The organism is Lactobacillus corticis (assembly GCF_018327645.1).
GTDB classification, from domain to species: Bacteria; Bacillota; Bacilli; order Lactobacillales; family Lactobacillaceae; genus Lactobacillus; species Lactobacillus corticis.
Window position 1 is genome coordinate 1 of record NZ_BMAY01000002.1, and the last position, 57,059, is coordinate 57,059.

The 57,059-nt window shown below is 43.1% G+C and carries 60 protein-coding genes and 1 tRNA gene (1 of these 61 running past the window's edge); 9 read left to right on the forward strand and 52 right to left on the reverse strand.

The features are described 5' to 3' along the window. Positions 1 to 556: 556 nt before the first annotated feature. The gene (locus KI210_RS01280; protein ID WP_212780086.1) at positions 557 to 1,099 is read left to right on the forward strand and encodes a hypothetical protein; all 543 of its coding nucleotides are present in this window, start codon (positions 557 to 559) and stop codon (positions 1,097 to 1,099) included. A 62-nt stretch (positions 1,100 to 1,161) separates the two neighbouring features. On the opposite strand, the gene KI210_RS01285 is transcribed toward KI210_RS01280, so the two are convergent. The 29 genes from KI210_RS01285 to rsmG form a co-directional block, all read right to left on the reverse strand. Then, positions 1,162 to 1,956: a metal ABC transporter permease gene (locus tag KI210_RS01285; RefSeq protein ID WP_212780087.1), complete on the reverse strand. Its 795-nt coding sequence runs from the start codon at positions 1,954 to 1,956 to the stop codon at positions 1,162 to 1,164. Next, on the reverse strand, positions 1,956 to 2,603 hold the full coding sequence (locus tag KI210_RS01290) for a metal ABC transporter ATP-binding protein (RefSeq protein WP_246487298.1): 648 nt from the start codon (positions 2,601 to 2,603) through the stop codon (positions 1,956 to 1,958). The genes KI210_RS01285 and KI210_RS01290 overlap by 1 nt, the downstream gene beginning before the upstream one ends. Positions 2,604 to 2,850: 247 nt before the next feature. Next, positions 2,851 to 4,809: a PTS fructose transporter subunit IIABC gene (locus KI210_RS01295; RefSeq protein WP_212780088.1), complete on the reverse strand. Its 1,959-nt coding sequence runs from the start codon at positions 4,807 to 4,809 to the stop codon at positions 2,851 to 2,853. Positions 4,810 to 4,829: 20 nt separating this feature from the next. Further along, positions 4,830 to 5,744: a 1-phosphofructokinase gene (gene pfkB, locus KI210_RS01300; protein ID WP_212780089.1), complete on the reverse strand. Its 915-nt coding sequence runs from the start codon at positions 5,742 to 5,744 to the stop codon at positions 4,830 to 4,832. Next, positions 5,744 to 6,496, reverse strand: a complete 753-nt coding sequence (locus tag KI210_RS01305) for a DeoR/GlpR family DNA-binding transcription regulator (RefSeq protein WP_212780090.1) — start codon at positions 6,494 to 6,496, stop codon at positions 5,744 to 5,746. Before KI210_RS01305 ends, pfkB begins: the two co-directional genes overlap by 1 nt. Before the next feature lie 299 nt (positions 6,497 to 6,795). Then, positions 6,796 to 6,993, reverse strand: a complete 198-nt coding sequence (locus tag KI210_RS01310) for a hypothetical protein (protein WP_212780091.1) — start codon at positions 6,991 to 6,993, stop codon at positions 6,796 to 6,798. 167 nt (positions 6,994 to 7,160) lie between these two features. Continuing rightward, positions 7,161 to 7,658, reverse strand: coding sequence for a hypothetical protein (locus KI210_RS01315; RefSeq protein ID WP_212780092.1), 498 nt, complete (start codon positions 7,656 to 7,658; stop codon positions 7,161 to 7,163). A gap of 367 nt (positions 7,659 to 8,025) precedes the next feature. Then, complete coding sequence (locus KI210_RS01320) at positions 8,026 to 8,421, reverse strand: hypothetical protein (protein ID WP_212780093.1); 396 nt, start codon at positions 8,419 to 8,421, stop codon at positions 8,026 to 8,028. After that, on the reverse strand, positions 8,418 to 9,149 hold the full coding sequence (locus KI210_RS01325) for a hypothetical protein (RefSeq protein WP_212780094.1): 732 nt from the start codon (positions 9,147 to 9,149) through the stop codon (positions 8,418 to 8,420). Before KI210_RS01325 ends, KI210_RS01320 begins: the two co-directional genes overlap by 4 nt. Then, positions 9,130 to 9,789, reverse strand: a complete 660-nt coding sequence (locus KI210_RS01330) for an ATP-binding cassette domain-containing protein (protein WP_212780095.1) — start codon at positions 9,787 to 9,789, stop codon at positions 9,130 to 9,132. Before KI210_RS01330 ends, KI210_RS01325 begins: the two co-directional genes overlap by 20 nt. Then, positions 9,789 to 10,529, reverse strand: coding sequence for a hypothetical protein (locus tag KI210_RS01335; protein ID WP_212780096.1), 741 nt, complete (start codon positions 10,527 to 10,529; stop codon positions 9,789 to 9,791). The genes KI210_RS01330 and KI210_RS01335 overlap by 1 nt, the downstream gene beginning before the upstream one ends. 518 nt (positions 10,530 to 11,047) lie before the next feature. Continuing rightward, positions 11,048 to 11,512, reverse strand: coding sequence for a hypothetical protein (locus KI210_RS01340; RefSeq protein ID WP_212780097.1), 465 nt, complete (start codon positions 11,510 to 11,512; stop codon positions 11,048 to 11,050). Then, positions 11,505 to 11,975, reverse strand: a complete 471-nt coding sequence (locus KI210_RS01345) for a hypothetical protein (RefSeq protein ID WP_212780098.1) — start codon at positions 11,973 to 11,975, stop codon at positions 11,505 to 11,507. Before KI210_RS01345 ends, KI210_RS01340 begins: the two co-directional genes overlap by 8 nt. Positions 11,976 to 12,076: 101 nt before the next feature. Continuing rightward, positions 12,077 to 12,856, reverse strand: coding sequence for a LytR/AlgR family response regulator transcription factor (locus tag KI210_RS01350; RefSeq protein WP_212780099.1), 780 nt, complete (start codon positions 12,854 to 12,856; stop codon positions 12,077 to 12,079). After that, entirely contained in the window at positions 12,849 to 14,138 is a 1,290-nt protein-coding gene (locus KI210_RS01355; protein WP_212780100.1) for a sensor histidine kinase, read from the reverse strand. The genes KI210_RS01350 and KI210_RS01355 overlap by 8 nt, the downstream gene beginning before the upstream one ends. A gap of 47 nt (positions 14,139 to 14,185) precedes the next feature. Then, entirely contained in the window at positions 14,186 to 14,932 is a 747-nt protein-coding gene (locus KI210_RS01360; RefSeq protein WP_212780101.1) for an amino acid racemase, read from the reverse strand. 6 nt (positions 14,933 to 14,938) lie between these two features. After that, on the reverse strand, positions 14,939 to 16,489 hold the full coding sequence (locus tag KI210_RS01365; RefSeq protein ID WP_212780102.1) for a UDP-N-acetylmuramoyl-L-alanyl-D-glutamate--2,6-diaminopimelate ligase: 1,551 nt from the start codon (positions 16,487 to 16,489) through the stop codon (positions 14,939 to 14,941). Between the two features lie 48 nt (positions 16,490 to 16,537). Then, positions 16,538 to 17,689: a sensor histidine kinase gene (locus tag KI210_RS01370; protein WP_212780103.1), complete on the reverse strand. Its 1,152-nt coding sequence runs from the start codon at positions 17,687 to 17,689 to the stop codon at positions 16,538 to 16,540. A gap of 2 nt (positions 17,690 to 17,691) precedes the next feature. Further along, positions 17,692 to 18,378 carry a response regulator transcription factor CroR gene (croR, locus tag KI210_RS01375; RefSeq protein ID WP_212780104.1) on the reverse strand — a complete coding sequence of 229 codons (687 nt, stop codon included), beginning with the start codon at positions 18,376 to 18,378 and terminating at the stop codon, positions 17,692 to 17,694. A 136-nt stretch (positions 18,379 to 18,514) separates the two neighbouring features. Next, entirely contained in the window at positions 18,515 to 19,303 is a 789-nt protein-coding gene (locus KI210_RS01380; protein WP_212780105.1) for an SGNH/GDSL hydrolase family protein, read from the reverse strand. Between the two features lie 286 nt (positions 19,304 to 19,589). Further along, on the reverse strand, positions 19,590 to 21,434 hold the full coding sequence (locus KI210_RS01385) for an ABC transporter ATP-binding protein (protein ID WP_246487299.1): 1,845 nt from the start codon (positions 21,432 to 21,434) through the stop codon (positions 19,590 to 19,592). Positions 21,435 to 21,439: 5 nt separating this feature from the next. After that, positions 21,440 to 23,161 carry an ABC transporter ATP-binding protein gene (locus KI210_RS01390; RefSeq protein WP_212780106.1) on the reverse strand — a complete coding sequence of 574 codons (1,722 nt, stop codon included), beginning with the start codon at positions 23,159 to 23,161 and terminating at the stop codon, positions 21,440 to 21,442. A gap of 148 nt (positions 23,162 to 23,309) precedes the next feature. Then, positions 23,310 to 24,086 carry a DUF1129 family protein gene (locus KI210_RS01395; RefSeq protein ID WP_212780107.1) on the reverse strand — a complete coding sequence of 259 codons (777 nt, stop codon included), beginning with the start codon at positions 24,084 to 24,086 and terminating at the stop codon, positions 23,310 to 23,312. Between the two features lie 9 nt (positions 24,087 to 24,095). Continuing rightward, complete coding sequence (ychF, locus tag KI210_RS01400) at positions 24,096 to 25,196, reverse strand: redox-regulated ATPase YchF (protein ID WP_212780108.1); 1,101 nt, start codon at positions 25,194 to 25,196, stop codon at positions 24,096 to 24,098. Between the two features lie 44 nt (positions 25,197 to 25,240). Further along, positions 25,241 to 25,501 carry a DUF951 domain-containing protein gene (locus KI210_RS01405; protein ID WP_212780109.1) on the reverse strand — a complete coding sequence of 87 codons (261 nt, stop codon included), beginning with the start codon at positions 25,499 to 25,501 and terminating at the stop codon, positions 25,241 to 25,243. Further along, a complete protein-coding gene (locus KI210_RS01410) occupies positions 25,494 to 26,375 on the reverse strand; it encodes a ParB/RepB/Spo0J family partition protein (protein WP_212780110.1) in 882 nt (293 codons plus the stop codon). The genes KI210_RS01405 and KI210_RS01410 overlap by 8 nt, the downstream gene beginning before the upstream one ends. Then, positions 26,353 to 27,132, reverse strand: coding sequence for a ParA family protein (locus KI210_RS01415; RefSeq protein WP_212780272.1), 780 nt, complete (start codon positions 27,130 to 27,132; stop codon positions 26,353 to 26,355). The genes KI210_RS01410 and KI210_RS01415 overlap by 23 nt, the downstream gene beginning before the upstream one ends. Positions 27,133 to 27,145: 13 nt before the next feature. Beyond that, positions 27,146 to 28,033, reverse strand: a complete 888-nt coding sequence (gene noc / locus KI210_RS01420) for a nucleoid occlusion protein (protein ID WP_212780111.1) — start codon at positions 28,031 to 28,033, stop codon at positions 27,146 to 27,148. 10 nt (positions 28,034 to 28,043) lie between these two features. After that, entirely contained in the window at positions 28,044 to 28,766 is a 723-nt protein-coding gene (rsmG, locus tag KI210_RS01425; RefSeq protein WP_212780112.1) for a 16S rRNA (guanine(527)-N(7))-methyltransferase RsmG, read from the reverse strand. Positions 28,767 to 28,900: 134 nt separating this feature from the next. Between rsmG and KI210_RS01430 the strand changes: the two genes are divergently transcribed. Beyond that, a complete protein-coding gene (locus KI210_RS01430; RefSeq protein ID WP_212780113.1) occupies positions 28,901 to 29,434 on the forward strand; it encodes a CvpA family protein in 534 nt (177 codons plus the stop codon). 37 nt (positions 29,435 to 29,471) lie between these two features. Here KI210_RS01430 and KI210_RS01435 read toward each other — a convergent pair whose 3' ends face one another. The 6 genes from KI210_RS01435 to KI210_RS01460 all read right to left on the reverse strand — a co-directional run bounded on the left by KI210_RS01435 (position 29,472) and on the right by KI210_RS01460 (position 33,508). Further along, complete coding sequence (locus KI210_RS01435; protein WP_212780114.1) at positions 29,472 to 30,401, reverse strand: FAD:protein FMN transferase; 930 nt, start codon at positions 30,399 to 30,401, stop codon at positions 29,472 to 29,474. A 4-nt stretch (positions 30,402 to 30,405) separates the two neighbouring features. Next, complete coding sequence (locus KI210_RS01440; protein ID WP_212780115.1) at positions 30,406 to 31,194, reverse strand: tyrosine-protein phosphatase; 789 nt, start codon at positions 31,192 to 31,194, stop codon at positions 30,406 to 30,408. A 76-nt stretch (positions 31,195 to 31,270) separates the two neighbouring features. Next, entirely contained in the window at positions 31,271 to 31,819 is a 549-nt protein-coding gene (locus KI210_RS01445; protein ID WP_212780116.1) for an NADPH-dependent FMN reductase, read from the reverse strand. An 11-nt stretch (positions 31,820 to 31,830) separates the two neighbouring features. Then, complete coding sequence (locus KI210_RS01450; RefSeq protein ID WP_212780117.1) at positions 31,831 to 32,370, reverse strand: NADPH-dependent FMN reductase; 540 nt, start codon at positions 32,368 to 32,370, stop codon at positions 31,831 to 31,833. Between the two features lie 152 nt (positions 32,371 to 32,522). Beyond that, positions 32,523 to 33,125 carry a TetR/AcrR family transcriptional regulator gene (locus KI210_RS01455; protein ID WP_212780118.1) on the reverse strand — a complete coding sequence of 201 codons (603 nt, stop codon included), beginning with the start codon at positions 33,123 to 33,125 and terminating at the stop codon, positions 32,523 to 32,525. 158 nt (positions 33,126 to 33,283) lie between these two features. Continuing rightward, positions 33,284 to 33,508 (reverse strand): hypothetical protein, encoded by a 225-nt coding sequence (locus KI210_RS01460; RefSeq protein ID WP_212780119.1) that lies wholly within the window; start codon positions 33,506 to 33,508, stop codon positions 33,284 to 33,286. A gap of 104 nt (positions 33,509 to 33,612) precedes the next feature. Here KI210_RS01460 and KI210_RS01465 point away from each other — a divergent pair, with 104 nt between their 5' ends. Beyond that, positions 33,613 to 35,016 carry a C69 family dipeptidase gene (locus KI210_RS01465; RefSeq protein ID WP_212780120.1) on the forward strand — a complete coding sequence of 468 codons (1,404 nt, stop codon included), beginning with the start codon at positions 33,613 to 33,615 and terminating at the stop codon, positions 35,014 to 35,016. 109 nt (positions 35,017 to 35,125) lie between these two features. On the opposite strand, the gene KI210_RS01470 is transcribed toward KI210_RS01465, so the two are convergent. The 4 genes from KI210_RS01470 to KI210_RS01485 form a co-directional block, all read right to left on the reverse strand. After that, positions 35,126 to 35,800 (reverse strand): ABC transporter ATP-binding protein, encoded by a 675-nt coding sequence (locus tag KI210_RS01470; RefSeq protein WP_212780121.1) that lies wholly within the window; start codon positions 35,798 to 35,800, stop codon positions 35,126 to 35,128. 2 nt (positions 35,801 to 35,802) lie between these two features. Further along, the gene (locus KI210_RS01475) at positions 35,803 to 36,861 is read right to left on the reverse strand and encodes an ABC transporter permease (RefSeq protein WP_212780122.1); all 1,059 of its coding nucleotides are present in this window, start codon (positions 36,859 to 36,861) and stop codon (positions 35,803 to 35,805) included. 3 nt (positions 36,862 to 36,864) lie between these two features. After that, positions 36,865 to 37,383, reverse strand: a complete 519-nt coding sequence (locus KI210_RS01480) for a TetR/AcrR family transcriptional regulator (RefSeq protein ID WP_212780123.1) — start codon at positions 37,381 to 37,383, stop codon at positions 36,865 to 36,867. Between the two features lie 118 nt (positions 37,384 to 37,501). After that, positions 37,502 to 38,098: a histidine phosphatase family protein gene (locus tag KI210_RS01485; RefSeq protein WP_212780124.1), complete on the reverse strand. Its 597-nt coding sequence runs from the start codon at positions 38,096 to 38,098 to the stop codon at positions 37,502 to 37,504. 105 nt (positions 38,099 to 38,203) lie between these two features. On the opposite strand from KI210_RS01485, the gene KI210_RS01490 reads away from it, so the two are divergent. Further along, positions 38,204 to 38,947 carry an alpha/beta hydrolase gene (locus KI210_RS01490; protein ID WP_212780125.1) on the forward strand — a complete coding sequence of 248 codons (744 nt, stop codon included), beginning with the start codon at positions 38,204 to 38,206 and terminating at the stop codon, positions 38,945 to 38,947. On the opposite strand, the gene yaaA is transcribed toward KI210_RS01490, so the two are convergent. Further along, positions 38,944 to 39,705, reverse strand: coding sequence for a peroxide stress protein YaaA (yaaA, locus tag KI210_RS01495; protein ID WP_212780126.1), 762 nt, complete (start codon positions 39,703 to 39,705; stop codon positions 38,944 to 38,946). The genes KI210_RS01490 and yaaA overlap by 4 nt on opposite strands. Before the next feature lie 119 nt (positions 39,706 to 39,824). Between yaaA and KI210_RS01500 the strand changes: the two genes are divergently transcribed. After that, complete coding sequence (locus tag KI210_RS01500) at positions 39,825 to 40,457, forward strand: hypothetical protein (RefSeq protein ID WP_212780127.1); 633 nt, start codon at positions 39,825 to 39,827, stop codon at positions 40,455 to 40,457. A gap of 48 nt (positions 40,458 to 40,505) precedes the next feature. Here KI210_RS01500 and murQ read toward each other — a convergent pair whose 3' ends face one another. The 5 genes from murQ to KI210_RS01525 form a co-directional block, all read right to left on the reverse strand. After that, positions 40,506 to 41,396 (reverse strand): N-acetylmuramic acid 6-phosphate etherase, encoded by an 891-nt coding sequence (murQ, locus tag KI210_RS01505; RefSeq protein WP_212780128.1) that lies wholly within the window; start codon positions 41,394 to 41,396, stop codon positions 40,506 to 40,508. Then, complete coding sequence (locus tag KI210_RS01510) at positions 41,396 to 42,820, reverse strand: PTS transporter subunit EIIC (protein WP_212780129.1); 1,425 nt, start codon at positions 42,818 to 42,820, stop codon at positions 41,396 to 41,398. Before KI210_RS01510 ends, murQ begins: the two co-directional genes overlap by 1 nt. A 111-nt stretch (positions 42,821 to 42,931) precedes the next feature. Beyond that, a complete protein-coding gene (locus tag KI210_RS01515; RefSeq protein WP_212780130.1) occupies positions 42,932 to 43,975 on the reverse strand; it encodes a DUF871 domain-containing protein in 1,044 nt (347 codons plus the stop codon). A 55-nt stretch (positions 43,976 to 44,030) separates the two neighbouring features. Continuing rightward, a tRNA-Val gene (locus tag KI210_RS01520) sits at positions 44,031 to 44,103 on the reverse strand. A 37-nt stretch (positions 44,104 to 44,140) separates the two neighbouring features. Continuing rightward, the gene (locus KI210_RS01525) at positions 44,141 to 44,941 is read right to left on the reverse strand and encodes a DUF4931 domain-containing protein (protein WP_212780273.1); all 801 of its coding nucleotides are present in this window, start codon (positions 44,939 to 44,941) and stop codon (positions 44,141 to 44,143) included. Between the two features lie 281 nt (positions 44,942 to 45,222). On the opposite strand from KI210_RS01525, the gene KI210_RS01530 reads away from it, so the two are divergent. Then, positions 45,223 to 46,437: a L,D-transpeptidase family protein gene (locus tag KI210_RS01530; protein WP_212780131.1), complete on the forward strand. Its 1,215-nt coding sequence runs from the start codon at positions 45,223 to 45,225 to the stop codon at positions 46,435 to 46,437. 141 nt (positions 46,438 to 46,578) lie between these two features. Continuing rightward, positions 46,579 to 47,295: a hypothetical protein gene (locus KI210_RS01535; protein ID WP_212780132.1), complete on the forward strand. Its 717-nt coding sequence runs from the start codon at positions 46,579 to 46,581 to the stop codon at positions 47,293 to 47,295. A 62-nt stretch (positions 47,296 to 47,357) separates the two neighbouring features. Here KI210_RS01535 and KI210_RS01540 read toward each other — a convergent pair whose 3' ends face one another. Next, positions 47,358 to 49,883, reverse strand: coding sequence for a M1 family metallopeptidase (locus tag KI210_RS01540; RefSeq protein WP_212780133.1), 2,526 nt, complete (start codon positions 49,881 to 49,883; stop codon positions 47,358 to 47,360). 192 nt (positions 49,884 to 50,075) lie between these two features. On the opposite strand from KI210_RS01540, the gene KI210_RS01545 reads away from it, so the two are divergent. Further along, the gene (locus KI210_RS01545; protein ID WP_212780274.1) at positions 50,076 to 50,435 is read left to right on the forward strand and encodes an aggregation-promoting factor C-terminal-like domain-containing protein; all 360 of its coding nucleotides are present in this window, start codon (positions 50,076 to 50,078) and stop codon (positions 50,433 to 50,435) included. Positions 50,436 to 50,535: 100 nt separating this feature from the next. Here the strand turns inward: KI210_RS01545 and KI210_RS01550 are convergent, their stop codons facing one another. After that, positions 50,536 to 51,516, reverse strand: coding sequence for a cytochrome C5 (locus KI210_RS01550; RefSeq protein WP_371870175.1), 981 nt, complete (start codon positions 51,514 to 51,516; stop codon positions 50,536 to 50,538). Positions 51,517 to 51,687: 171 nt separating this feature from the next. Between KI210_RS01550 and KI210_RS01555 the strand changes: the two genes are divergently transcribed. Further along, the gene (locus KI210_RS01555) at positions 51,688 to 52,920 is read left to right on the forward strand and encodes an MFS transporter (protein ID WP_246487300.1); all 1,233 of its coding nucleotides are present in this window, start codon (positions 51,688 to 51,690) and stop codon (positions 52,918 to 52,920) included. On the opposite strand, the gene KI210_RS01560 is transcribed toward KI210_RS01555, so the two are convergent. From KI210_RS01560 to KI210_RS01580, 5 genes are all read right to left on the reverse strand, one after another. Continuing rightward, positions 52,893 to 53,261 (reverse strand): hypothetical protein, encoded by a 369-nt coding sequence (locus KI210_RS01560; protein WP_212780135.1) that lies wholly within the window; start codon positions 53,259 to 53,261, stop codon positions 52,893 to 52,895. The two genes, KI210_RS01555 and KI210_RS01560, sit on opposite strands and share 28 nt — an antisense overlap. Positions 53,262 to 53,363: 102 nt before the next feature. Then, positions 53,364 to 54,053, reverse strand: coding sequence for a hypothetical protein (locus KI210_RS01565; protein WP_212780136.1), 690 nt, complete (start codon positions 54,051 to 54,053; stop codon positions 53,364 to 53,366). 130 nt (positions 54,054 to 54,183) lie between these two features. Next, a complete protein-coding gene (locus KI210_RS01570) occupies positions 54,184 to 55,041 on the reverse strand; it encodes a sugar ABC transporter permease (RefSeq protein ID WP_212780137.1) in 858 nt (285 codons plus the stop codon). A gap of 2 nt (positions 55,042 to 55,043) precedes the next feature. Next, positions 55,044 to 56,399: a carbohydrate ABC transporter permease gene (locus tag KI210_RS01575; RefSeq protein WP_212780138.1), complete on the reverse strand. Its 1,356-nt coding sequence runs from the start codon at positions 56,397 to 56,399 to the stop codon at positions 55,044 to 55,046. Positions 56,400 to 56,473: 74 nt separating this feature from the next. Next, positions 56,474 to 57,059, reverse strand: the 3' end of a protein-coding gene (locus KI210_RS01580) for an extracellular solute-binding protein (protein WP_212780139.1). It continues 647 nt past the right edge of the window; only the last 586 of its 1,233 coding nucleotides appear in the window; its start codon lies beyond the right edge, outside the window; it ends in the stop codon at positions 56,474 to 56,476.

The window sequence follows — 57,059 nt, forward strand, 5'->3', positions numbered from 1 at the left end:
TCCATTTGTGACCTCCAATAGATGTTTTTGTGGTCATTAACATTCTATCAAACAGGTCCAAATGGACTTTTTTATTTTTCTAAAGTGTTCAATTTGATTTTACAATCGGCGAATTTTAATTAAACAAACACAGCTAAAATACAAACACACACTTAATGACCAGGAAAACTGCTTTCCTGGTCATTTTTTAGCCAAATTAGTTTGCCTTTTCACAAAAAAATCTTGCAAGTTGGGCTAATAAATAATATAACTGGTATTGGAAATTAAAAATATCTCACATCACTAAAGAGCGGCTTCGTAAGGAAGCGGCTTTTTTGTTGCACCGATGTTACAAACTTTGTAACATTAATCAAATAGCTACCTACCTATTTAAGTCTTTATTAGCTCATCTAGTTTGTTTCTTAAGCATCAACTATTGGCCTAAACCACTGATATTACAGCATCTTTATTACAAACAACGGAATAAAAAAAGGCAAAAAAATTCCTTTTACTAGTTGTTAAACGTAAAACATTGCTGTAAAATCTATGTAACAAAGATGTAACAGAGGTAAAAATCATGAAGAAGAATTCACTTATTACTTTGACCACAATTGCAATTGCTGCTTTAGCTTTAGCTGTTCCTGCTGCTAAGGCCTCTGCCTCAACAAGTTCAACTACCAAGACTACCTACTCAGCAAACATCGGCAAATACGGTGCCAAGGCTGCTTTCACCACGCCTAAGAGCATGCGCGGTACCTGGTACTACAAGGGTACTAAGGCTTTAGGTCTTAACCCTAAGAAGACTTACAAGATTAAGATTACGGCCCACACCATCAAAGGCGTTTACCTTTACAAGGCTAACGATAAAGTTACTGAAAAGTACGCAATGAATTACAAGAAGTACCAAAAGGTCATTAACAAGACTAGCAACTGGGGAGCAGCTTCAACCTTTAAGGCCAAGGGCAAGACTTGGGTTAACGTTCAAGGCTGGGCTGCTGGTGCCGGCAATGGAACTTTCTACTCAGTCACTACTAAGAAAGTTAACGGCAAACGCGTGAAGACTCTCACCATCGGTTATGGCTACAAGCCATTCATCGGAGCTCACGCCTACAAGAAATAACCATCAGCAATAAAAAACCACCCAATAGCAAAAGATCCGGTTCAAGTCGAACCGGATCTTTTTTAATTACGCTTTAGTTGGTGCAAACCGTAAGCTAGCAAGTAGATAGCAACTTCAATAATTGAAATAAAGAAAGTTACCGGCCAGTTGGTAACATAGGCTAAGTATAAACCAGCCCACACTCCAATCAGGGCAAAAGCTACCGACCAAATAATCATTGACCAAATTGATTTTCCTAAATATCTAGCAGTTGACGCCGGCAAGGTCAGTAAAATAAAGACCAATAAAGAACCCACAATCTGCGAGCCAATTGAGACCGACATTGCCAGCGCAATTAAGAAAACTAGACTGACTAAGCCAGTTTTTAAGTGATGGCTAGCTGCACCGATATGATCAAAGGAATCATAATTTAATTGGCGGGCAACTAAAATAAGTAAAACGATGACAATCAGGGACAAGATTATCAATTGATAGACATCTTGCAAATCGACCCCGATAATACTGCCAAACAGGATACTCGTCGCATACCTGGCATTGGAATTTGATATCGAGAGGAACAAGACCCCTAAGCCGATAAAGAGCGCCGAAATGGCACTGATCGATGATTCCTTCTGATCAGTATGCAGGGTCAACTCACCAACTCCGATTGAGCCTAATAAGGTAAACAGAATCATGCCCCACAAAGAAGGAATCCCGGCAAAGGCCGCAAAAGCTGCCCCGGCAAAACCGATTTCCGACAAAGTGTGGGCTAAGAAGCTGAATTGCCGAGCAACTACATATACTCCCACTACCCCACAGGTAATGGCAATAAAGGTGCTGGCATAAAAGGCATAACGCATAAAAGCATATTGCAGCATTAACTGTACACCTCCTGGAAATCGGCAATCTTGCCGGCTTGAACCGTACCGTGATCTAAATACAAATATTCCTTCATGTACTTTTTAGCTAGCGGCACATCGTGCGTCACAAACAGCACGGTCATACCATGTTTTTTATTCAGGTGTTGGATTAGCGCCATCAACTCTTCTTTGGCAGATGGGTCAAGACTAGCAGTTGCTTCATCTAAAACAATCATATTGGGTTTATCCAACAAAGCTTGTGCCAGATATGCTCGCTGCTTTTGGCCGCCACTTGCCTCACCCATCCTAGTATGCTGGATACTGGTTAAGTTCATTTCTTCGAGTTCATGATCAACTTCTTGTTTGAACTGCTTGCTTTTAAATAATGGACCATTCAGTTCAATAAATGAACGAATAGACAAAGGATACTCTGGATCAATGTTTCTAAATTGGGGTACATAGCCCAGTTTCACGTGCTCATCAAACTGAAAGCTGCCTGCTGTCGGCGCCAGCATCCCCAACAGGATCCGGATCAAAGTAGTTTTTCCGGCTCCATTCGGTCCCAGTAAAGCCGTCATTGAACCTTCCTGCAGTTGAAAATCTAGATCTTGAAAGATGGTCCGATTATCAAACTTCATGGTTAAATTATGTACATCTAGGATCAAATTAGCTTTGCCTCTTTTCTAACTTACATATATCATGTTAATTATACCAGACCTAGAGCATGCTCTGGTCTAACTAGCTATCTTCTAATTTATAAAAAGCAACTATTTTTATAAATTAGATTAGAGTAAGCCTATTTAAAAACTTTGTCAATATTTTTCTTAACTATTCAAATAAACAAAAGATCCCAAGTCTTGATTTACTTGGGATCTTTTTAGTTAGGTTTTTAAGCAAATTATTTTTTGTTAATTAAGCATTTTCCTTAACTGGCTTCTTCCACAAACCAAGAATCAAGGCTGCGATAATTGAACCAACAATTGTTGCAAGGAAGAAGAGCAGGATGTGGTTGGAAAGTGGTGATACCCACAAACCACCGTGAGGAGCAGGAACTTGAACATTCCAAACACCGACTAAAGCACCACCGATAGCTGAACCAATGATACATGATGGTAAAACGTGACCTGGGTCAGCTGCAGCAAATGGAATTGCACCTTCAGTGATGAATGAGAAGCCCAAGACCCAGTTAGAAATCCCGGCACGTCTTTCATCTGCAGTAAACTTGTTCTTGAAGAAAGCAGTGGCAATCGCAGTTGCAAATGGTGGAACCATCCCACCTACCATAACGGCAGCCATCAAAACAGCAGCAGTAGCTGACTTAGGGTTGTTGGCAAAAGCACCTGAAGCAAAGACATATGCAGCCTTGTTGAAAGGACCACCCATATCGATTGACATCATCCCTGCCAAGATAGCAGTCAATAAGGCCAAGTTGGCACCTGACATGCTGTTTAAGAAGTTGGTAATTACCAAGTTGATGCCGCTGAAGATTGGGTTAACAATGTAGTACATGATAGCCGCAATGAGGAGCAAGCCCAAGATTGGGTAGATCAACATTGGCTTCATCCCTTCAACTGACTTAGGCAGCTTAGCAAAGGCCTTCTTTAAAGCAACCATCAAGTAACCAGCAATGAAACCAGCTGCCAAACCGCCTAAGAAGCCGGCAGGAGAAGCTGAGTGAGGTTGCACGTTAACTGTTAAGCCGTTGGTGCCATTGACAATTGCGGCCATATAACCACCAACAAACCCTGGCATTAGGGCTGGCAAGTCGCCAATTGATTCAGCAATGTAAGCTGACAAAACAGGAACCATGAAGGCGAAGGCCAGGTTACCAGCACTGTTTAAGAAGATAAATGCTGGAGCCTTAGCACCGCCGGCATAGTTTTCAACGATGAAGGAAATGGCCATCAAGATCCCACCACCGATAACGAATGGCAGCATGTGGGAAATCCCGTTCATCAAGTGCTTGTAAATTACGCTCCAAACGCCTTGCTTTTCACTTGAAGCAGCTTCAGCTTCACTAGCACCACCTTCGTTGTGGTAAACCGGTGCATTGCCGTCAAGGATGGTCTTAACTAGTTCTTCTGGCTTGTTGATCCCATCAACAACTGGGTGGTTGGTTAATGGCTTGCCATCGAACCGAGGCATATCAACCTTCTTGTCAGAAGCAATCACAACCCCGATTGAACGGTTAATTTCGTCTTGGGTCAACTTGTGCTTAACCCCTTCAGAACCGTTAGTTTCGATTCGGACATCAGCACCCAGCTTCTTACCAGCCTTGATTAAAGCTTCTTCAGCCATGTAGGTGTGGGCAATCCCGTTAATACATGCAGTAACACCAACGATTAATGGCTTGTCGCTCTTGTCAGCCTTAGCAGCTTCTTTCTTGGCAGCTTCTTTTTTATCTTCTTCATCCTTGGCATTTTCAGCGTCAGTGAAGAGCTTGATTACTTCAGCTGGAGTCTTAGCAGCCTTTAAAGCTTCAACCAGGTCAGGGTTGATTAACAGACTTGCTAATTTTGACAAAGCTTGCAAGTGCGTGTTGTCAGCGCCATCTGGTGCCGTAATCATAAAGAAGAGGTTAACTGGTTGACCGTCTAAAGCTTCGTAGTCAATCCCCTTAGCAGACTTGGCAAACAAAACCCGCGCCTTGTTGATTGACTTGTTGCGAGCGTGCGGCATGGCAATTCCGCCACCGATCCCAGTGGTACCTTCTTTTTCCCGGTCCCAGATTGACTTGATGAAAGCATCTTCGTCATTAACGATCCCGGTTTTAACTTCCAGGTCAGCCATTTCCTTGATGGCTGATTCTTTATCAGTGGCCTTAAGATCCATGATCATGGATTCTTCGGCTAAGATATCCTTAATTTTCATCTTGTTACTCCCCTCTATGATTAGGAAATTTGCTCAACTTTAATTTGTGGCAAAACAGCGTCAATTTGACTCTTGACCGCAATGTCCTTAGTAAAGGCAGTTGCTGCCCCGCAGGCCATGCCGATCCGGAAACTTTCTGCCGGATCCTTGGTTTCAAAGTAAGTACCCACGAAACCAGCAATCATTGAGTCACCAGCCCCAACTGAGTTAACGGCCGTGCCGACAGCTCCCTTAGCGTGGTAGACGTGGTCTTGCGTCAGCAAGTAGCCGCCTTCGCCAGCCATTGAAATCATCACGTTTTGAGCACCCTTGTCCAAAAGCTTTTCAGCGTATTCCAGCATTACTTCGCTTGAATCAAAAGTAGTGTTGAACAAGTCAGCCAATTCGTGGTGGTTAGGCTTAATTACCAGTGGCTTGTAGGCCAAGGTATCCAACAATGCTTCACCCGTAGTATCAACTACGAATTCAGCACCAGCTTCACGGATAGTTGGCAATAATTGTTGGTAGAAGTCAGTTGGCAAGCTTGGCGTCAATGAACCACTCATCACCACAATGTCGCCTGGCTGCAAATCAGACAGGCGGGTCTTGAAAGCAGTGATTTCTTGTTCAGTAATTTTCGGACCAGCTGCGTTAATTTCAGTTTCCTTTTGAGCGTGGATCTTTACATTAACCCGCGTATCATCAGAAATTGTGACAAAGTCACTGGCAATTTGCTTTTGGTTCAATTGCCGTACCAGTTCCTTGCCTGTAAAGCCACCAACAAAGCCCCAAGCAGTGTTGTCAACCTTCAATTGGTTAAGGATTTGGGAAACGTTAATTCCTTTACCCCCTGCCAAAAATGAATAATTATCAGTTCGATTAACTTCACCGTCGTTAACTTTAGGAAGCAGCATGACATAGTCAAGTGCTGGGTTAACCGTCACAGTGTAAATCATTAAATGACCTCCTCTAGTTTGATATCGGCTGGAATAGCCGCTTTAATGCTTTTTGAAAGTTTATTGGTAATAATGGTCGTCTCGCTAGCATGACCAAAGCTGACAAAGTCTCTTTGGCCAAACTTGGACGCATCAGCAAGCACAAAGGCTCGATCAGCGTGCTGAATTTCAGCAGTCTTCATAGCTGCTTCTTCGGCTTCCGGCGTGGTCAACTCACCGTTATCATTAATACCATTAACCCCGATAAAACTTGCCGAAAAGTTCATCGTCGCAATCTGCTGCAGGGCGAAAGCTCCAACGCTGGCATGCGTGTCGGCTTTGACCCGGCCGCCAATTAGAATTGTCTCAATATTATGACTCAGTGCACATAAGGCTGTTTCCAAGCCATTGGTGACAATCGTAACATCACGGACATCAGCAAGGAAGGGAACCATTTCATAGGTAGTCGTCCCAGCGTCAATAAAAATATAATCACCGGGATGAACTTTTTTAGCTGCATACCGCGCAATTGCAATTTTCTCGGCATGGTTCATGGTGAAACGCACGTGCTGCGATACATCGCGCGAAAAATTATGAACGGAACGAGCGCCGCCATGTACCCGTTTCAGGATACCCGACTCTTCCATCTGAATGAGGTCGCGGCGAATTGTGGACTCAGAAGTAGCTGTCAGCTTGCACAGCTCTGATACGCGGCACAGTTCATGCTCGTTCACATAGCGTTCAATTAGGCTTTGACGTTCTTCCGTCAACATTTTTTTCACCCCGCTAATTATTGTATGCGCAGTCATCTTCAAAATCAATCATTTTTATTCAGAATTCTTCACATTTTGTCAAAAGTCTGCAAACCGATTTAAACAGGCTTTCTTATGACAATGTAAAGGCTTACAAAAGCAAATGCGCTCCTGACGGTTTTTGACCGTTTCTTTCAATCAGCAATAGATTAAATAACTAATCCGGTTTCTGACTAGACCAAAAAATAAAAAAAACTTGAACTACCAAGTCAACAATTGGCAATTCAAGCTTGTTTGTTAATATTCTACTTCTTGCGGAACTACCCAGCTAAGATGACCAATCCCACCCCTAACAGGCCGAAACTGATCAAATAGCTCTGGAGCAAGGCAACGGTTGCAAAGACGCTCCCCATTTTTTTCGTCCAAACCATAATCGTATAATGCATTGAATAATAAAAGTAATAGACACTGCCTGCTACCAGCAATCCCCCAAGGAGATAAGGAAGAACTGTTTCCATATCTTACCTCGCACTTCCAATAAATAATTTTTACATTCCAAAATCACTATTAGTAACTACTATTATAGCGTTCTTAGGTAAAATTGAAAACGTTTTCTGAAAATTGCTGTTATTTTTGCTCACAGCGCTATTTGCACAAAAAATGGCGACTGTCACCAGTCACCAATTCATGCTTGGTTATGCTTGCGTTTCAGCAAGCTCCAACCTAAATAATACAATCCAGCTGCTATTGCGGCCTGACCCAAAAAGACTCCGCCAGTAATTAGCAAAATTTCTTCACCCGCGTCCAAGAAACCAATCAGCAGCAAAAAAATACCAATCAGAGCACTGATCATCATCAGCGGGAGCGAGATTTTTTTATCTGTTACCAGCCGTATATGATCGTTGCCAGCTAGTTCCTTTCCGTGGTATGCAAAAGCTTCGTCCTGATGCTTAACTTGCACTACCGCTTCTGCTAGGTAGTGGAGCCCAACCAAGAAAATCATCTCAACGATCAAAACATAACCGGCTAAGGTCATTCCTTGTGGATCGCTGCTTAAATCAGCCATCCCGGCAAACAATAACCCAGCAACTATTCCCACCAACAAAAAGCTGGTAGTGGTAAATTTTCCCGTCAAATATCTGACATAGTCAGACTCTGACAAATCAACAATCTTAGCTTTCATTAAATTTCCTCGTTTATTATTTTCTTGAGATAACCTTATCTAAGAAAGCACCTGTATGTCAAACCAAAAGGCAAGAAAAAAGAGGGCCCCATACCCTCTTTTCTCTATTTGACTGAAAGAACAGGAAAAGCCTGTTCATACCCCATTTTTATTTAGTATTTTGTTAGCAGTAATATAGAAGTTTTACCCTATCCCTTGTATTCTATGATACGTGCTTTTTCCTAAAAAAACCGTTTTTGTCAAATTTGGTTGTTTTTGCGTCATATTCTAAAGCGCGCCATTTTAAAGAAGCATACCTATTCCCAACCAGCACAAAATGCCAATAATAAACTTGCCATCTTCAGTAAATTCTGCATACGCCATCCACTCATAAAGCATAATCATTAGAAGCGTCAAAACCAGCAGCTGCAAAGCAGCCACTAAACTGAATACCTTTGCCAGCAATGCCGTAACAATCCAACAAATCAGGGTTATGAGCGCGAATTTCACGGCTTCGAGCCCCCAGCTTTTGAAAATATTTCAATTTGCTGCCAGTCCTTAACTGCAGCATGGGAGTATTCAGCACTTCCGCCTGAGTGGTCCGCCAGACCGACCACACCAGAAGCCACAAGCCAAGATTGGTAATTTGCAGAAATGGATCATGCTGATCCCAAAAAATTGAAATTTTGGCTGTATTACGCAGTTGCAAATAGGCATATGAAAAATTCCAGCAAAGATTGATTAATAAAAGCGCTAAAGTTTGTGTTAAGTATTGCCGTTTCATCGTTTATTCCACTTCTTTACAACTACGCTTAGCAGAACCAATTCTACAAGCACCCAAAAGAGACTCAGATACATGGTTGCTAGTGGAAATTTCAAATACGGATAAAAGGGAAAATATAATTCGTCTCCAGTCATTAAAGGGAAAGATTTAAGAAGAAAGAAGAGCCGGCTGCGAATTGACAAAAGTGAGGCTACCCAGAAGACCATTCCCGCAAAGAAGCTTACGGCGGTTTTTCGCCAGGTTAATTCCACTAGCCAAACAAACAAGATGATCGCCAGGAAGTTTAAAAAGGTGATGCCTAATCTGGTTATGACAGCCAGCATCCCCGTGTTAAAAAGCGGATGACTAACTGAAAACGCAATGCGATAGCCATGCAGCCAGCCAATAACCAAACTGCCAGCAAACAAAGCTAGCGCAAAAATTGCACTCAGCCTTACGCCCAGGCCTAAATAAGGTCTAAAAGTCTGACTGTTGCTGCCTCTTCTGATTGCTTCCAGCGGGTAATACGCTCCAACAAGATTGCTTAACAAATCGAAACAGCTTAAAACTGTTAGCAGTGGAATGGCTGTAGTCACAATAATTAAGGTTCCGGTAGTTTGCAAATAATAATCAAAGATTGAACTTTTAACAGTCAAATTTTCAATCGCAATCTGGCTGGGGGAGGCAAATAACAGGAGCAAACACACCAACAGCTTGCACTTTTGAAAATTAGAAAGTCGCTTCATCATAGGTCTGATTTTCTACTACACTTTCACCATCAATCACCAGAAACCTATCAGCAATATCTTTAAAACTATCATCGTGTGAAACTACAATCATAGTCGTATTCGGACGAACTTCTCTAACTTGTTTAACAATCTCAATCACCTTTTGCTTAGATTGCTTGTCTAAGCCATTCATTGGTTCGTCCAGCAAAATAATCTGATCTTCTTCCATGAAAGCCTGAGTTAAGCCCAACTTTTGATTCATACCAACGGAATAGCCTCTGACTTTAGTCTTATCAGTTGGATTTAGGCCAAACTTTTTCATCCAAGTTTCAATTTGACCCACATCGATCTTATCCTTTATGCTGGCTAATAACTTTAAATTTTCCAAACCAGTCAAAGTCGGAATGAAAGATGGGGTATTAATCATAACCGCAGTATTTTCCGCATATTTACCTGCAAGCAGTTCTTGATCATTAATATAAACCTTGCCAGATACCGGCTCCAGCAAACCGCTAACCACTCTCAGAATAGTAGATTTCCCTGATCCATTAGGCCCTATCAACTGAACCAGTTCACCAGTGTTAATTGCAAAATTAACGTTATGCAAAAGCGGACGCCGTTTGAATTTAATGTTGACGTTTTCTAATTTTATAACTGACACTAGTAAGACCTTCTTTCCAAATAGAGATTAATCAAGTAAATCAACACCAATTCAATTAAAATTACTACTAGAAAGTAACCATATACTTGGACTACTAAATTGGTTTCACTTGCTTTAGCTCCCAATAAGTTTCTAGTTAATCCAAATGGTACATATTCTTCTGGAAGAATGCCAACATTAAATAAAAGGATCGGCAAAACATAAACTACTAGAATACTTCCGACTAAAACCTGCCATTTTTTCTTTGCTAAGTAAACAAAAACAAAGGGTACCAACATAAGCAAAAAATTATATAGCCAGTTAGCTAAAACTAGTAATAAATATCCACCAAATGAGCGAACAGCAAACCAACCTGTCCAAGGAAACATTCTGTCCCCGCGAATTTTAAAAAAACCGGTTAATAGAACTGAAGAAATCAGCAATGTTACAACCGTATATAAGCAAGAGTAATATAGTACTGACTGTAACTGCTTACTTATAACCTTAAATGATTTTTGCTCCCGAACCAGTGACCATTCCTTATCGCTCGTGAACCAATAAAATGTAATTAATCGATAGCCAAGTAGAATTGGTATTACTAGCACATACATACTAGTATCATTAAATATCATGTAGACTGCTTCAAGATACCCCGCTTCTCCCATAGCTTGACTAGCCTTCCAAAATGTAAAGGCAACGGAAATCACCACCATCAACCAAAAGTAATATGGCTCTATCCGATATAAAGTTTTTCGGTTCATAATAATTCTCCCCTACTAGCAAAAACAAGCCGGATTCACATCTGGCTTGTTTTTAACAAATTATGGACGCCATTCCAAATATGCAGTCATTGACTAGCCTAAGTATCCAAACTATTTTGGGCATATTTCAATGACCTTTACTTTTAGCCATAATTATAACAGGTAAACCACGTTTTTGAACAAAATTTCCAATTTGGTCGTTTTTACTTCCTAAATGGCAAATTTGGACGACATTTTGCTGCTCAAATTTAAGTGATTTTGAAAATCTGGCCTATCCTCGCTGAAATAATCACCTGCAGCTATTTTCAGAAATCATCGTTGCCCCGATATCAAGGCATTTTTTTAAACGAGCAGCTTTCGCCACATCTTTCTTGCAAATCAATACCTGATATTTCACTGTTCTTCATTCTTTTTCTAAGTCAATGTAAATCCAAGTTTTTAATTGTCACATTTGTTCAATGTACCAAAAAAACTACAAAACCGGTCAAAACCAGCTATTACAAATTAACATGGTAGCATTAGGCTTGCACTTTATTAGAAAAATACATTGCTGCAATAACATATGTCAAAGCTGTAATTATTTCTTGTACGGCCGCAATCAGCGATAAAAAAAGTAACGGAACAGATTGAAAATTAATTATCAAATAAGCAAGCCACAAGACAATAGCGATAATAATGGGTGGCCAGAGCAAAATAGCTGTAGTCTTTTTAGCAATTGCGTACGCCGAACCCGAAATTTTCTGTTCATCATACACAAAGGTATCTTTTGCATTTTCTCGGCTAACAACAAACTCCAACAGAGCTACTAATCCCAATTCAATTGCTAAGATTAGCAGCAAGATTGTCAAATTTGTGACTCTTCCTAAAAGATAGCCGCCAATTGCAAGTAATACTAGTAGCAGACTAACCGACCAAAAGGCAACATTCACCGCCTTTGCTGTTAAGTAGATAATGTAATCATCACGCGAAATCTTCTTAGCCATTATAAATTCCTCCCTTAATCCCCTCATGAAAAGACGCACCGCAAAAAGCTGAAATACATGCTACTGCTTGTGCAATCACCCCAGCACCTAAAATTTTTGCCAGTAGTCCAGTCCAAATTTCAAAAACTACGAGTACATTTAAAACCATCGCCAGCATAATTATGCCGAAAAGCAGCCAGCTCAAACCCATAATTGAATATTGGACAGCTCGGGCACTAATTTTTTTGTTCCTATACTCCACCACGCCATGCACGCTTCGGCTGAGCAGCATCCCTACAAAAACAACTAAAAGCAGTTCCATTGACAGGATTATGATTGCAGTCCAGATCTGCTTCTGATGTAAAAATAGGTTAAGTATAAGCATCCCAATTATTTCCAGGCAACAAGTTAGTACAAAAGCTTGGCATATTGTTTTGCCTAGTAAATATTCAACATAATCATCATGCGAAATCTTCTTAGCCATTAGAAATTCCCCCCTCAATTTTTGTTCAAGAAAAGTCTAACAGCTAAGTACCTAATCCCTGCTAAATCTGCGCTATTTTGCCAACAATTTCGCCTATTTGGTCAACGCTTAAGCAATTCTTTTGCTAATTGCTGCATCTGCTGGCGCAAACTGCGTGAATACTTCACTGTTAAGCCACCGGTCAAAACCAACTCATTAGTATGCACATTCACTTCTTGAATCTGCTGACGATTGACCAGGCAAGATTGCGAAATTCGCCATAATTCTGGATAATCTGCAGCCACTTGTCCAATAGTGCCGCTGATCATTGCTTGACCTGAATCTTTAACCAAGATTAGCTTATGTGCGGTTGTTGCCGTGACTAAGGCAATTACCTGTGAAAGAGGAAGTGTTACTACCCGCCGTCCCATTTTATAGCTAAATTTTTTCGCTACCACCGGTTGTGACTCAATCTCAGTCACTACCTCACTCAACGTGTCATTAAGCCGGGCCTGCAGCTTTTCCGGAGCCAAATCTTTGACCACATAATCAACTGCTCCGATTCGACGTTCATAAGTTAGATAAGACAATTCCCGATAGTTGGTAACAAAAATAATCTTCGCTTGTGAATCGCGCTGCTTAATCTGCTCGGCCAAATCAATACCGGTTGGATCAACCGCATTCTCACTTAATTCAATATCCAGCAAGTAAATACTGTTTAATGGCATTTGTGCCAGCAATGCAACTGCTTGGTGATAAGAAGACGCTTGTTTTACTTGAAAAATCACACTTCTCTCCTCATTATTTTCAACCAGCATAGCTTGGCTTGTCTTGACTGCTGTTGTTAGCTGCTTTAGCTGCGCCGGCTCATCATCGCAAATAAATACTGCTATTTCACGCATCATGCCCTCCTTCAATTACCAAGTAAAAATCAAACCAACCATTAGCCAAATTATAATCCACTGACAATTGCGGATATTTTTCAACCAGTTGTTTCACATTAGCTAAACCGATACCGCTGTGACCATCCTTAGTCGTTGCGCCCAGTTCGCTAATACCAATAGTTGAATTAGCTAGGGTTTTATTGCGTACTTCAAATTCTAGATTGCCCTGGTCCTGATACAACATAATTTTTATTTGCGGATTTGGCGTTTCCCGGCTGGCTTCAATTGCATTATCAAGCGCAATTCCCAACACTCTTACCAGATCCAGCACCTCAATTTGGCCTAGCTGGTCAACGATCCGATCACACTCAAAACTATAATCCAAACCATTTTCATGCATCGAAGCAAATTTAGTCAGTAACAGATTCTTTAGTGGTTTAATATGCACATGGTTAAGATCTTGGTAGCGTGACAAAGTCTGTTGATCAAAATGCTTAGCTGTATACTCTGTCAGCTTCGCTACTGCCGTTTGATCTTGTAAATTCAAGCTTTCTAACAAATTGAGATAATCATGTTTGAACCGGCGCAGATCATCTTCGTTTTGTTCCAGATAATTAGCATAGTCTTCTAGATCTTTCATTTGTGCCTTTAAGTGGGCTTGTTCCTGCTGATTCAGCTTAGCCTGATTAATTCGATAGGCCGCATAAAACACACCGCAGCCAAACAGCACCTGTAAAAGCGCAGCAGCTGTTAAACTAGCCGTAATTAAGTGCCGATTAGAATCAGTCAAAATCACCGTATTTAGCGACAACAAAGTGATTATCGTATAGCCCTCAAGCAAAACCAGCAATGAACTCTGATCCTGCTGTACCAAGTTAGCTAATTGTCGGCGCCAATGATAAACTGCTGTCAGCAACAGCAATTCACAAGCAATCATGGCTAAGTTGCCGCTAGTTTGATTGGTAAAAGCCGGTAAACTGCTATCGACTGCCTCATAAATCATATCCAATGCCAATCCGCAGATAATCGAAATTGCCACTGCCCGAATATTAATAATGTATTTTTGCCTCCGGCGGAACCAGTATACAAAGGCCGTAAACTGCAATAAATAACCAAACATGGTTCCCCAGGCACCCCATAAAGCAATAGCCACCACTTCTGCTACATAGTACCAGCTCAATAGCAGATCACGCTTTTCAAACTGATTGCCGCTCAACCAGTAAAAAACCAAAAAATCGCAGGTCACACTAACTGCTATTAGCAGCACGACGTTAATCATTAGCTCTGCAAGTTCTCCCATTTTCTCCTCCACGCAAAAAAGCCGAGCAAATTCTGCTTGGCTTTTCATTAATACATATATTTACTGATAACTTCCTGAGGATCCTTACCAGCACGAATCTTCAAGGCTAGCTCAATTGACACGTCAGCAATAATCGATTGCGGATCAATCACATGATACGGATGATCAGGTGCTTTTTCTTGCGCTAGTGATAATTCCGTACATCCCAGCAAAATGACATTGCAGCCATACTTGTCATGCATGGTCTGCAAAATCTTATGGTACAAATCATGATCAACCACGCCTTTTTCCTTAATGTCGCGGTAAATCAATTCAGTTACCATTGGTTGGATTTCCGGACCGCCAAATTCAACCTCGCGTCCAACAGCATGAATCTCATCTTCGTACAAATGGTCAAAGATGGAACCCTCAGTAGCAATTAGCCCAATCTTCTTTTCGTCGGGATAATTTTCAATAAAGTTGTGCACGGCAATCCGCATCATATGCAAAAATGGGATATCGGTCAACTCTGCCAAATCGTCATAAAAATAGTGCGCCGTGTTGCAAGGCATCACAAAGAAGTCGGGATGAAGCAAGGCTTGGCCTTCAACGTCTGCTTTTAAGTCATTGAAAAAGTTGGGCTGACTGTGGTCTTTGATGTAAGCCGTACGGTCAGGGACTTGCGCATCGTTTACCAAGATGTAGTTCAAATAATCTTGGTCGCGCTTGATCTTTACTCGATGGTTAATTAAGCGGACATAGCTTTCAGTGGCAATGGTTCCCATGCCGCCAATAATACTGAAAAAGTGCTTCATAGGCAATTATTTTTCCAATTCTGTAATTACATTCCGCACAACAACAATGTCTGAAGGATATGGCGTATCAACGCCGCGAATCTTTTGGTAGGCATCGGCCCCCTTGCCGCAAACTAAGACAACGTCGCCATTCTTGGCTTCTGAAATAGCCTTCTTAATAGCAGTCTGCCGGTCCAATTCAATTTCAGTCTTACATTTAGAATGATCAATGCCAGCATCGATTTCTTCAGCAATGCTTTGCGGATCTTCAAATCCTGGGTCATCGGTCGTCAAGTAGGCTTTTTGCGCATAAGCAGTCAAGCTTTCGCTAAAGCCAGGACGACGGGAGACACCCTTATCACCCGTTGCACCAACAACTACGATAATCTTAGGATTGTTGAATTCGGTCTTCATAAAGTGCATCAGTGCCATCATTGAGGCCTTGTTGTGGGCATAATCAACTACGACTAAACCGTGTTCCCTAGTGCGTTCAGTCTCCATTCGGCCTGGGATGGTCACATTGCGAATCCCATCAGCAATCAAATCATGTTCTGCACCGGCAAGACCCGCTCCAATAATGGCTGCGGTCCCGTTGATTTGGTTAAAGTCGCCAATCATCTTTAACTTGTAGTCGCCATTGATTGGCAAAGCCTTAGCCTTGTGCGTAGCACAGAACAACTTAAATTGGTTCCCCATCATGTCCGTTTCTTCAGCTGAATAACGGAAATCAATCGGTTCCTTCAATTTCGGATTTTCAAAACCATCCCGCGCAAACAAGTAAATGCTGTCAGGATTGGTGGTAGTAGTGGCTGCGGCATAAACTTCGTCAAAGTGGTCAGTTTCCGCATTAATAATACACTTACGCGAATTTACCAACAGCTGCAGCTTGCAGTGCAGGTAGTCGGCAAAGTTAGGGTGTTCATTGGGACCAATGTGGTCAGGAGTAATGTTTAAGAAGAAGCCTAAGTCATAAGTTAAGCCAAAGACCCGATTCTTTTTGTAGGCTTGGCTGGAAACTTCCATCACCAAGTGGGTCATTCCGTTATCAACGGCCCGGCGCATGTCCCGGAATAAATCAAGTGACTCCGGGGTCGTCAAACTAGACTTGAAAGTGTCTTCCGGCTTAGGGCCAACGACATCGTTGACAGATGACAAAAGGGCCGTCTTGCCACCGTTCATTTTGTCTAAAATACCCTTCAAGAAGTAAGAAGACGTGGTCTTGCCCTTAGTACCAGTAAAGGCAACAACGTACAAATCATCTTGGGGGAAGCGGAAAAAGGCAGCTGACAAAAGAGCCATTGCCTTCGAAACATCCCGCACGATTAAGGCATGCATCCCCTTGCCTTCAGGGTAAGGCTGTTCGGCAACATAACAAATAGCCCCATCTTGTTTGGCCATTGATAAGTAAGTTGGTCTAAAACCGGCACCTTTACAGAAAAATAAGGTGCTCGTTTGAATGTCGCGCGAGTCATAGGAAACATATTCCATCTTGGTAGCAACCGTATCTTGGACTGCGCTAGATTTGAGCAAGTGGTGCTCTTTCAAAATTAAAATGCAGGTATTTAAAGAAATACTCATTAATGAACTCCTCATTGAAAAACTATCTCAGTCAAGATTATAACACAGCTAGGCCGGCTTTTCGGCATCGGGCTGTTTGAGCGGAAGCCGAATGATGAAACTAGTCCAGTTATCATCTGATTCACACTTGATGGTTCCATGATGCATCTCAACTACATTTTTCGAAATTGCCAAACCTAATCCCGTACCGCCGGTCTTTAAATTACGCGAAGTTTCCACTCGGTAAAAACGGTCAAAGATCTTTTTCAGGGAATCTTGGGGAATCTTTTCGCCGTTATTTTCAACGCGCAATTCAACTTCACGTTTGTTGACGGAATTGGCCACTAACTTGATCGTAGTCGCGCCCTTGCCGTACTTCAGAGCATTGCCAATTAAATTGTTATAAACGCGGACCAATTTTTCAGCATCGGCTTTAAAGGTCAATTCTTTGGGCCGAGCTTCAACTTCAAAATGAATCCCCTGTTTAGCCGCTTCCAATTCAAACCCCGCTGCTACTTGTTCCATCATGGAATAAATATGTAAATCTGACAGAGTTAGTTTGGTGGAAGTGGACTTCAGGGTTGAGTAATCAAACAAGTCATTAGCCAAGGACCGCATCTGTTCCGCCTTATTGTAGGCAATATTGATATATTTTTGCTGATCGTCCGGACTGGCCATCCCGCTCTTCAGCAAGCCTAAATAGCCGATAATAGAAGTTAGCGGAGTTCTAATGTCATGCGAAACGTTAGTAATCAATTCATCCTTAGATTTTTCGATTGCCCGTTCTTCATTAATCGAGTTAACAGTTGAATCAACCAGCAAATTAATTGAATCGATTACTTTTTGCAAATCAGGCTTAACGGCAAAGTTGATCCGGTGATCATAATGCCCGTTGGCGATGTAGTGCAGTTCCGAAATGACGTGACGCAATTGCATTTGGTGGTAGCGACGAATCAATCGCCAATACAAGACCAAAAGGTCAGCAATCATCATGGCGATCATTAAAATCCGTTGCCAGCTCCAAGTATGACTGCCGGTAAACATCAGGCTTTCTTTGATGAAAATCAGCCCATTTACCAAGTTTTTATCCTGCAGAATTGCCAAATGAAATAAGATGATGATTGACAAATTCAACAGCAGGAGCAAAACAATGGTCACAACCCCTTCAGCAAATAATTCACTCTTTTCAGCGGCGGTTAGTTTAACACGCTGTTTTTTCATGCTTAAGCTCCAACTTTGTATCCAACACCCCAAACAGTTTGAATAACTTCTTCACCACCCGTGGCAGCTTGGATCTTGTCCCGCAAGTGAGAAACGTGGACCATTACCGTCTTAGCAGAGACGATTGATTCTTGTTGCCATACGCGTTCAAAAATTTCATCAGCTGAAAAGACCCGGTTAGGGTGACTAGCTAGCAAGGATAAAATCCCAAACTCTAAGGCCGTTAATTGGATATCATTGCCATCAACGGTTTTTACTTCATGAGAATCACGGTTGATAATCAAGGGGCCGACTTCCAAGACATCCGGCGTGTCATCTTTAACCTGCTTTTGACTGCGCCGCAAGAGCGACCGTACGCGGGCCATTACTTCAAGCGGATTAAAAGGCTTAGCCACATAATCATCAGCACCGGTAATTAAGCCTTGAATCTTATCCATATCGCCAGTTTTGGCTGAGACAATAATAATCGGAATATCAGAATCTTTGCGGACTTCTTTGATGACGTCAATCCCAGTCATATTCGGCATCATCACATCCAAAATCATCAAGGCAATGTCGGGAGTGGTACTAAGCTTGGTGAGCGCTTCCTGACCGCTATATGCCCCAACCGGTTCATAGCCTTCACTCTTCAAATAAATGCTAAGCAATTCTACGATTTCTTTATCATCATCAACAACTAGGATCTTCATACAGATTCTCCTTTATATTTAGAATAGGCACCATAAATAGCTTAATTACATTTTACAGTTTTTAGGTAAGCAAGCACAATTTGCGACCCTTTTTTACGTAATTATTAAGGAAAAATTCCGCTTTTAGTTACATTTTTTACGCTTTTGCTTCGCTAGCGAACAACTTGCTCAATTCTTCAGTAAAAATTGGCGTCCAGGCATAGCGATAACCCATCATTGTTGGATGTGCATCATCAACCATATAAAATGGTTCACGTTTATTTTCTGCTCGCAGGTTTTGGTCAGCCCAGAGGTCAATAATCTTGAAGCCCCACTTCTTTTGCAGCTGGTATAGCTGTTTGATCAAATACTCATAATCGCTATCGGGTTTTCGCAGACAAGTGTAAACAACCAGCGGACAATGCCAGGTTTGCGCAACAAAGCTGCAAATGTATTCAATAGCCCCAATAGTCGTCTTTTGATCAAAATCTTCAGGATTTTTGCTTGCGCTAATTGCACCAACTGGCGCATGGCGTCGACCGTCATTGGTTGATAATTGCAACACGAAGGCATCTAAAGCGATATCAGCGGGAATATTGTGTTCCATGCGCGGAATATAACTCAGCTGACTCGTGGTTGCCAAGGTGGTGCCGCTTACCGCTTCTTTAAAGCTGATCACGCCCTTTTCCAAGCGCAGGTAATCGACAAAGGAATTATGGCGCGCAGCTGATCCTAAAGTAATTGATGAACCTAAAAAGGCAATTTTCTTATTATAAAGTGGGGTTGAAGAATCTAATAACGCGCCGTTGGGCGCATATTCCGGCTTATTTCCTTGATTGCCAATATAATTGCGTCCCCATTTGCTAAATCTTTTTCGACCTAAAACTAGTCCAGCAACCGCCAAAAAACCAAATGCTGCACCGTACCCAATAAACCGCTTTTTCATTGCGCACCTCTTTCGTTATTTCTGCTTAGCCATTGTTTTTATATTATACCTATTGCTGCTGAACGGGGCTTAAGAATGTGTAAAAAAAGAAGCTGTCGAAACAGCTCCTAAATGCTCCCAGAAATGATTCGAAAGAGACAGCAAGGTGAGTTAAAAAACAAAAAAGAAAGTAACCAAAACGAATCTTAAGTAAGACTGCGTTAAATCATTTGCTGTACTAATTTTACCACTTCAAAGGGATATTTGTATATCCTTTAAAAGTCAAAAATCAAGTTTTTGTTATTAATTACTGGATTTCCCGCTTGCCGGTGTAGAGCTCATAGTAGTAACCCTTTTGGGCAAGTAATTCTTCATGATTACCATGTTCAATAATTCGACCGTGATCTAATACCAAAATCAAATCGGAGTTAACAATCGTTGACAAACGGTGGGCAATTACAAAGCTGGTACGGCCACTCAGGAGGTTATCCATCCCTTGTTGGACCACCTTTTCCGTCCGCGTATCAATGCTTGAGGTCGCTTCATCCAGAATCATTACCGGTTCATCCGAAATCATCGCCCGGGCAATCGACAACAGCTGCATTTGACCTTGCGACAAATCGCCACCATTACCATCAATTACGGTTTCATAGCCATCATCCAGGTCATGAATAAACTCATCGGCATGGGATAATTTGGCAGCTTGGTAAACTTCATCATCACTAGCCCCTGGCCGACCAAAGCGGATATTTTCCATAATGGTACCAGTAAATAAGTGAGTTTCCTGCAAAACAATCGTGACGGATTGGCGTAAATCGTCCTTTTTAATTTGTTCTAGCGGAATTCCATCATAGGTAATGGTGCCGGAATCAATATCATAGAAGCGATTCAGCATATTGGAAATCGTTGTCTTGCCGGCACCGGTTTCCCCAACGAGGGCCACCTTCATGCCCGGTTTGGCATCAATATTGATGTGGTGCAGGATTTCTTGTCCAGGGAAGTAGCTGAAGTTTACATCGTCAAACACAATGTGGCCGCGCACCGGCACTTGCTTAACGCTGCCGTCAGCTTGCGGCAATTGCCAGTGCCAAGCTGATTTAACATTTTCATCGCTCTTGATCGTAACTTGTCCTTCGTCAGATTCTTCTGGCGTATCCATTACTTCAAAAATCCGAGCAGCCCCAGCCAAAGCCATGACAATTGAGTTTAACTGTTGCGAAATTTGGGCAATTGGCATTGAGAACTGTCTTGATAACTGCAAGAAAGCCGCAATTGCACCTAAGGACAGCGGCGCCCAATTATGAATGGCAGCTGCACCGCCGACAATCGAAATCAGCACGTAAAGCAAGTTCCCCATATTCCCCATAATTGGGAACAGGACCGTGGCATAAGCGTTGGCCCGACCGGAAGCTTGCCGCAATTCTTCGTTATATTTGTCAAAGCCAGCTTCGGCTTCAGCTTCATGAGAAAAGACCTTAACGACCTTTAAACCGTTAAGCATTTCTTCGTTGTAACCGTTGATCTGGCCCAACTTCTTTTGCTGAATTTTAAAGTTTTGCCCTGACTTGGTCGTCAAGTAACGCACAATGCCAAAACTAAGGGCAAAGATGATAAATGAGAAAATCGTCAACTGCCAACTAACTGAGAACATGGCACAGACAACAAAGACCAAGGACAAGACCGAGTTTAAAAACTGCGGAATTGATTGGGAAATCATCTGCATCAAGGTATCAATATCGTTGGTATAACGGCTCATGATGTCGCCGTATTCATTTTGATCAAAGTAAGCCAGAGGCAAATATTGCATATGCTTAAACATTTGCCGCCGCACTTTAAATTGAACTCGTTGCGCTAAAATCCCCATCAAAACCGAGTAAAGGTAGGCACAAATTGCCCCAACCACATAAATGCTCAGCATGATCAAAATTGCTCGCAATAAGGGCGCATAGTCGGGAGTTTTTTGCTTCAACAGGGGTTCAACAAAGTTGTTGATCAAGTCTTCAATAAAGAGCGAGCCGGCAACTTGGGCGGCTGCTGAAACAATTACCCCGATTGCTGAAACAATCACCATCCATGGACTGGTTTCCATGATTAGCTTCAACAACCGGCCCAGAGCAGCGGTTCGCTTAGGTTGTGTTTTTACATTTTCCAAACTGCTCACCTGCTTTCTTCCTGGAACTTGGCAATTGTACTGTACAAGTCGTTGCGCTTAATCAATTCGTCATGCGTGCCAATATCTTCAATCCGTCCGTGATTCATTACCACAATTCGATCCGCATCCTTAATTGAGACGATTCTTTGGGAGATGATAATCTTGGTGGTCTCTGGCATGTCCTTGCGCAAAGCTTCCCGAATTTGGCGTTCAGTTGCCGTATCAACCGCAGAAGTGGAATCGTCCAAGATCAAAATCTTCGGCTTTTTCAGTAGGGCACGCGCAATCGTTAACCGTTGCTTTTGCCCACCGGAAACATTGTTACCGCCTTGTTCCACGACCGTGTCGTAACCATCTTTCATTTCACTGACAAAACCGTCAGCATGCGCAGTTTTGGCAGCTTGAATTACTTCTTCATCCGTGGCATTTTCATTACCCCACAAGAGGTTAGATTTAATGGTGCCTGAGAAGAGCACGTTCTTTTGCAAAACCATTGCGACATTGTCACGCAAGGTGCGTAAATCGTAAGACTTTACATTATGGCCAGCTACCCGCACAGCACCACCATCAACATCATACAAACGAGGAATCATGGAAACCAAAGTTGACTTGGAAGAACCGGTTTCGCCGATAATCCCAATGGTTTCGCCACTCTTGATATGCAGATTGATGTCCTTTAAAGCATAGTGCTTGTCGCCTTCTTCATATTTAAAGCTAACATGATCAAAGACAATATCACCATTATTCAAGTCGGTCACTGGCTTTACCGGGTTCTTAATTGCTGGTTCTTCGTCGATTACCGCAGCAATCCGGCGACCGGATGACATGGACATAATAATTTGCGTAGAAATCATCGCCAAAATGTTTAGGGCGAACAAAACTGAATTGGAGTAAGAGAACATGGAAACTAATTGTCCAGTGGTTAATTCTCCGCCCACAATTAAGTGCGTCCCGAACCAGCAGATCAGCAGGTTGGAAATGTTCAAAACCAGCATTACGGCAAAAATCTGCATAGAAATAATTTCCATCGCTTTGGCAAAAAGCTTGTAAATATATTGCGCTGCCTTATTGAACTGCTTGATTTGTGCTTGTTCTTGCACGTAAGTCTTAACTTCCCGAATGCCCCGAACATTTTCCCGGACGGTCCGGTTCAAACGGTCATACCCTCGGAAAATCTTAGGGAAAATCGGGTTGGCAGCCATGATAATGCCTACCAGGATGATCGCAAAAATTGGTACTAAAACCACAAAAACCAGCGAAAGTTTCGGACTAACGATAACTGACATGGTTACAGCCAAAATCAGCATCATTGGCGCCCGCACGGCAATTCTAATCAACATTTGATAAGAGTTTTGCACGTTGGTAACGTCCGTGGTCATTCTCGTTACCAGACTGGCACTAGAGAATTTATCAATGTTTTCAAAAGCATAGTCCTGAGTGTGATAGAACATGTCATGTCGCAAGTTGGCTGCAAAGCCGGCTGCAGCGTGAGCTGAGGTAATACTTGCCCCTGCGCCTGACAGCAGCGACAAGATCGTCATTACCAACAGCACTCCCCCCAGCTGCCAAATAAACGACATATTGCCTTTATTAATCCCTTGGTCAATCATCATACCTACCAAATAAGGGATCAGCATTTCAATCAGCACTTCAAAAATTACCAACAGGGGTGAAGCCCATGACAACTTTTTATATTGCCGGATTGATCGCTTTAATGTTTTGATCAAGCTGTTACCTCCTTTTTCATTTACCCAAACATAACCTATACTAGGCCAAGAAACACAAAAATAAAAAAGACACACCAGGCGCCTTTCTTATTAAGCTATAAAAACCATAATATACTCAATCAAACTATATTTCTAGTAAAAAGATTGGTTATTTTTTGGACTGAACCGATTGTCTGCCCATCGTTGAGCCTACGATGCCATATTGTTTCCGGAACAAGTAACGTCCACCATAAGCTGCTGCCGCAATAATGATGTACCAAATTCCAGGCAAGACTGGATTGATCACTTGGATTGCCGGCAATGCCAAAATCCACATCCAGGCAAACAAGCCCACGATTAGGATGAAGCTGACGCCAATTAGCTTAGGCCAGCTAACTTTAGAACTACTGCCATTTGGCAAAACCCAATCCTCGTACTTGGTCATGAACACACCCATCAGAATCCCAACTGAGGCAATTGATAAGATCCCCATTGAGCTGCTGGTCTTATTGGTGTTGCTAAAGAGTTCCATAATGCCAAACAAGCCGGTAAAGATTGCTAAATACAGCAAGGCACTATCGACCGAACGTTGCCAGAAAGGTACTGGTTTAGGTGCGGCATTTTCTTCCGGATGCAGCATTTCGTTAGCTTTCATCTTTGGTGCTGCCATGTACAAGCCATTAGCCGGTTGGCCACGACGTTGTGCCTTCAAAATTTCTGGCAGCAATTCGTCAACCATGCCTCGCGCTTTTTCTTGCGTTAACTTGCCCTGACTAGCTAGTTCACGCTGCAAACGGAAAACATAGTCAGCATTCTTATTGGACAAATTTTCTCGTAATTCATCAACGCTCATTTGATCGATGGCTTCATCCATCTTTTCTTGCGCTGATTTATTTTTCAATTTTGCTTGCTTATCTTCGTCGATGTTTGCTTTTTTATCAGCCATCAGCTACCCCTAAACATTAAATCTAAATTCAATAATGTCGCCGTCTTGTACTTCGTATTCCTTGCCTTCAAGCCGTAAGCGACCAGCTTCTTTAACTTTAGCCATCGTTTCGTACTTGTCCAAATCGTCAAAGGAAACTACTTCTGCCCGAATAAAGCCACGTTCAAAGTCGGAGTGGATAACCCCGGCAACTTGCGGTGCCTTCATCCCTTCATGGAAGGTCCAGGCCCGTGTTTCGGGACCACCAGCCGTAAAGAAGGTCCGCAAACCCAAGATGTGGTAAGCTGCCCGAATCAAACGGTCAAGGCCGGACTCGGTAACACCTTCGGCTTCAAGAAATTCGGCCTTTTCATCATCATCCAAACCAGCAATTTCTTCTTCAGTGGCAGCTGAGATGCCTAAGCAGCCAGCCCCTTCTTGATCAGCGTGAGCTTTGACAATTTGGAAGTATTTGTCGCTTTCAGGATCAGCCATTGAGTCTTCAGCAATATTAGCAACGTAAATTACCGGCTTAGAAGTTAAGAGGAATAAGCCCTTAACGATCTTTTGTTCATCCTTATTGAAAGCGATCGACCGCGCACTGCCACCTTCTTCTAAAACGGGTTGCAGTTTTTCGAGTACGGCCATTTCTGCCTTGGCTTCTTTGTCGCCTTGTTGAGCAACCTTCTTTACCTTGCCAATTCGGCGGTTAACCGCATCAAGGTCGGCGATTGAAAGTTCCAAATTAATCGTATTAATGTCTTCTTCTGGATCAACCTTACCAGTAACTGAGGTAATGTTGTCATCATCAAAGGCCCGCACCACATGAATGATCGCATCGGTTTGACGAATGTTTTCCAAAAACTTGTTTCCCAAGCCTTCACCTTTGGAAGCACCCTTGACCAATCCAGCGATATCCGTAAATTCAAAAGTCGTGTGAACAATCTTTTTGGCGGGAATCAATTCTTGGATCCGGGCCAAACGTTTGTCAGGAACTTCAACCATCCCTACATTTGGTTCAATGGTTGCGAATGGGTAGTTGGCCATTTCAGCTCCTGCCTTGGTGATTGCGTTAAACAGCGTTGATTTCCCCACATTCGGCAAACCAACAATACCAGCAGTTAATGACATTTTCTTCCTCTTTTTCTATTTGAACTTCTTATATTGTAGCAAGTTTAATCAACTTGCGGACGGGCAATTTCAGCTTTTGGCACATAATTTGGCTTTTTCGCATTCACGGGGTCATTAGCCTTCGTCAAGAGCTTTTTCAAGCGTTTGTTAAAATCGCCACGGGACAGCATAATAATGCGGCCACAGCCTAAGCACTTCAATTTGATATCTGCACCCAGACGCAGAATTTCCCAATCATTGGTTTGACAAGCGTGAGGCTTTTTCATCATGACCGTATCTGCCAAATTGTAAGCAACATCAGTCATCTAAATTCACTCCTAGCAAATCTAAAATTCGGTTCAGATCTTCGGTCGACTTAAAATCAATTGATAAGTGACCATTGCCTTTTTTACCCGCGGTAATGCTTACGCTGGAGCCAAACTTATCAGCCAGCTGGCTTTCACTAGCAGTAATAAAGGCCGATTTCTTAGCTGGTTGCTTTTTGGCCTTCTTTTGATTCATCTGGCTGACAATTGCTTCGACTTTGCGCACGGGAATTGCTTCTTTTACTACCCGCTTAGCCAAGGCGTCGATCTTGCTTTTATCCTTCAAGCCTAATAAAGTCCGCGCTTGTCCCATTGAGAGTTCTCCTCTTTGCAGCAGGCGCTTGGTCTTGGTAGGCAAAGTTAATAGTCGCAAATAGTTGGCGATATATGGGCGCGATTTACCCATCCGTTTTGAAACTTCGGCCTGGGTCAAACCTAGGTTTTTTTGCAGCATATCATAGGCCTGGGCTTCTTCTAAAGGCGTTAAGTCTTCTCTTTGCAAGTTTTCCAGGACGGCAATTTCCATCATTTCGCTTTCATCAAACTTGCGAATGATGGCCGGAATGGTGGTCTTTTTGGCTAACTTGCTAGCGCGGCAACGCCGTTCACCAGCGATGATTTCATAACCGTTGACGCTTTTTCTAACAATAATCGGTTGAAAGACCCCATTCTCTGCAATTGAGTCGGCCAATTCTCGCAAAGCTTTATCGTCAAATTGCTTACGGGGTTGGTAAGGATTAGGCCGAATTTCTGCCAAGGGCAGTTCTTGAATCTCTTCCGCAGCACTTACTGGTTCATCTTCAAACAGTGCTTCTAGACCGCGACCCAGTCCGCCTTTGTGCTTATTGTCTTTACTTTTTGAGTCTCTTGCCATGAGCCTTCAACACCTCTCTTGCTAAACTGTCATAAACCTTGGCGCCTCGGGAATTAGGCGCATATTCACTAATTGCTTGACCATAGCTAGGAGCTTCCGCCAATTTCGTAATCCGCGGAATAATGGTCTTATAAACCTTTTTATTGAAGTAAGCTTGAACTTCTTTGACTACTTCTGCACCCAGGTTGGTCCGAGCATCCAGCATGGTCAACAAGACCCCTTCAACGCCGAGGTCTTTGTTAAAGTGCTTCTGGACTAACCGGATCGTGTTAAGCAGCTGGCTTAGACCTTCCATAGCGTAATATTCGCTTTGGACCGGAATCAAAATCGAATCACTTGCCGTAAAGGCATTAATCGACAATTGCCCTAAAGATGGCGGACAGTCAATGAAAATAAAATCATATTGATCGCTAATCGCATCAAGCGCTGACTTAAGTCTGGTTTCCCGCGCAATCATGCTAATCAGTTCGGTTTCGGCACCTGACAAATTAATCGTCGCCGGAACCATATCCAACTTCTTAACGCCAGTGTGATGGATCGTCTCCGTAATCGGGATTTCATCAATTAACACATTATAGATATCTTGATCAATCGAAGACTTTTCAATTCCTAACCCTGAGGTAGCATTGCCCTGTGGATCAATATCTACAATCAGGACCCGGTAGCCGCGTTCAGCAATCGCAGCTGCAAGATTGATGGTTGTAGTCGTCTTGCCGACGCCGCCTTTTTGGTTGGCAACTGAAATGACACTTACCATATTTTCCATAACCCTACTTTCTCTTCAGCTCAATCATGATCTTATAGTCATCCGGATCCTTATCTTCATGGACAACTACTTTAATGCCAGATTCGCGGGCCAATTTAACCGCATGCTTAATCGTATTGACTTGCACCTGCAAATCTTTTGGCAACCGTTTAACAATTCGCGGCTTTTCTTTGGCCTTGGCGGCTTTTGCGGCTTCTTTTTCCGCCGCTTCCTCCGCTGCTTTTTGGGCTGCTTTGGCCTGTTCTTTAGCTTCAAAGTATGCCGGCAGATCAGCGGCCATGTTTTCGGTTTCCTTGACCGTCAAATCTTCAGCCAAAATTTCATGCAAGGCCTTGATCTGATCCTCAGCTGGCAAATTCACCAAGGCTCGCCCATGACGCGCAGACAACTTGCCGCTTGCCAAATAGCTCTGCACATCGGGTTCCAATTTCAACAAGCGCAGCTTATTGGCAACATATGATTGCGACTTGCCAATTTCTTTAGCCAGTTCGGTTTGGGTCAGATGATTTAATTCCATTAAATTGCTATAGGCTTGAGCTTCATCAATGGGATTAAGGTTTTCCCGCTGCAAATTTTCAATTAAGGCGAGGCTAGCAGACTCATCATCAGTTAAATTATTGATAATGGCTGGAATCGTCGTCCAGCCTAAGCTTTGAGCCGCCCGATAGCGCCGCTCGCCGGCAATCAATTCATATCCCTGCTCATTTTCGCGAACCACTATTGGTTGTAAGAGGCCATCTTTTTTCAGGGTCTCGGCTAATTCGCGAATTGATTCATCAGAAAAACGTTTCCGTGGCTGGTAGCGATTAGGAACAATCTTCGCTAGCTCTAAATCATGAATTTGTTTATTTTTCGGCACTTCTTGACGCCGATTGAATGAAAAAAGTGACATTGACATCCTCCTACTTAAGCGGTTTTTTGGCAGGCGTCCCCGCTTGACGTGGATATTTCTGCGGCGTTGCCACCAACTTGTCAACTAAGATCAAGCTTCGTTCCTCAGCAGAAGCTGCCAGCTTAAATTCAACTTCCTGGCTGATCTGACCACCTAGTTTCTTGATGGCGCCTTGGGCAGTTTGCAACTCCTCGCTTGCCTTTGGCCCCTTAAGTGCCAAAAATTGTCCCCCCACTTTAACTAATGGCAGACAATATTCGCTTAACACGCTCATTCTAGCTACTGCTCTGGCCGTTACCAGATCAAATTGTTCCCGATATTGGGCTGCTTTGCCAGCATCTTCGGCGCGGCTATGGACCAGTTCAACCCCCGTCAAACCCAGCTGCTTAATGAGGCCTTGCAAAAAGGTTAGGCGTTTGCCGAGTGAATCAATGATCGTTAACTGTAAATCGGGCCGCAGCAATTTCAGCGGCAAAGACGGAAAGCCGGCTCCCGCACCAACATCACACACTTTAGCACCCGGCTTAAAAGCTTCGGGGAAAACCAATAAAGGCGTAATGCTATCATAAAAGTGCTTAAGATACACTTCATCTTCAGCCGTAATCCGAGTTAAATTCACGTGTTCGTTGGCAGCAACCAATTCTTTAAAATAAAGTTTAAATTGTTCCTTTTGGTCAGCCGTCAGCGTAATATTATGTTTTGATAATTCTTGGACAAATTGTTCAGGGTTCATGTTCTCACCTGTCAGCAAATTTTTCCGCAGTGTGAAACACGGAAATATACGTATACTATCCCCACAATTATGAAGTATTTTAGGGTAATCGTCAAAAATTATCCTAGCTTTTCTACAATAAAAGGAAGATAAAAATGATTATCACCATACTAGTCTTGCTATATCTAGCAATGCGCATCGTTAAGGGCTATCATACCGGGTTTATCAGCATGATTGTCGGTTTGATTTTTAGCGGTATCGCCTTTATTTTAGCCATTATGCTGCAAAACCCCGTCGGCAACTGGGTCTATCAGCAGCTCAAGACCAGTGCCACGCTTAGTCTGGAAAGCAGCCTGGAATTAATGATCTGCCGCTTTATTGCTTTCTTCGTGCTCTTTTTTATCTTAAAACGAGTGATGCGCTTAATTAGAAAAATGCTTCCCTTCCAGCACAATCAAAGTTCCAACCTCGGACACACCTTAAATAGCGTCTTAGGGGCAATTGCCTCCTTGGTAGCAGGCTATTTCTTTATGTATGTGGTCCTGTCGATGGCTAACTCCTTTGATAATGCTTGGATCAGCAGCCAAATTGCCAGCTCCAGCTTCCTGCACTTTATTATTTACAGCACTCCTGGTTTATCCAACGGCGTCTTCAAGAGCTTGTTTAGTATTAGTCGAACCGCCGCTTAAAAAAGCGATTTGCCTCATTTGGGGCAATCGCCTTTTTTTATCGATTAAAATTATCGTAAACGACATGGTCATCGTCATATACGAAAACTGCGCCAATGCGGTCAGGCTGATCATGCCAGCCAGGAAGCGGTTTACCCGCAAAAAATAGTCGTTTGCATTCAATTTCAGCATCAACGCTGTTTTTAGTAAAAGTCGTAATTCCGGCTACATCGGTTTTTACCGGATAACCAGTGCGCGGATCAATCAGATGGTGGTATTTCTTGCCGTCAATTTCCAGGTAGCGCTCATAAATGCCGCTGGTTACGGCAGAACATTCAGGCACGGAAACCACGGCAATGTTGTCGCCGCGAACTTCTTTAGGATCCTGAACGCCAACCATCCATTCGCCATTTTCGCGCTTAGGGCTGTCGCCGACTAATAAAACATTGCCGCCAAGATTAATAATCCCCGCGCGGACGCCGCCAGCTCGCCACAAATCCCGAATGCGGTCAGCAATCCAGCCCTTGGCAATTCCGCCTAAATCCAATTCCATACCAGCTTCTTCTAAATAAACCGTTTGGTTCAGGTCATCCAATTGGACTTTCCAAGGATCGGTTAACTTCATTTTTTCTTGAATTTCTGCATCGCTAGGAACCCGGGCACCTTTAAAACCAATATGCCACAGTTTAACTACTGGCCCAATCAAGGCATTAAAGCCAAAATTCTCACGACTTTTTTCTACTGCCAGCTTGATTAAACTATAAACGCCACTGGAAACCTGCACCGGATGCTGGCCAGCAGCATGATTGACATCCATGACTTCTGATTCTTCCCGGTTTACCGTCAATAAATCTTCATAGCGATCAATCAAACTAAAGGCTTGGTTGATTTGATAAGAATCATCAGTTCCGTATATTTGCAGGGTAATAATTGTGCCTAAAGCATGATGAGTGCCACTAACTACATTTAACGCTAAATCTTTGATCATTTTTTTATGCTTCCAGATATAATTCTCGCAAAGTGTCGCGCAGCATTGGCGTTACACCTAATTGATTTTTCAAATATTCTTCCATGCCGCCGTATTCTTCTTTAATTAACAACAGCGACGTATCCAAAAAGGCATCGCAAACCGAACCCAAAATTCGCATGTTCGCCCGCAGCTTTAGATTGTGGTCTTTGCGACTCAACTCCAAGTCGCGTTCTGCCCGATAGTCATTTAGCAGGTAATTGGAATAAAGGTAGTCTTGCCGGATAGTTTCCTCGCTGACGCCTAAAACCGACAAAATAAACACCACGGCTAAGCCAGTTCGATCTTTTCCCTCAGAACAGTGAAAAATCGTTGCCCCGTCCCTAGTGTTAGCTAGCAATTCCAATAAACGATGAAAAGTATGCTGGGCATGACGATGGACAACGTGATCATGGTAACGCTGGCACATCATTTCAAAGCCGGCATATTGATCTTCATGATAGCGTTGACACATCCGGGCCAAATCTGCCTGGCCGCCCTGCGTATTATCTTCATCTGAAACTGACAAATTGAAGTGCTTTACTCCCGGCAATTCATCATCCGGAGCCGCCTTGCATTCCTTGGGCGACCGCAAATCGACCACATTTACCAAGCCGTAATCCAGCAAAAACTGCCGATCCTGCTTAGACATGCCAGACATTTTACCAGTTCGCAATAACCTGTGGGACTTAATTTTATGACCTTCATAGCCGACATAACCTCCTAAATCGCGGGGGTTGCGCACTGTTTTCAGTGGTAAAACATGTGGCTCCATCTTAACTTCTTCCTCTCAAAAAAATACCAGTTAGGATCTATTCTAACTGGTATCACGTATTTACGCTAGGATAAGCCTACTTTTGCGTCTGCTTAATAAAGTCGATAAAGGTATCTACCAAGCCATCAACTTGCTTAGCAGTTGCTTCATCAGTCAATTCGCCGCTTTCCTTATCAAATTTTGCTGGTGCATGACCAATCAAAACTTCATTGCCAGGCAAAACATTGGCTGACATATCAGGCGACAACAGAATTTCCCGCGCATCTTCTTGCGCACGACTTGAACCTTGAATACCATATGAAGCACCAAGCACAGCGGCTGGTTTAAAGTGCATCAAATCAGGACCAGCATGGGAACCTAACCATTCTAAGGCACTCTTTAAAGCAGCGGGAATAGCGTGGTCATATTCAGGCGTCGTGATGATTACGCCGTCTGCTTCCTTGACGTCTTGCCGCCAAGCTTTAATGGTGTCATCTTCTTCAGCTTCCTTATAAAATGGCTTCAAACCGTCAATTTCTCTAACCTTAATATCTGCCTTGCTGCTGTTAGCCTTAGCAATATATTGCGCTAAAAAACGATTGTATGAAAATGGTGCGTTAGTACCTACTACAACTAATAATTTCATCAGTCTGCCCCCTACTTAGTGATTTGTGCATACCAGGCATCAACTTCATCAAAGAAGTGACCCAGGAACTTAACCGTACCTTCATCTTTCAAGTTGCCGGCTTCATCAAAAGCATTAGGTGCTACTGGCAACATGAATTCATCACCATTAAAGGTTTGGGCACTAAAGCCAGGGCTAGCCAAAACCGACTTCAACCGGGTTTGTGACCGCGCACCGCCTTGTGGCAAGACGGAAGTTGAAACAACCACAATCGGCTTGCCGTTAAATGCGTGAACTGAACTAGATAGCCATTCCAAAGCGCTCTTCAAAGCACTGGTTACGGAGTGTTGCTGTTCAGGTGAACCAATCAACACCAGGTCAGCTTCTTCAACTTTTTTGGCCAAGGCTAAAATTTCTTCTGGTGCGTCCACACCTTCTTTGAACATTGGCAAACCCTTGACACTAGCAAATTCAAAGTCATAGCGACTGCCGAAGTGCTTCATAATAAACTTAAGCAAGGTTCCGTTAAATGAGTTATCGGCGTTAGAGCCATTTAATGCGAGAATTTTCATAAAAACCACCTTTCACAATTGTTCTCTTTTATTATAAACAACTTTTCCATAATCGGCGTTTTTTTATTAGTAAAAAAATTAAATGAAAAGCCAGTATTAAGGCAATGAAAGCGCAAAACAGCCGGGACCTAAATCCCAGCTGTTGATAAGCATTATTTTTTGCCTGATGTCTTAAATAACGGATTTTCACCCATTTCTTCTAGGTGATCATTCACCATTGCGTCTTTAATTTGCGCTTCGACGACGCTCACAATTTGTTGTTGGTTAAATGTTGCAATCTTATTGACCAGCAATGAAGCCATTCCAATCGTAGAAATCCAATTGGCAATAACGATATGATTGATTCTTTTTTCATCAAAGCCAGTATTAGGGTATTGTTCTTTAAACTTCTCTTCACCCAAACTAATCAACATATCGGTAATAATCCCATTGCCAAACTTGCCAAAAACAAACAACGCCTGGAAAAACTTGGCGTGCTGCTCGGCAAATTCGATATAGGCCAAATCTAAGTCAATTAACGGTTTACCCGTGTAATGTTTCTGCAACGTCTCATGTCGCAATTTTTCGGAAATTCGGTCTAACACCTTAGCCCGTAAATCATCCATGTTGCTAAAATCCAAATAAATTGGCTGGGTCGAAAATTGCCCAGCCTTGGCAATATTGCGGGCGGTTAGGCTTTCCAAGCCGTCCTTAATTGCTAATTTATAGGCGACATCGATGATCTTGTCACGACCAATCTCTTTTCTTCTAGCCATATAGTCCACCTCAGCAAAACAAGCTTAAAAAATATCCTTAGTTATATTAAACACCCAAATGGCTAAAAAGTCACTTCTTTATAAAGATACCGTTATCAAAAATCCCCCAGCTGAAACAGCTGAGGGAAGTCGTGAATCAACATAGAAGCTATGCTGGCTTATTCACCATCTTCACTATTGTCGAGAAAATCATCGTAATTTTCTTGAATTAAGTCAACTAAATTTTCCTTAGGAATCCCTTGATCAGCACTAAAAGCTAAAAAGGCTGAAGATAGAATGTAGCCAATTTCCTGACCATCATCTAAGTTTTCGCTAAAGTCCATGTTGAGTTGTCCGCTTTCGGGATCAAAACCAATGTTAATAAATTTCTTTGCGTCGTCCATAATTAGCGCCTCTTTCTTGCCAAATATTGGCTTAATAAACTATGATCGATTATCATATATTTATCTTACTACATTCCCCAATTTATTAGAAAGTGTGATTCTTTATGGAAAAACCTGCAGGAAGATCATCCTGTACTTCAATTTTAATTGGCAAGTCTGCCTCAATCACCGGCAGCGTGGTAATTGGGCGGAACGAAGACGCTAAAACAGCTTGGCCCAAGCATTTGGCCTTTCATCAGCATAAAGTCTTCGACCAGGCTCCTGTCTTCAAATCAAAAGACAACAACTTCACGCTAACTCTTCCCAAGGAGCGGTTCAGCTACGACGCAACTCCCGAATGGACTGATAAGTACGGCGTGTTTGAAGAAGACGGAATTAATGAATATCATGTGGCAATGTCAGCAACTGAAAGTGCTTATGCTAACGACCGAGTGCAGGCCATTGACCCCTTCAACACCGACAGCGGCATCTTAGAAGAAGCGATGGTTTCAGTCGTTCTGCCATATGTCAAAACCGCCAAAGAAGGGGTCGAACGGCTGGGTGCCATTATTGCCGAAGCTGGTGCAGCTGAAGCCGATGGCATTTTATTTGCCGACCCTGATGAAGCTTGGTATATGGAAATTGGCTCAGGGCACCATTGGGTTGCTAAACGCATCCCTGACGACGAATACGCCGTAGTTGCCAACCAGCTGTCTATTCAAGAAGTAGCCTTTAACAGCGATGACTTTTTAGCTTCTGCCGGCCTGCGCGAATTTGTCTTCAACAATCAGCTGTGGCCAAAGGATCGGCCATTCATCTGGCGGGAAATTTTCGGCACCCATGACGATAGCGACTTGCACTACAACACCCCACGGGTATGGGAAGCCCAAAGACTTTTCAACCCGCACACTGAACAAGCTGTGCAAAGTTTCAACCTGCCGTTCAGTCGCCGACCAGAAAAGCCGCTCTCGATTCAAGATGCACAAATGATTTTGAGCGACCACTACGCCAACACGCCATATGATTTAACTAAAAAGCAAAACGCTCAAACTGCGCTCTACCGGCCAATCGGCATTGCGACTACCCAAGAATCCCACCTGCTGGAATTAAACGGCCAAAAGATGACCCACTGGCTAGCAATGGGCATCGCCAGTCAAAGCGTCTACATTCCGTTCTACCCGCAAGGAAGCAAAACGCCAGAAATGTGGGACAAGGGGACGGAAACTTACTCTTCCGATTCCGCCTACTGGGTCTTCAAACTGGCTTCAGTCTTAGTTGACCGCGATTGGAGCAAGTACGCACCGCTTTTATCCGACACCCAAAAGGCAGTTCGGCAAAAAGTCCTGCGCTTGCGCTATGAATACGATCAAAAGCTTGCAACCAGCAGCGAACAAACGGCCTTGGCGGATGAGGCTAATGCCAAGATGGCTAAAGCAGCAACTGATGCCTACCAGGAACTGATTGCTGACTTAATTACCAAGCAGACTGCCGATTCGCCATTAAAGTTCAAGATCGATCCAAATTTATAACATATTTTCTAAAAAAATAGAAAAATCACACTAGCTCAAATGCTAATGTGATTTTTTATTTACGCTTTTTCAAAAAGTGTTATGTTATTTAAAACATTACCTGCTTGGGCTACTTTTCTTTGGTCAATTGCCCATCAAGCATTTGGTAGATGTGATCAGCATACTGCTTCAGTCGTTCATCGTGCGTTACCAAAATAATCGCCTTATCCCGGCTGCGGGCCAGATTTTGGAACAGCTTGCCGACTTCGGCAACATTAGCCGAGTCAAGAGAAGCAGTTGGTTCATCCGCCAGCAAAAATGTTGGATCCGCATATAAAGCCCGTGCAATTGAAACCCGCTGCTGCTGACCGCCGGAAAGTTCACCCGGATATTTCTTGGTCAACTTGTCCACGCCTAATTGTTTAAGCAGCTTAGCTAGTTCAGCTTGGCTCAAGTTGCCTTGCTTTTTAACTTTATCGACCAGCTTGAACTGATCGGCGACAGTTAAATATGGAACGAGGTTATAAGCTTGCAAAACAAAGCCAATCTTGTTCAAACGCAGACTATTAGTTTCTTTGTTAGATAAGTTGCTAATATCTTGCCCATCAACGACAATCTTGCCGCTAGTGGCTTTTTGCAAAGAACCAACTATCGTCAGCATCGTACTCTTACCAGCACCACTGGGACCCATAATTAAAACCACTTCGCCTTTTTCAGCCTTGAAATTGATCCCTTTCAGGGCGTTTACAGCTGCGTCGCCTTTACCGTAAACCTTGGTTACATTCGTTAATTCAATCGCTGCCATTTTTATGCTCCAATCGCTGAAACTGGGTCAACTTTCAAGATTGACCGTACTGGAATCAAACTGCCGATTAAGCCCATCAAGAGCATCCCGACGCTGCCTGCAAGCATAATTGCCGGCGTGAATGCCATTGGCACAACTGGTGGCATGGCCGCCATCGTAATTGTCATCATGATTAAGCCTAAAGCAACGCCAAGCACCATCAGAATTAATGATTGAATCATGGTAGCGCCAACTAAAGTGCGGCTGGGAATCCCTTGTGCCCGCATAACAGCGAAGTTGTTCAGCTTTTGCATGGTTAAGATGTACAAGAAAACTGCCACAACGATCAAGGAAATCACAAACAAGAAGCCGATCATCATTTCAAAAGTCATGTTTTGAGCAGTGTAGCCTGGCAGCTTGTTAATGAAGTGCTTGATGTCGTAAGTCTTGGCATTCTTGTGCTTATATGACAACGACTTTTGTGAAACTACCCCGGAAGCCACTACGTTAGGTGCAGTTACGTGCAATTTCTTCCAAGTAGCTAAACTGCCGTAGATGATTGGTGCAATGTTGATCTTGGCATTTTTAACAAAACCAACGATCTTGTACTTGCCTTTAGTTCCGCTCAAAGTAATCTTGTCGCCCAGCTTGTAGCCACGCTGTTGAAAAGCTTGATCGACCACTACTTCATGGTTGGTCTTAGCCTTGCGCCCGCTAGTCAGCTCCAAATCTTTATAAATGAATTCAGATTTCTTAATGCCCAAAAATTGTGCAGATAAAGAAGGTCGGCCACTCTTCTTGGCAACCGTAGCAGTTTGCCCGACATAGGCATCATGCTTGGTTAAATCTAAATTTTTCAAATCATTCTTAGTCAGAACTGACTGGTTCATGCTCAAGTTAGCATTTTGATTTAAAATTACGCTTTTAGCCTGCCAGCTTTCCAGCGCTTGCGTGTTTTCGCTGGCCAAGCCGATAGCTAATGATGACAACATAAAGATCAGATAGCTGATCAGAAAAATAATCAAAACAATTAAGCCGTAACGCAGCTTTTCATGTTTGATTTCCTTTAATGCTAGGAACATTTTTTACCCCTTATGCAATATCTCCAATACTTTTTTAAAGCGATCAAAGTTGGCTTGCCGATTCTCCGGATCAAACAAACCAAGTTTAATGGTCGCATGACTCAGTTCCATCACAGCCCAAATTTTCGGGGGGATTCGCAGCAAACGAGCTGAACTCTTTTGCACGTCGCTTCCTACTTGGCTTTCGTTATAAGCCAAGTGCATTTTGATTAGATCATAATATTGACTGTGCTCAGCCTGATCCACAAACCGGGCTACCCGTTGATAAATTGCTTCAACCGAGAAGTCCCGTTCATCGATTCCCGTGTGGATATCCTTCATGGCCAATTGGTACACGTAGTTGTAAGCATCAGTCAGATCATCAAAGTACTTGTAGAAAGCCCCTCTGGCAATCCCGGCTTCCTTAACGATCCGCGCTACTTGCGCGTCGGTTAATTTATGTGAACTGAATTCGGTTAGTAAAGCGGAAGTTACACGCTGCTTTTTGTCAGCAGACAGGTTTTCGAAAGTTGCTTTTACCATAGTTTCCTCCAAGTGACACCGTGTCACTTTGCCTTACGTTCTCTATTATCCGCGAAAGTGACACCATGTCAATAAATTTGAATAAAAAAAGAGCAGAACTTGCTCTTTCCATTCTAACTTAAAGCAGGGTGCGGTTGTAGTACATCAAGCGCCAAGTCCCTGCTTTATGGGAAAATTTCACCATCCCCAAATTATCCAGCATGGCAACCTGGGTGAAGTTGCCGTTAGTCAATAAATGCGCGCTAGCAGCTCGAATCAAAGTACTGTGGCTGAAAACGACAATTTTGTCATGCGGATGCTGCGCCAGCAGGTCATCAAGAAAAGCTCCAGCCCGCTGGCGGCAATGCTCTTGGGTTTCACCATGGCCATATTGGTAGTAGCCAGCAGAAATTTTACCCCAAGCATCATAGGCGTCAGGATACAGCTGGCGTAATTTAGCAGATTCCTTGCCGTCCCAAGTACCATAGTCAAACTCTAACAGGCGCTGGTCCTGAATGATCGGCTGATGACCACGTACAAAAATTTGGGCCGTCTCTAGTGCCCGTTTAGCTGGGCTTGAATACACCAAGTCATAAAGATCGGGATTAAATTTTTCAGCAGCCCGATAGGCATCTGTCCGCCCTTGATCATTTAAGGGGTAGTCAAAACGGCTGCCCTGGATTCGATGCTGGCGGTTAAGTTCTGTTTGTCCATGTCGAATAAGTGTTATTTCCATCTGTTCTTCCTTTGTTTCTTAAGCAGCTTTACCGTTTTTTTAGTCAATTAGCTACTAAAAAGGCTACAATTAAGTTAGAAAAAATACAACTGAAAGGGAACTATCATGGGAAAAATCACAATACAACGAGATGGCTTGACCTTAGTCGGCGAACGAGAAGAACCCTTCGGCGAAATTTATGACATGGCCATTTTGATGCATGGCTTCACCAGTAATCGTAATACGCCGCTTTTGCGGACAATCGCCAATCATTTGCGCGATGAAAATGTTGCCAGTGTCAGATTTGATTTCAACGGCCATGGCGATAGCGACGGTGAATTTGAAAAGATGACGGTAGCTAACGAAATTGCGGATGCGCAGGCAATCCTAGAATACGTCCGGACTGATCCGCATGTCCGCAGCATTTATTTAGTCGGCCACTCGCAAGGCGGAGTGGTGGCTTCAATGCTGGCCGGACTTTATCCGGATGTCATTAAAAAACTCGTGCTCTTGGCACCGGCTGCGGTTTTAAAAGACGATGCTAAAAACGGCAATACCCAAGGAGCCCGCTACAATCCCGACCACATCCCCAATTATGTGCCTTTAGGCGATAAGCATCTTGGGGGCTTTTACTTGCGGGTTGCACAAGTTTTGCCAATTTACGAGATTGCGGGACGCTACTACGGCGACAGTCTGGTAATTGCGGCCGAGCATGATCAAATTGTTCCTAAAAAATACCTGGATAAATATCATGAGATCTATTCCCGCAGTCAACTGATCACCATCCCTAACGCTGACCATAGTTTTACTGCTGAATTTACACAGCCAGCTGCTGAAAAAGTTTGCGACTTTCTCAAACCGCTCTTTTAATGCCGCGTAAAATCAAACTCAGTACGGAAAACGTAATTCGTTTCCGTGCTGTTTTTTTCGTCAAAAACAAAGCCAAAATCGTTAAACTCACGCAGTTCTTCGGGCTGATCAAGGGCCTTTTCACAGATAAACTTGGTTAATTCCCCCCGGGCCATTTTGGCATGAACCCCGACTGTCTTCCATTTACCCTGCTTAAGCTCTTGAAAATCAACCGTGATCATGGTGCGACCATTGCCTAAATAAGGTGCGATAGCCTTGGAATATTCTTTAGAAGCCAGATTAATCACAGTGTCAGTATCTTGGAACAGGTTATCAGCTAATTTGCTGCCCCAGAAATGATATAAATTGCCATCGCCAAAACCCGGAAGTTTATTTTTCATCTCCAAGCGATAAGGATTAACTCCGTCAAACAATCGCAAAACCCCGTAAAGTCCAGATAAAATCCGCACATGATCCTGCATAAAAGCTAAAGCTGCCTGGTCAAAAATATCCGGGGTCAGGTACTGGTATTGGATGCCGCTAAATGAGAAAACTGCCGGCGTTAAATTCTCCGTAAAATTCAAGTCCTGCAATTGGTCGATTCCCACCTGCGTAATTGCCGGACTTGACTGCCAAATCGCTGCTAATTGTTCACGGTTTTGCGTAAGCAAAAAGTCCCGCAGTTCTTTAGCTTCAGGCAAAAATTGCGGGGGCGTTTTGGCTGAAAAATCGTTGTTCTTAACTTCCATCTTCATGGCTGGGGAAATAATTGTTTTCATGGTCATCCTCTTTTTCGTTCTTTCGTGCTTTTCGTTCTTTTTTACTATTCTAACCTAAATCGTTGCAAATACCGGAAAACTGCTTCACACTGATAAGAAGAATGTTTTAGGAGGAAATTATGAATCCAGATTTTGGCTTAATTTTGCATTTTGACAGCAAGCAAAACCCCGACGACTTAGTCAAGCTTGCCCGCAATATCGGCGCTCGAGCAGTCAGCTTTGACCAAGTTACGCCTGAAGTTGAGGCAGCTTTAGATAAATACACGATTAAATTAGCTGACCAAAGCGGCGTTGACCTGCCCGAAGATCCAGTTGACTTAATGGTCAAAAACCGCCTAGCTGGCAAGGCGACTTGTTTCAACATCCCGACAGCGAATGGGCAAATTGAGCAAACAACTAAAGCCAAGCTTGAACAGATCAACGAATGGATCCACTTATTCGGCCATGCCTTTAACGAAAGTACCAACAGCGAGCTAACGGTCGACGGCGACGGCTACATTATGGAAAACCGTCACATGGCCTACCAGAAGTATGTTTATCTGCATACGCCATTTCCAAAGTCAATCGTCGTCAAGGGCTTGGATCAGGCACCTAACCGGGTTGAATTGATCGACCAGCGAGTGGAGCTGGACTTTAAGTTTGACCAGGATTTAACTATCGAACTTCCAGAAATTGCAACGCCATTTGCTTGGATTATCGTTCGCATCCAGGCTCACCGCGAAGAAGATGACTGGGAAGAAACCAAATTTTAATTTGTTAACAGAAAAAGCAGCTTGGAAATTTCTAAACTGCTTTTTTTCTTACTTCAAAATTTCACTAATTCGACCATGATGCTGCTCTAGCAACTCTTTAGCTTCACTAGCTTTCTTGCCAGTCTTTGCCATCACAATAGCAACCGGGACATTATTGTCAGCATCCCTTAGAAGTTCAGCTGCTTTATCAGGCGAAATCCCGACCGCAGCATTAATAATCCGACATGCCCGGTCTACCAGCTTCTGATTAGTTGGCAAAACATCAACCATGACATTTTCATAAACCTTGCCCTGCTGGACCATCACTCCAGTAGAGATCATATTCAAAATCATCTTTTGCGCCGTTCCGGCCTTCATTCTAGTCGAACCGGTAACTACTTCCGGACCAGTCACAGCTTCAATCGCAATGTCGGCATGCTGACCAATTTGGCTGTCTTTAACGCATGCCACTGAAACTCCTAAAGCACCGACTTCTTTAGCATAATCCAAACCGCCAATAACATATGGCGTCCTACCCGATGCTGCTAGGCCAATTACAGTGTCGTCTGCGGTTAGGTCCAGCTTTTGCAAGTCAGCTCGAGCTAATTTCGGTGAATCTTCCGCCCCTTCAACAGCCTGGTACATTGCGCTAGCTCCACCAGCGATTAAGCCGACTGCCCGCTCAGGACTAATGCCGTAAGTGGGCACCAATTCGACTGCATCTAAGACTCCCAAGCGTCCGCTAGTACCGGCGCCAAGATAGATGATGCGGCCACCTTTAGCATAGCGCTTGCTAATCGCAGTTATGGCCTGCGCGATTGCCTGATCAGCTTGGGCAACTGCTAAAGCTACCGCCTGATCTTCGTGATTAATTGTCTTGACTAAATCCAGCGCAGACATTTGATCCAAATGCATCGTATTTGGATTGCGCTGTTCAGTAGTTAAATCTTTAATTGCCATTATTCTGGATACATTTCGTTAATTCGGTCTTCATCAACGCCGAAGAACCAAGTAATAATAAAACCGCCAAGGTAAGCTACCAGCAGAGCTAGCAGGAATTGCCATTGCTGTCCTGGTTTCATAATCAGCAAACCAAACAAACCCGATACGCCCTGAGAAATCGCACCTAAGTGGAACAAAGAAGCTGCGATTCCGCCAAAACCGGCTCCCAGGCAGGCAGTTACAAAGGCCCGGCCTAGAGGTAAAGTAACGGCGTACATCAATGGTTCGCCAACCCCTAAAACAGCAACCGGAATTGAAGACATTACGATCTTCTTGAAACGCTTGTTCTTTGATTTGAAGAATAGTGCCAGTCCTGCACCGACTTGACCGCCGCCGGCCATCATCAAAATTGGCAGCAGGTAGTTGATCCCTTTAGTCGGACCATTCGGGTTGTTCAACATGACGTGAATTGGCGTCAAGGCTTGGTGCAAACCAACTGATACCAGTGGCAAGAAGCTAGCAGACAATAAGTAGCCGCCGATCCAGCTTAATTTGTCATAGAAGAAGTCCATCACCACGTAAATAACGTTAGTCAGCCATGAACCAAGCGGCTGCAGGAAGACTACCGCAATCAAGCCACAAACGATTAAAGTTAACAGCGGCGTAAAGAAGGTATCGAGGATATTGGGCATCCAGCTTCTAATCCACCGTTCAACATAAGCAATGAAAATACCAATGAACAAAGCAGTTAAAATACCGCCTACCCCGGTAACGTAAGCCTTGTTGGTCAAAGGCATCACAATCTTGGTATTAGCTAAAGGAAAAGCAGTTGTTCCTAAACTCAAGCAATAGATACCGCCGATTGCCCCTAAAACCGGGCTGCCCTTGAATTCCTTAGCAGCACTTTGGGCTACCAATAAAGGCAAGAAGGCAAATAGCCCCCAGCCAATGGTCTTGATCGTCGCGTACCACCAGTCGTTGGCAAAAGCAGCGCCAGTCTGAAAGTCGATTACATTAGCCAGGCCATTAACTAACCCAGCTGCAATAATCCCAGGCAAAAGCGGAATAAAGACATTGGCAATATGCTGCAAGCCGCGTTGCAAAGGCTTATCATGCTTAGCTTTATTAGCCGCCTTGTTTTCTTTGGCCGTTTCTTTAACGGCTGCCAAGGTATCTTCACCTTCAGCAACTGGTTTGACCTTAGAAATTTGCCCAATTGCCTCAGCTACTTTGGTAACCTTGCCTGGTCCCAAGACCACTTGCAAGGTATCGGCCTTGACCACTCCTAAAACTCCATCAACTTTTTTCAGTTCATCAATTTGAACCTGATCCATATCCTTGATGGTCAAACGCAACCGCGTCATGCATGAAATACATGCTTGAACGTTGTCTTCTCCACCAACAAGGGACAAGATTTTTTGTGCTAGTTCCTTATCGTTCATAACCCATACTCTCCTAATAACTAAAAAAAGCAACACGTGCTTCGTGTTACTTCTAAGTATACCATTTTTTATTTAGTTATTAGACCAATTTTATAATTTGGCATTAAATTGCTACTTTTGCTTAAAGGCAAGCAGCTCATCCGGACCAATGAACTGCAATAAATCGCAATCTTCATCCACGATGTGTCCTAAAACATTAACCCGTGGATTGGCCGGCAAGTCTTTCTTGGTAATCTGCAATTCACCCTGATAGCGTAAATAATCACTATTATCTACCGTGATCGTGCCTCTAGACCGCTCTTGGGCCGGTTGAGGAACCACTGGAAAGAGCTGGCGCAAACGGCCTTCTTTCAGCCGAATGACATCCCGCGACAAGTCAGGCCGCTGATGCCATTCATGTTCAAACAAAGTAGGCAGGTCTTCTTCGGTTCGCAGCAAAAGCTTGTGTTCCTTAAAGTAAGAAGTAAATTGTTCTAAAGTGTCATCAGCTAAATCTGAATCGCCAATAAAAATCGCATCGGTTCCCATTTGTTTAAGGTCAAGCGCAGCCGCAAAGGGGCTCTTGCCACGGTGGTCTTCAATTGTTGGCAAGCCGGCAAAAATCGGACCGCGAACATTCTTATTTCCAGGAATAAAAGCTTGCACCTTAAAGCCTTGTTGGTGCAGCCAAGCCAATCTTTGCGCATACCAGGCACGGTCTAAGCCAGTTTCCGGACGCGGATAAAAGTTGTTCCAGGCTTCCAATTGCTCAAAGTCAGCTCCAGCTTGACGCAGATTATAAACATCATCATCAGATAAGGTGCTGGCATTCAAAGCAATTGGCATCTTCTTAGTCAAAGCCGCAATCGTGTCGGGAGAAATGCCATCATCAATCCGCAGACTATCAACGTGCAAGCTGGCTACTTGGTTCCAATTTTTCACGTCAATGCCTAAGCGTGCCAGCCCCTGGGCAGAAACATCTGCTGTCAATTTTAAGCCAAGGTTCTTGCACCATTTGACCAGTTCAGTTAAGTGCCGTAACACATCCTCTGGATCATCTTCAGGCAATAACAATGAAGTAAACACTCCGCCAAAACCGGCATTGCGCAGGGCAACCAGACTATTGTAATCATCAGCCGTCAAGGCCTGTCCTAAATAAACTGATACTCCTAACATAACAAAGTCCTCCTAGAAACAAAAAAGACCCCGGAATCCCGAGGTCTCTTAGTTATGGAGGATACAGGGCTCGAACCTGTGACCTCCTGCTTGTAAGGCAGATGCTCTCCCAGCTGAGCTAATCCTCCGTGACATAACTCACATTTAAATATGATACTGATTTTGTTAGTCACCGTCAAGCTCTTTCGTAAAAAAGTTTCTAAAATTCTCCGCTTCTTCAGCTAGATTATCCTCATCATTCACTTGGGACAGCTTGTAGCCCACAAAATACGGCGGAGCAAAAAAGCGGGCGATATATTTAGCACAAATTCCGCCATCAGCACGCGGGTAAAAGAATAAGTTGTAGGAATTGAACCGGCCGTGATGCATTACATTAAGCATGTATTTTGCACCGGCCCGGATCCAATCAGCCCATAAGTCAATGGCTGATTGATTAAGCTGCAAAACATTTAGATTGATTTCGGTGTAGCCTTGAACCGGATGATCTGCAATGTTTACCTCTACCTGACCATCAGTAAAAACGCGCACGCCTTCAAAGTTGTTTTCATGAATATATTTATAGCAGTTTTCATGGTCAAAACCGACAATCTGCATATGCGGGTGAATCAAAGAACCGCCTGATTGCGGGCCATAATTCTTGTACCAGCAAACAGATTCAAAGCGCTGATCCTGTCGCATTTGCTGGAAGCAGTCTAAGGCGAAAGTTAGCAATTTGCGATTTTCTTCCTTTGAATAGTTGCTGATATCGCCATAGTGATCATGGGACTCAATCAATACCGTCTGCAAAGTATCGCGCAGCGTTGGGAACTTGTTCTTTAACCAGATCATCTCGCCTTCTTGGCGATAAACATCTACTAAATTTTCCGTGTCGCAAAATGGACAGACAGTTTTTGGCTTATCCTTACGATATGAATGGGGTTTTCCTTGGGCAACCGCAAATTGAAAAACAATCGGATCATTATCCATGACCATGCTTCCCTTCTAAATCAGAATAAAACCCATTATACGGCAACTTGCAGGCTAAGTGCAAAAGTCTTATGATCGACATAATATAGGCTAAATTGTCATTGTGCTTATTTTTTGAAAAATATGATCAAGATGTGAACTTCTTAATAAAATTCGCTAAAACGGGTTATCCAAAGCAATTTTCTTTACTACAATAAACGGTGATGATAAACTAGTCTTCACAGAATGCTTACTAAATTATAGTAAGTTCGAGATATAAATTTAAAAGTTAGGCGAAACACATGAATTCACGAATGGAACTCAGAAAGAAAAACAATCGTTCTACATGGTACATTGTTATCGGTTGTGTGATCCTCGTTGTGTTAGCAGCGTTTTTCATTATTAGCAATAATAACCGCAAGGCGGCCGAAAGCAAAGCAGCAAAATTTGCTACTACGCACTTCAATAAAAACGTGTCAATTTACGGAGTAAAAGTCAGCAACTTAACGGTGGCTGCAGCGACCAAGAAGGTCAATGCTAAAGCTAAAAATATAGCAACCCTGACTGACGGCAAGGTCACCACTAGTCGCGATGGTTCGGTCAAAACCATCAGCAAATCCCAAGTACAGACCTACTTTAAAAAGCAACACACTGAAACTCCAAATAGCAACAAATATTCTTATGCCAATACCGACTTAGCAAACGGCGTCAAGAAGCTGAAGAAGATGGCTAAAACGGTTGTGACGTATGATGCTAACGGCACCAAGTTTAAATTAAGTGCCAAGACCTTAGTAACCAAGGCAACCTACAAAAATGGCAAGGTTACGTTCAATGATACAAGTAAGTTGACCAACAAGCTTAACGAGATGGGCAAGCAAGTAAAAACGCTCCATAAGAGTTATAAGTTTACAGTTCCATCTGGCAGCAACGTAAACGGTAAAACTATTACGGTAACCAATAAGACCTATGGTTGGGGTATTTGGACTGATAAGGCAGCCAACTACGTTAAGCAAGCTTTCTTAAGTGGCAAGAATCAAACAATCAATGGCGCAAATGCTATTTACGGATTAGGCTATACGACTTACGGCCTAGGATATGGAAAATCAAACCACGGAATTGGCGATAATTATGTGGTCGTATCGATCAATAAGCAAGAATTGTGGGTAGTTAAAAACGGCAAGGTCGCAGTTCATCTAACCGATGTCGTCACCGGTACGCTTACTGGTACCAGCGACAATAAGACTCCAACGGGCGTATGGTACATTCACTACAAACAACGCAATGCTACTTTAACTGGTCAAAATGACGATGGTTCCAACTATTCAAGTAAAGTTAGCTACTGGATGCCATTCACTTTATCTGGTTGTGGCCTCCACGATGCTAGTTGGCGGACCGACTGGAGCAAGACAGCCTACCTTAAGGGCGGATCCCACGGCTGTGTCAACATTCGACCAAGCGAAATTAAAGAAGTTTGGAACGCTGTAATTCAACATGAAGCAGTGATTGTTTACAACTAATCTTTCTGACTTAAAAGTCTTCCTGATGGAAGGCTTTTTTTCTGCCTAATTTTGTTATCGATAACATAATGTAAGCGCTTGCTATTTTGCAATTGGGATTGTACATTCATAGTGAAAGATCTAGTGTGTGAGGAAAGAATAATGAAGCAACTCGATAAGCTGGCTGAAATCGCCGCCAATCTCCAAAAGAGTCGTCATGCTTTGGCCCTAGTTGGCGTGGGATCTGTTGGTAATCAGCGTTACCGGCTTGACAACTATAGCGATATTGATTTTTTCACAGTTGTTGAGGATGATTACAAGCAAGCCTTTATCCATGAGTTATGGTGGCTGGGTGACTTGGTCTATAGTTTTAGAAACACAATTGATGGCTATAAAGCTTTAACTAAAGACGGCCTCTTTTGTGAATTTGCAGTTTTTGGTGAAACAGAGTATCAGCAAGTTTATAATGCTCACAGTAAAATTATTTGGCAGCGCAAGACCCTAATCAGTGGCCAGGAACCGGCAAGACCGCCGCTAGATACCCCTAACTTTCATCTTAATGAAAGTCTGACCAATCTTTATGTTGGTTTGTTGCGACTGAAACGTGGCGAAAGATTAAACGCCTACCGCGTGATTAGTCAGGATGCCGTTGGCGAATACCTCAACTTCCTTAAAGAAGAACTACCCCATGATGCCAACCAGGATCCCTATGTATGTTCTCGCCGATTCGAGCAAAATCATCCTGAATGGATCAAAACGGTTTACAGTCTTAGTCTGGGCATTGAACAAACTGAAGAATTAGCAACTCGTTTGTTTAACTTACTGATTCGTGAAAGCATCAATCCTGAAATGGCAGCTAAGGTTCAAGCCTTATTGTGATTTTGGGCAAAATAAAAGATGGACTTTGAAAGGTCCATCTTTTTTCTATTTTCGTTTAAATTCTATAAAGCTGCAGCCACTGCTTGCTTAACTGCTGCACCTTCTGCCTCTACTAGGTTAACTCGCGTTTCGATGACCTTAACGTCCATCTTAATTTCCCGCGTCAACATTGGTTGGTCAAGTTTTGGCAAGAAGAAGTCTTTAAATTCTTGTAGCCGCTTAGCATTCTTGAAGATTCTGGCAATCACAGTGATGAAAGTTGTGAATTCCATGTCGCCGCCGACTGTCTTGTCCAACCATGCCCATTCATCACGAATCCAGTCCCAAGCTGCTTGTTCACCAGCTTCATTGTTTAATAAGCCGGCAAACCAAGCCCGCAAGTCTTGTGGCTTAACGATATCAGCATTTTCCAAGTTGCCAATTAGCTTTTCAATTTCCTTTGGATCCTTGGTAGCAATGATTGCTGCGCATAAGTCAGACTTAAATGAAGCATCACTGGTAGTTTGGTAAAGCTTAATTAATTCATCGATTAATTCATCAGTACCAAAGTTCTTAACTTCATTGCGCAAAACCATTGGCCGGACTGCTGCTTCTATCCCTTCCAAGTGATCACGTTCAGCTCGGAAAATTTCATGTGCAGCCTTGATTGCATCAGCATTTTCACCGTACAAACTAGCTTGCAGCACATATGGACGAACTTCAGTATCATCACTTGATTCGCCGTCCTTAGCTTGCCAGCCTAAACGAGCAACTTGGTCTTTTGACAGCAAGTTGTAGAATTGCTTCAATTGCTTTTCAGCTTCACTGCCATTAGCAACAAATTGACGCAACTTGGCAGCTGTAGTGTAAATAGCATCATTTACGACGCTAGATTGATCGTCTTTTAGCTTCAACAAAACTGGAACAACGCTAGCATATGAAACTTGCTTGCCTTCTGCTAATAACCGCAAGTCTTGCAAGATCTGCATCTTGGAAATTGCATCAAGGTCAGTGATGTCCTTCAAGATATCAGCCATCAAAGTTTCGTCATACTTAACAACGGCATGGGTCGTGTTGCCCACGTTGATCCGCAAAGCATGGCCGGCTTTTTCGCGCAAAGCTTGGTAGTCGCCTAAGTCGAGCACTTTTTCTGCCATAATCTTAGGAGCATCAAAGTTGGCATTCAACGGAATTTGCCAAGTCCGGCCCTTATCTTCACCTTCACCGATAAAGAATTGCTTTTGACTCAGCTTCAAATGGCCATCCTCAACGTAAGCATTAATTACAGGGTAGCCTGGTTGGTTGAGCCATGAGTGCATAATTTCGGTAATGTTTAAATCAGTGGCTGTTGAGAGAGCTTCCCATAAATCATCACCAATCGTGTTTGAGTACTTATGGTGGTCAAAGTAGTACTTAAGGCCCTTTTGCAAAGCTTCATCGCCTAAAAGTGCCCGTACCATTACCAAGAGCCGTGAGCCCTTAGCGTAAACAATCGCCCCATCAAATAAGGTGTCGATTTCTGCTGGGTCGTTAACCTTGACATAAACTGATTGCACACCATCAGTAGCATCCCGAGTTAAAGCAGCTGGGGCTTCAGAAGTTTGGAACATTTCCCAAATCTTCCAGTTTGGTTCCATGTGGTCGATTGACAAGTATTCCATCATGTTGGCAAAACTTTCATTCAACCATAAGTTGTCCCACCACTTCATGGTTACCAAGTCACCGAACCATTGGTGAGCTAATTCGTGGGTTATCACCGTGGCAACCAGCTTCTTGCGTGGCAATGAAGTGTTGTCTGGATCAAGCAGCAAGTAAGCTTCACGGTAAGTAATCAAGCCCCAGTTTTCCATGGCACCAGCAGAGAAGTCTGGCAAAGCCAGTTGCCATGAATGCGGTAATGGGTATGGCGTTTGGTAAAAGTCTTCGTAAAATTCAATCCCGCGCTTAGCAATATCCAAGGCAAAGTCTAATTCCTTAGCCTGGTGCGCCTTGGTAGCAAAGACGCCAACCTTAACGCCGCTCTTAGTTTCGGTGTACTTAGCCTGCAAGTCCCCAAAAGCAAAGGCAACCAGGTAAGTAGACATGCGAACAGTTTCATCAAAGTAGTGAACACCGTCTTCTACCTTAACTTCCGGCATGTTAGCCAAGGCAATTTCACCAGGCTGTTCGTCAAATTTCAAAGCCAAGTTGAAAGTCGCCTTAGCTTCAGGTTCGTCAACACATGGGAAGGCTTGGCGGGCAAAAGTTGTTTCAAATTGCGTACCAATGATTTGTTTCTTTTCTCCATCTAAAGTGTAATAAGATGGATAGATGCCCATCATGGTATCGGTCAAAGGTGCCGTATAATCAATTACCAGCTTAACCTTACCCGTGCGGCCCAACTCAATCTTAATTTCTTCATTCTTATCATCAAAAGTAAATGGTACCGCCTGGCCATCAGCCTTAACCTGCTTAATTTGCATGAACTTTTGGTGAACTAGAACTGTCGGTTCTTGAGCTTCCGCAGTAATCGTTGAGCTACCACTAATCAGCTTTTTTTCCCGGTTAACATCAATAAATAAATCATAGTGTTCCGGGTGTAATGTTTCAAAAAAGCGTTTAACTGACATAATTTCCTCCTATAAATAGTATGTTACTTAAATTTTACCAGAAATCCCGCTGCTCTGGGTTTATTACGCTTTATTTCTATTCGTAAAAGGGATGTAACGATTGGTTAGTAGTTCTGTAACAAAGCTGCAATATTCAACCTGTACTATATAGACAGTAAGAAATGAGACAAGTTTTTAAAAAAGGGAATGAAAATTTTGAAATCTGTTAAATCTATTTTGGTAAAATTAGTTGCGGCTTTAGCCTTAGCATTCGTTGGTGTAGTCGCTAGTCAAAACGTTAATACTTCAGCAAACACTCAAACTGTACAAGCAGCAACCCACTGGTCAAAGAAGAACTTAAAGGCTCGTGCTTGGATCGTTAAGCGTGAATCTGGTGGTAACTGGCATGCTAGAAACGGTAATTGTTACGGTCGTTACCAATTATTGATCACTTACCTGCACCACAATTACTCACACAAGAACCAAACTAGAGTTGCTGATAACTACGTACGTGGCCGTTATGGTTCATGGGTAAATGCTAAGAAGTTTTGGCAACGTCACCACTGGTACTAAAATTAAATATCATTCTCAATAAAGAAATAAGCGGATCAAATAGTGGTCCGCTTATTTTTGTGCAAAATAAAAAGCCGTGCATTTCGCACAGCTTGCTTGGTTAATTGAATTTATCGTGTTTAAATTCGCGATACACCGCGATCACAAATACGGCAATCGCACACACCATTGCGATATAAGCCATCGGCCCTACTGAAATAGCATTATTGGCGGCCGCTTCTGACAAATTATTGGCTACAGCATATTCCACAATCCATTTTTTCATCAATGATGGGGTAAAAATGAAAGTCAACATTGCAATAAACGACGTAACCAGCTGCGTCCGGCGTGAATATGGTTCACGGAAGAATTGGGCTAAGACACACATAGCTGGTGCCAGCATCAAGAGCAATACCCACAAAACAATATTGCGTCCGGCTGCTGTGTTCATCATTTGACTGGAATTGGTGGCATACCGGTAACTGCCCCAGAGTGATCCGCCAGTCAGCGTGTTTAACAAACTCAGGATATATGACCCTTGTTGACCATAGCTGCCGCCGTTAGTCGACAAGACCCCTTGCACGATATTGAGCGCATCAGTTGAACCTGCTGATGAAAAATCTACGCTAACTACCTGTTTCATATAAGTGGCCAAGAAAGTGGTGATTGAACATCCCAGCTGAATCGCCTGCAGCATGCTCAGCTTACGACTCGCCTTTAAATGAAATTCTAAACTTAAAGTGCGGTTAGGGTGATGGCTATGCCCGATCACATAGATCCCAATAAGGACCAAAATCGCTAAGGCCAACAGCAGCCACCATTGTTTCGCCATAATCAAAAAGGCTGCTGCTACAATCACTGCAACCGAAACATACGGTCGATCGGAGAAAATCTTCCAAAAGTTCAGTGTATAAGTTGCCCCAGATCTTTTCATTTCCGGCTGGGTTGCTATTTTTTGCGGTTTGACCCGTCTTTTCTGCTCGACACTCTGCATGCGCTGCAGCCACTCTGAGCGAGAAGTTTGCTTTGAGCGTCGTAAATTTTCGCGACGTCCTACCTTTTGCCGATTTGCCTGCTGTTCTTGAAATCGGCGCCTTGACATGCGTGATTCCTTTGCCATCCTATTTACCCTCTTTCGTAGAAAACATGCTAGCACATCCAGCAACAATTAGCATACTTTTGGGTAAAGGTTGATAAAAATTTAATGTTGACAGCTAGAGTAAAATAGAAGTGATTGTTTTATATATATAAGGAAAAGAAAGCAGGGATTCATTTGCAAGCTACCGATTATCCTCAAGGCTGGAAACGCAGCTTTATTATTCTTTGGCTGGGTTGCTTCATTACCGGCTTGGGATATTCTATGACCATGCCTTTTATTTCGCTCTTCATCGCAGATTTGGGCAACTATAGCAAACTGGAATTAAACCTTTACTCTGGCTTGGCTTTTGCGATGACTTTTATCGCTCAAGCAATTGTCTCGCCATTCTGGGGCAGTTTAGCTGACCGCAAAGGTCGGAAGTTGATGTGCATGCGCGCCAGCGGGGTCATGGCACTAACAATTTTCATTACGGGGATGGCTCCCAATGCGATCTTTATCGTTGTCATGCGGTTTATTCAGGGATCTTTTTCGGGCTATATCAATAATGCCACGGCCCTAATCGCAGGAGAAACGCCGCACAAACGCAGCGGCTGGGTGATTAGTCAGATGCTGACAGCTGGAACGGCCGGCAACCTAGTCGGTCCGTTACTGGGTGGTACCCTTTCAAGTATTTTGCAGCATTTTGTCGGTGGCGCCTGGCCTTACCGGATCGCCTTCTTCTTAACCGGTCTGTTAATGCTGCTGGTCTTTTTAGGAACAAGTTTCTTAGTAAAAGAAGATTTTACCCCTATCGAAAAAGAAAAAATGCAGCCCATGGGCGATTTGCTCAAGTCACTGCCAAATTTAAAAATTGTTATTTTGATGTTTATTACCACGATGATTGTCCAATCATCCACCATGTCGATTGACCCAATCGTTTCTCTTTACGTTAAACAATTAATGCACGGCGTGGGTGACATTTCCTTTGTGGCTGGGGTCGTGGCTGCTGCTCCTGGTTTGGGGACATTGCTTGCGTCATCGAAACTTGGCCACAAATTGGACGAACTGGGGCCAATGAAAATTTTAACTTGGGGCTTGCTGATTGCTACTCTCCTCTTTATTCCAATGGCTCTAGTAAGCTCGCCTTGGACCTTAGCAGTGTTGCGTTTCTTGTTGGGAATCGTCAGCGTCGGATTAATGCCAGCAGCCCAAACGGTCTTGACCCTTTCGACGCCCCATGAATCATTCGGCCGAATTTTTAGCTATAACCAATCTTTCCAAGCGATTGGGGCGGTTTTAGGTTCAATGCTGGGCTCAGGGATTTCCGGCTTCTTTAACTATCAACTCGTCTTTTGGGTTACCGGTTTATTGCTGCTAATCAATTTTATGATCGTTTTTCCCTACTCGAGGTTGCGTTCGTCGCGGTAAATAAAGCGCAATAATACGCTATTAATGATAATAATCACGTTAATTAAGGTCGAATAGTCCAATAAAATTGTGGTTGCCATGCCGATTACCGTATAAATGAAAGAACACCACAAAAAAATCAAATACCCGTGATACAGATAAATAGGATATTTTTCTGCTAGCACCATCAAGCCAATTTCAATTGCAATTAAAAGCGCCACAATAAAGAAACCAATTGGTGGAAGCCATGAGGTCTCCAATTGCCCTGGCAGGAGCGAATGTCCTACAAAAATTGCATCTGCAATACCATCAAGACCTAATATAAATGACAGGACTACTAATACTTTACGCCAAGTTTGCACCTAACCACCTCATCTAACAGGTCTAATTATAACAAATAGTTTCTTAGAAGAATTACTTCAAGCAAAAAGTCATCTCAGTTCATAGCGAGATGACTTTTTTGCTTAAATAAAAATGAGACTCACATCAGCAATCTTTTTTACCTTGCTGCGCGGATAGGGCTCTTCGCCTCGCAAATAATAGTTTACCGCTCTAACCTTGCCGCCTAGCAAATTGCCATTTTCGCCAACCGGCACCAAAACTAAAGTTCCAACGTCAATCTCTGGATCATCAGTTGTATAGTAGTAAGTTTTATCGCTGCCATCTAAGCTGACAGACAAATAACGCGTACAGTCCAAGGACGGAAATAAACTGAGGAATAAGCTGCGATCCATGATGCGATCAAGCGAACGGTTTACCCACGTCAAAAACTCAACAAATTCCGGAGAAACATACTTTAGTTTAGCCGGTAATTTGACTTTTTGTTTCTTGTCAGCATACACCAGTTTAACTTTCAAAATTGGACCCTTGCCTGCATGATGCTTACCAAAAATCCACATATTAGCCAGATGAAGCAGGTTTCTTATCATGTAGGGATCTAAAGTTACGCCGGACCGGCGAACATCCTCACACTTGCTGGTGAATTTTATCATGTTCTTTGTTTGATCAATGATAATTTTTTCCTTGCGATATCCTCGCTCATCTTTTAGGCAAATAATGACCTTTTCCAGTCCCAGATTGTCATCATATATAACGCGGTTCAATGGATTGAGGTGCCAATAGGTTTCATCATACTCATCATAATCGTTACTCATCTTAAGCCCTCCCCCTCTTATACATATAATTATATCTTGTTCGCTAATTGCGCTCTATCATTTTTCGCATCAAAAACCGCCTCTAAAAAGAGACGGTCTTCGATAAGCATAAGCAGCTTTTTGAAGGAAATTAACCTTTGTCGGCCCCAGCCGTAATCCCGTTAACGTAGAACTTCTGCATAAATACGAACAGGATGGTAATTGGGATGGCGATGATGACACACCCTGCAACGAATTGGGCAAAGTATGCAGTCGCGTTACCCTTGGTAGTGTGGACCATGTTGTAAAGTCCATATGCTACCGTATAAGTCTTGGCATCCCCAGAAGTCGAAAGAATGATTCCTGAGAAAATGAAGTCAGTCCAAGGCGCGATGAATGATGTTAAAGCTGTGTAAACAATCATCGGCTTTGATAATGGCAAACCAATGTGGACAAACACTTGCCACTTAGTAGCGCCGTCGATTTCAGCAGCTTCATCAATTGACCGTGGGATCGTATCAAAGAATCCCTTAGCAACATAGAAGCCTAAGCCGGCACCACCAACGTAAACCAGCAGCAAACCACCAAGGTTTAACATGTTTAGCCCTTTAAGGATGTAGTACAGGGCAATCATTGACATAAAGCCGGGGAACATCCCTAATACCAATGCGATTTGCAGGAATGGTTTTCTAAAGGCAAAGCGAAGTCTGGACAACACATAGGCTACGGAAATTGTCAAGAAAGTAGAGATAATCATCGAAAGAATAGAAATAACTAAAGTATTGCGGATCCAGTAGCCAAATGGATATTGTGAGTTGTTAAAAATACCAATGTAGTTTTGTAAAGTGAATTTGTCTGGCCAGAAGGTGGAAACGAATCCCGTATCGTTATATGAGAAACTTGCCAGCACAATCCAGATAATCGGTAAAATCCAAAGAACAGCTAAGAGCGTTAATAAGATATACCGGAAAATTAACGAGAGCCTTCTTTGATTTGAATAAGATTTCATAACTAGCCCTCCTTAAATGCGTTAGTGCGACGATATGCTATCAACGAGAAGGTGGCACTCAAGATGAAGATCAAGATCCCTAAAACTGCTGAGGCGTTGTAACGTTGCTCTTGGCCGAAGGTCAAGTTGTACAGCCACGTTACCAGCAAGTCGGTTGAGCCCGCACCATTGTACTTCGCATTCATCGGAGCCCCGCCAGTCAGCAGGTAGATGACGTTGAAGTTGTTGATATTTCCGATAAATTGTTGGATCAAAGATGGTGCCATCACATAGAGGATTTGCGGGAAAGTTATAGACTTGAAAATTTGGAAAGAGTTGGCACCGTCAATCTTAGCTGCTTCAATTTGGTCTGTTGGCAAGTTTTGAATAATCGCTGTTGAGACCAACATGGAAACAGGTATACCGATCCACATGTTCACAATAATGACCGTAATTCGAGCCATCCAAGGCGAAGCTTGGTTATCAATAAAGTGAATTGGGTGTGAAATCAAGTGCAGGTTTTGCAAGATTGCGTTCAAAGCACCCTGGTAGTCCAAGAATTGCGCCATCATCAATAATGATACGAATTGTGGAACAGCCCAAATAATTACGAAGATAGTTCTCCAGAAAGCCTTGTGCTTAATGCCTTTAGATTCAATTAATAAGGCAAGCAAGACACCAAAGAAGAAAGTAGTGGCAGTGGCAGCAACCGCCCAAATGATGGTCCAGCCAAGTACCGGGAAGAAAGTACCAGCCAAATCCCCACTAAGGACGTTGCCAAATGCTTGAAAGCCAGTCCAAGAGAAAGCAATTGGGTGTTGGCGATCATAGTTGGTAAAGGCCATCGAAATCATGAAGACCGTTGGCAAAACAGTAAACAGCAAGATCCCCACTAGTGGCACTGCCATTAAAGTAGCATGGAGCCGAGTGTCAAGCAGACTAGCAAGTTCTTCACCGTTAGAAGGAATGTGCTCACCGTCACGCTTTAACACGTAGTTATGCCGAGTTGATTTAAGGTTAACAATGTACAAACCAATAATGGCTGCAATGATCATCAGAGCCAAAACCCCGAAGAGCAAAAGCAAAACAGAATTGGAAGGCTGTTTAGTAACGTATACTCCTTGAGCAGCGTCATAAACAACTCGTTTGTGCTTAACCGTTCCTAAAGTTGCGAGACTGTTTAAAGTTGGAATCCCGCTTAAAAAGAACCAAATTAAGAATACAATTTCACTGAGCATCAGGCAGAAGCCCTTTACCCATTGTTTATTTTCTAGAGCGTTGCTGCCCATCAGGAAAAATGATAGTTTTGTCGCAGCGCTCCCCTTCGAAAACACTTCTCGATAAGTCGCTTTAGGAGGGTTGTGTTTGCGTTTAAACATAATAGTTTATCTCCTTCTTAAGCGAAAAGGTTGGAAAAACCAACCTTTGCTTATGCTTACATCTACGCTAATGACTATTTCTTGCTAATAGCTTTGTCTAACTTAGCAAGTTGTGCCTTGTATTGTGAAGACTTGATCTTGCCGTCGTAAACACCACTGATTAATGGAGCTGAGTTGTTCCAGAAAGTAGCCATTTGAGGTAACTTAGGTTGTAATACTGAGTTGCCGCTCTTAGACATTTCTGCAACTGCTTCTGCAACTGGATCGCTAGTTACAGATGAGTCTTTCAAAGCTGCCTTCAATACAGGGATTTGACCAGCATGTTCATGAGCGATCAATTGTGACTTCTTGTTGGTAATGTATGCAGCTAACAGGGTTGATGCCTTAGCATACTTGGTGTGGGAGTTGATAGCAAAGCCTTCAATACCTAAGAATGCTTCCATTTGAGCCTTCTTGCCGCCAACAGTAATGGTTGGGTATTTAGCAACGGCAAAGTTCTTGCCCAAGATCTTCTTAATGTTAGCTGCGTTCCAAGGACCGTCCAAGATAGCTTGAGCGTTGCCCTTCTTTAATTGGTTCAAAGCGTTTGAAGTTTGCATTACGCCCTTGTTGTTCTTTTGAGCTGCGTACCACTTCAAAGCGTTAACACCGTTTTCTGAG

What these genes read in the sequence shown, in the direction of transcription:
- KI210_RS01280 (WP_212780086.1), top strand. Translation starts at nt 557, where the DNA reads ATGAAGAAGAATTCACTTATTACTTTGACCACAATTGCAATTGCTGCT.
- KI210_RS01285 (WP_212780087.1), bottom strand. Translation starts at nt 1,956, where the DNA reads ATGCTGCAATATGCTTTTATGCGTTATGCCTTTTATGCCAGCACCTTT.
- KI210_RS01295 (WP_212780088.1), bottom strand. Translation starts at nt 4,809, where the DNA reads ATGAAAATTAAGGATATCTTAGCCGAAGAATCCATGATCATGGATCTT.
- pfkB (WP_212780089.1), bottom strand. Translation starts at nt 5,744, where the DNA reads ATGATTTACACTGTGACGGTTAACCCAGCACTTGACTATGTCATGCTG.
- KI210_RS01305 (WP_212780090.1), bottom strand. Translation starts at nt 6,496, where the DNA reads ATGTTGACGGAAGAACGTCAAAGCCTAATTGAACGCTATGTGAACGAG.
- KI210_RS01310 (WP_212780091.1), bottom strand. Translation starts at nt 6,993, where the DNA reads ATGGAAACAGTTCTTCCTTATCTCCTTGGGGGATTGCTGGTAGCAGGC.
- KI210_RS01315 (WP_212780092.1), bottom strand. Translation starts at nt 7,658, where the DNA reads ATGAAAGCTAAGATTGTTGATTTGTCAGAGTCTGACTATGTCAGATAT.
- KI210_RS01320 (WP_212780093.1), bottom strand. Translation starts at nt 8,421, where the DNA reads ATGAAACGGCAATACTTAACACAAACTTTAGCGCTTTTATTAATCAAT.
- KI210_RS01325 (WP_212780094.1), bottom strand. Translation starts at nt 9,149, where the DNA reads ATGATGAAGCGACTTTCTAATTTTCAAAAGTGCAAGCTGTTGGTGTGT.
- KI210_RS01335 (WP_212780096.1), bottom strand. Translation starts at nt 10,529, where the DNA reads ATGAACCGAAAAACTTTATATCGGATAGAGCCATATTACTTTTGGTTG.
- KI210_RS01340 (WP_212780097.1), bottom strand. Translation starts at nt 11,512, where the DNA reads ATGGCTAAGAAGATTTCGCGTGATGATTACATTATCTACTTAACAGCA.
- KI210_RS01345 (WP_212780098.1), bottom strand. Translation starts at nt 11,975, where the DNA reads ATGGCTAAGAAGATTTCGCATGATGATTATGTTGAATATTTACTAGGC.
- KI210_RS01350 (WP_212780099.1), bottom strand. Translation starts at nt 12,856, where the DNA reads ATGCGTGAAATAGCAGTATTTATTTGCGATGATGAGCCGGCGCAGCTA.
- KI210_RS01355 (WP_212780100.1), bottom strand. Translation starts at nt 14,138, where the DNA reads ATGGGAGAACTTGCAGAGCTAATGATTAACGTCGTGCTGCTAATAGCA.
- KI210_RS01360 (WP_212780101.1), bottom strand. Translation starts at nt 14,932, where the DNA reads ATGAAGCACTTTTTCAGTATTATTGGCGGCATGGGAACCATTGCCACT.
- KI210_RS01365 (WP_212780102.1), bottom strand. Translation starts at nt 16,489, where the DNA reads ATGAGTATTTCTTTAAATACCTGCATTTTAATTTTGAAAGAGCACCAC.
- KI210_RS01370 (WP_212780103.1), bottom strand. Translation starts at nt 17,689, where the DNA reads ATGAAAAAACAGCGTGTTAAACTAACCGCCGCTGAAAAGAGTGAATTA.
- croR (WP_212780104.1), bottom strand. Translation starts at nt 18,378, where the DNA reads ATGAAGATCCTAGTTGTTGATGATGATAAAGAAATCGTAGAATTGCTT.
- KI210_RS01380 (WP_212780105.1), bottom strand. Translation starts at nt 19,303, where the DNA reads ATGAAAAAGCGGTTTATTGGGTACGGTGCAGCATTTGGTTTTTTGGCG.
- KI210_RS01395 (WP_212780107.1), bottom strand. Translation starts at nt 24,086, where the DNA reads ATGGCTGATAAAAAAGCAAACATCGACGAAGATAAGCAAGCAAAATTG.
- ychF (WP_212780108.1), bottom strand. Translation starts at nt 25,196, where the DNA reads ATGTCATTAACTGCTGGTATTGTTGGTTTGCCGAATGTGGGGAAATCA.
- KI210_RS01405 (WP_212780109.1), bottom strand. Translation starts at nt 25,501, where the DNA reads ATGACTGATGTTGCTTACAATTTGGCAGATACGGTCATGATGAAAAAG.
- KI210_RS01410 (WP_212780110.1), bottom strand. Translation starts at nt 26,375, where the DNA reads ATGGCAAGAGACTCAAAAAGTAAAGACAATAAGCACAAAGGCGGACTG.
- KI210_RS01415 (WP_212780272.1), bottom strand. Translation starts at nt 27,132, where the DNA reads ATGGTAAGTGTCATTTCAGTTGCCAACCAAAAAGGCGGCGTCGGCAAG.
- noc (WP_212780111.1), bottom strand. Translation starts at nt 28,033, where the DNA reads ATGTCACTTTTTTCATTCAATCGGCGTCAAGAAGTGCCGAAAAATAAA.
- rsmG (WP_212780112.1), bottom strand. Translation starts at nt 28,766, where the DNA reads ATGAACCCTGAACAATTTGTCCAAGAATTATCAAAACATAATATTACG.
- KI210_RS01430 (WP_212780113.1), top strand. Translation starts at nt 28,901, where the DNA reads ATGATTATCACCATACTAGTCTTGCTATATCTAGCAATGCGCATCGTT.
- KI210_RS01435 (WP_212780114.1), bottom strand. Translation starts at nt 30,401, where the DNA reads ATGATCAAAGATTTAGCGTTAAATGTAGTTAGTGGCACTCATCATGCT.
- KI210_RS01440 (WP_212780115.1), bottom strand. Translation starts at nt 31,194, where the DNA reads ATGGAGCCACATGTTTTACCACTGAAAACAGTGCGCAACCCCCGCGAT.
- KI210_RS01445 (WP_212780116.1), bottom strand. Translation starts at nt 31,819, where the DNA reads ATGAAATTATTAGTTGTAGTAGGTACTAACGCACCATTTTCATACAAT.
- KI210_RS01450 (WP_212780117.1), bottom strand. Translation starts at nt 32,370, where the DNA reads ATGAAAATTCTCGCATTAAATGGCTCTAACGCCGATAACTCATTTAAC.
- KI210_RS01455 (WP_212780118.1), bottom strand. Translation starts at nt 33,125, where the DNA reads ATGGCTAGAAGAAAAGAGATTGGTCGTGACAAGATCATCGATGTCGCC.
- KI210_RS01460 (WP_212780119.1), bottom strand. Translation starts at nt 33,508, where the DNA reads ATGGACGACGCAAAGAAATTTATTAACATTGGTTTTGATCCCGAAAGC.
- KI210_RS01465 (WP_212780120.1), top strand. Translation starts at nt 33,613, where the DNA reads ATGGAAAAACCTGCAGGAAGATCATCCTGTACTTCAATTTTAATTGGC.
- KI210_RS01470 (WP_212780121.1), bottom strand. Translation starts at nt 35,800, where the DNA reads ATGGCAGCGATTGAATTAACGAATGTAACCAAGGTTTACGGTAAAGGC.
- KI210_RS01475 (WP_212780122.1), bottom strand. Translation starts at nt 36,861, where the DNA reads ATGTTCCTAGCATTAAAGGAAATCAAACATGAAAAGCTGCGTTACGGC.
- KI210_RS01480 (WP_212780123.1), bottom strand. Translation starts at nt 37,383, where the DNA reads ATGGTAAAAGCAACTTTCGAAAACCTGTCTGCTGACAAAAAGCAGCGT.
- KI210_RS01485 (WP_212780124.1), bottom strand. Translation starts at nt 38,098, where the DNA reads ATGGAAATAACACTTATTCGACATGGACAAACAGAACTTAACCGCCAG.
- KI210_RS01490 (WP_212780125.1), top strand. Translation starts at nt 38,204, where the DNA reads ATGGGAAAAATCACAATACAACGAGATGGCTTGACCTTAGTCGGCGAA.
- yaaA (WP_212780126.1), bottom strand. Translation starts at nt 39,705, where the DNA reads ATGAAAACAATTATTTCCCCAGCCATGAAGATGGAAGTTAAGAACAAC.
- KI210_RS01500 (WP_212780127.1), top strand. Translation starts at nt 39,825, where the DNA reads ATGAATCCAGATTTTGGCTTAATTTTGCATTTTGACAGCAAGCAAAAC.
- murQ (WP_212780128.1), bottom strand. Translation starts at nt 41,396, where the DNA reads ATGGCAATTAAAGATTTAACTACTGAACAGCGCAATCCAAATACGATG.
- KI210_RS01510 (WP_212780129.1), bottom strand. Translation starts at nt 42,820, where the DNA reads ATGAACGATAAGGAACTAGCACAAAAAATCTTGTCCCTTGTTGGTGGA.
- KI210_RS01515 (WP_212780130.1), bottom strand. Translation starts at nt 43,975, where the DNA reads ATGTTAGGAGTATCAGTTTATTTAGGACAGGCCTTGACGGCTGATGAT.
- KI210_RS01525 (WP_212780273.1), bottom strand. Translation starts at nt 44,941, where the DNA reads ATGGATAATGATCCGATTGTTTTTCAATTTGCGGTTGCCCAAGGAAAA.
- KI210_RS01530 (WP_212780131.1), top strand. Translation starts at nt 45,223, where the DNA reads ATGAATTCACGAATGGAACTCAGAAAGAAAAACAATCGTTCTACATGG.
- KI210_RS01535 (WP_212780132.1), top strand. Translation starts at nt 46,579, where the DNA reads ATGAAGCAACTCGATAAGCTGGCTGAAATCGCCGCCAATCTCCAAAAG.
- KI210_RS01540 (WP_212780133.1), bottom strand. Translation starts at nt 49,883, where the DNA reads ATGTCAGTTAAACGCTTTTTTGAAACATTACACCCGGAACACTATGAT.
- KI210_RS01550 (WP_371870175.1), bottom strand. Translation starts at nt 51,516, where the DNA reads ATGTCAAGGCGCCGATTTCAAGAACAGCAGGCAAATCGGCAAAAGGTA.
- KI210_RS01565 (WP_212780136.1), bottom strand. Translation starts at nt 54,053, where the DNA reads ATGAGTAACGATTATGATGAGTATGATGAAACCTATTGGCACCTCAAT.
- KI210_RS01570 (WP_212780137.1), bottom strand. Translation starts at nt 55,041, where the DNA reads ATGAAATCTTATTCAAATCAAAGAAGGCTCTCGTTAATTTTCCGGTAT.
- KI210_RS01575 (WP_212780138.1), bottom strand. Translation starts at nt 56,399, where the DNA reads ATGTTTAAACGCAAACACAACCCTCCTAAAGCGACTTATCGAGAAGTG.